This is a genomic window from Geodermatophilus sp. SYSU D00700 (genome assembly GCF_054050255.1).
Genome location: NZ_JBJGZA010000022.1, coordinates 1 through 56305 on the forward strand (window position 1 = coordinate 1; position 56305 = coordinate 56305).

Sequence of the window (56305 nt, forward strand, 5' to 3'; positions counted from 1 at the left end):
CTCCGCGTCGCGCGGCACGCAGCACGGCCACCTCCCCACGGTCGGCTGGCCACATGGTGCTCCCCCGCGGCGTGGCGGGGAAGGGACTCGCGCGTCCCGGATCCGGCTCGCGCCGGTGGGTGCGCAGACGCCGAGGGGGGCGCCCCCCCCCCCCCCCCCCCCCCCCCCCCCCCCCCCCCCCCCCCCCCCCCCCCCCCCCCCCCCCCCCCCCCCCCCCCCCCCCCCCCCCCCCCCCCCCCCCCCCCCCCCCCCCCCCGGGTCAGGCGACGCCGAGACCGACCTCCTCGGCCTCGACGGCGGCGTTCCACTCGCGCTTCTCGGCCTGCCAGCGGTCCTCGGTGCTGCCCAGCCGCCAGTAACCCGACACCGACATCCGCTCCCGCGGCACGCCGAGCCCGGACCGGACGAAACGGCGCAGCTCGCGGACGGCACCGGCCTCGCCGTGCACGAACACGTGGACGTCGCCCCCGGGCAGGTCGGCCCCGACGACGGCGGCCACCAGCGCGACCCCGGGCGCGGGGCCCCGGCGCACCCAGGTCACCCGCACCCCCGGCCCACCGGGCAGCGGCTGCTCCTCCTCCGGCCCGGCGACCTCGACGAAGACCTCCGCGCGGGCGTCGGCGGGCAGTGCGCCGAGCGCGGCGGCGATCGCCGGGAGCGCCGTCTCGTCGCCGGCCAGCAGGTGCCACCCGGCGTCGGCGGCAGGGGTGTAGGCGCCGCCGGGACCGAACATCTGCAGGGTGTCGCCCGGCCGCGCGGCCAATGCCCACGGCCCGGCCACGCCCTCGTCGCCGTGGACGACGAAGTCGATGGTCAGCTCGCCGGCCGCGGCGTCCCAGGAGCGCACCGTGTACGTGCGGGTGGAGGGCCAGTGCGCGCGGGGCAGCCGCTCCTGCACCTCGTCGAGGTCGAAGGGCGCGGCGTAGGGCGCCCCGGCGGGCGGGAAGAGCAGCTTGACGTAGGAGTCGGTGTGCTGCGGGGCGAACCCGGCCAGCCCGTCCCCGCCCAGGACGACGCGGACGACGTGCGGCGTCGGCCGGGTGGTGCGCACCACGGTGCCGGTGCGGGGGGTGCGCCGGCGGGGCGGGTTCTGGTCGGCCACGGGCCCTCCTCGGATCAGGGAAGGCTCACCTTACCTGCGTCCGATGGGCGGCCCGGCCCGGTTTCCGTACCCCGCCGTCCGGGTAGCCGGTGGCCCGCGGGAACGACGCCGTCCCCGGCGCCGTCACCGGACGCGCCGCTGGTCCCGACGGCGCCCGACCGCACTTCCCCACGGCTCACCGGCCGGCACCCGCACGGGTGCCGACCGGGCTCCACCCGCACACGACCGGGCGACGGTCGTCGCCCGGCGATGTGTGCGTGATCCATTCCCGGGTAGCGAACCGCCGACCGAGATCCACTCAGGAGGAACGATGACCCACTCCATCGACGCTCCCCTCCCGCCGCCGCCCAGCTCGGGCGCGACCGGCTACGGGGACACGAGTACGACCTCGACGACCACCACGACGACCACCGGGTCGCCGTCCACCTCCGACGTCGCGAAGGACGAGGCCCGCAACGTCGGCGAGACCGCCAAGCAGGCCGGCAGCCAGGTCGCCTCGACCGCCGCCGACCAGGCGAAGAACGTGGTCTCGGAGACGAAGTACCAGGCCCAGGGCCTGGTCGACCAGGGCCGCACCCAGGTGCGCCAGCAGGTGGTCTCCCAGCAGCAGAAGGCCGGGCAGAGCCTGTCCAGCCTCGCCGAGCAGCTGCGCGGCATGGTCCAGGGCAACGCGCCGGCACCCGGCCCCGCCCGCGACCTGATCGAGCAGGGCGCCGGCCGGGTCGAGGAGTTCGCCCGGATGCTGCAGAACCGCGAGCCGGGCGACCTGCTCGAGGACGTCCGCAGCTTCGCGCGGCGCCGTCCCGGCAGCTTCCTCCTCGGCGCGGCCCTCGCCGGTGTCCTCGCCGGCCGGCTGACCAGCGGGGTCAAGGCCGCGCACAGCGACGGCTCCTCCTCGGGTGGCCGGCAGCAGGGCACGACGACCTACGGCACCAGCAACTACGTCGACCCGGCGCCGGCCTACTCCGGCTACGAGACGACGACCACCTACGAGACGACCACCTCGGGCGGCTACGGGACCACCGGCGGGTACGGCGAGACGCCGTCGACCACCGGCACCCCGCTGCCGCCTCCCCCGTACGGGACGACGCCGCCGGCCGGCGGGGTCGTGCCCCCGACGACGCCCGCCGGCTGGGACGACCCGACCCGCCGTCCGGGCACGGGGGTCTGAGCCATGTCCTCCCCGTACTCCGGCGCGACGCCGGTGAGCGGCCAGTCGGGCTACCCGCCGGAGCCCCCGCAGGCCAACTACGCCGTCCCGCCCACCTACGACCAGGGCCAGGGCAGCAGCGCCTACACCGACCAGTCCTACGGCGCCTCGACGGGCGCGCACGCCGGGGACCTCGGCACCCCGACGACCGAGGCCGGCCGGCCCGACGTCGACGGCGTCTCGGTCGGTCAGCTGATCGGCGAGGTCACCAAGGACTTCTCGGTGCTCATGCGCCAGGAGCTCGAGCTGGCCAAGGCCGAGATGCGGGTCGAGGCCAAGAAGGCCGGCCAGGGCGCGGGCATGTTCGGCGCCGCGGGCCTCGCCGGGCTGATGACGGTGATCTTCCTCAGCATCGCGCTGTGGTGGGCGCTGTCGCACCTGGTGGGCCACAGCTGGTCGGCGCTGATCGTGGCCGTCCTCTGGGGGATCATCGGCGCGGTCGCCTTCGCCATGGGCCGCAAGAAGTTCCGGCAGGTCAACCCGAAGCCCGAACGGACCGTGGACACCCTCCAGCAGGTCCCCGGCGCCCTCAAGCCCAACTGACCCGCGGGCCTGCGGGCCCCCCACCTCTCTGGAGCAGACATGACCAGCAGTGACCCGGAAGTCATCCGGCGGCAGATCGAGGAGACGCGGCGCGAGCTGAGCTACGACGTCGACGCCCTCAACGAGAAGGTCAACCCGGCCCGCGTCGTCGACCGGCGCATGAGCGCGGCCAAGGGCCGCTTCTCGCGCGCCAAGGACGCCGTGATGGGCTCGGCCCACCACGGCCGCTCCTCGGCCGGCGGCGCGGCGCACAACGCGATGGGCTCGGTGCAGGGCACCGCGTCCAACGTGGCCGGCAGCGTGCAGGGCACGGCGCAGAACGTGGCCGGCTCGGTGCAGGGCGCCGCGTCCAGCGCGGCGGGCACCGTGCAGGACGCCGCCTCGCAGGCGGCCTCGGCGGTGCAGCAGGCGCCCGACGCGGTGATCCGCCAGACGCAGGGCAACCCCCTCGCGGCCGGTCTCATCGCCTTCGGCGTCGGCTGGCTGGTGAGCAGCCTGCTGCCGGCCACGCAGAAGGAGCAGGAGCTGGCCCAGCAGGCCGAGGCCGCGGTCCGCGAGCACAAGGACCAGCTCCTCGCCCCGGCCAAGCAGGCCGCGCAGGAGGTCGGCGAGCAGCTCAAGCCGGCCGCCCAGCAGGCCGTCCAGGAGGTCAAGGGCACCGCCCAGGACGCCGCCCAGACGGTCAAGCAGGAGGGCCAGTCGGCCGCGCAGGACGTGCAGGGCCAGGCCCAGCAGTCCCGCGAGTCCGTGCAGAGCCAGGCGACCAGCTCCTAGCCGCACCCCGCACCACCTGCAGCGCCCCGCCGGGTCCGCCCGGCGGGGCGCTGCCGCGTCCGGCCCTCCCCTGGCCGGGTGACCCGGCCGCGCGCCGGCTGCAGCCGCGGGCCGGACGGGCCGACCCCTCCCCCGTGACCGGGACCGGGGCCGAGCTCGCCGCGCTGCGCGCGCGGGTGGCCGAGCTCGAGGCCGAGCGGGCCGCGCTCGCCGCGCTGGTCGCCGACCGCGGCGAGGAGCTCGCCGTCGCCACCCGGATGCTGCGCGCCCGGGCCGCCACGATGACCGGCGTCGTCGACGCGATCACCCGGCACTCGGTCGTGGGCACCGACCGCGACGGCGTCGTCCGCGTGTGGAACCCCGGTGCCGAGCGGCTGCTCGGCCTCCCGCGTGCCGACGTCGTCCGGCAGCGGCGGATCACCGACTTCCACGACCCCGCCGAGCTCGCCGGCGGCGGGCTGTCCGCGCTGGTGGGCGCCGCCGCCGAGCGGGGCAGCGACGTCCGCGACTGGACCTACGTCGCCGCCGACGGCACCCGCCGCACGGTGTCGGTGGCGGTCACCCCGCGGGCCGACGACGACGGCTCCGGCGGCTGGACCTTCATCGGCACCGACGTGTCCGACGCCCGCGAGGCCGAGCGGCTCAAGGACCAGTTCGTGGCGCTGGTCAGCCACGAACTGCGCACCCCGCTGACCTCGGTGCTGGGCTACCTCGAGCTCGTCCTCGACGACCCCGGGCTCGGCGCCGGCCCGCGCCGGCACCTGGACGTCGTCGCGCGCAACGCCGCCCGGCTCGAGCGGCTGGTCGGCGACCTGCTGTTCACCGCCCAGGTCGACGCCGGCCGGTTCCCGCTCGAGCCCGGCGAGGCCGACCTCGGCGCCCTGGTGCGCGCCGCCGAGGAGTCCGCGCGGGTCACCGCGGCCGCCGCGGGCGTGACCCTGACCGCACGCGCCCCGGCAGCCGGCCCGGTCGTGCCCGGCGACGCCGTTCGGCTGGGCCAGGCGCTGGACAACCTGGTGTCCAACGCGGTCAAGTTCACCCCCCGCGGCGGGCGGGTCCACATCGGCGTCGAGCAAGCGGGTCCTGAGGTGCGGGTGGCCGTCACCGACACCGGTGTCGGCATCCCCGCCGCCGAGCAGGCCGGCCTGGGCACCCGCTTCACCCGCGCGTCGAACGTGCGCCGGTCGGTGCCCGGCGCAGGGCTGGGCCTGGCGATCACCCGGGCCATCGCCACCGCGCACGGCGGCCGGCTGGAGCTGGTCAGCACCGAGGGCCGCGGCACCACGGCCACGCTGGTCCTGCCCCGCTGAGCACACCGGTCTTGCGCCGATCGTGCGGGGGTCCCGCGCCGGCGCTGCGGAGGCGGTGGCAGGCTCCCCGGCGTGAGCACGGAGCACGGCGCGACCGCAGGACGGACCACGATCGTCACCGACGGCGACCTGCCCGCCCGCCTGCTGGCCTTCCTCGAGGACCGCGCCACGGCCGCGCCGGCCGGACCCGACCTCGCCGCCGTCGAGCCCCCCGCCGTCGACCCCGCCCTGGTGCAGCGGCTGCGCGCCGCGCACGCCGACGCCCTGCCGGGCCGGCTGGCCGCCATCGACCGCGCCGCCCGCGCCGGGGACGCCCGCACCCTCGCCGCCGACGCCGGCGCGCTGGCCGGCAGCAGCGCGCAGCTCGGCGACCCCGCCGTCGCCCGGCTGTCCGGGGCCATCGCCCGCCAGGCCCGCCGCGGCGTCGTCGCCCGCACCCTCGTGACCGAGCTCGCCGAGGCCGCCGGCACCGTGCCGGCGCCCCGCGACGGTCAGGCCACCAGCCGGTAGCCCACCCCGCGGACGGTCCGGATCTCGGCCGCCGACAGCCCGGCGGCCTGCAGCTTGCGGCGCAGGTTGGACATGTGCGCCTCCACCAGGCGCAGGCTGCCGGCCCAGTCGGTCCGCCACACCTCGCGCAGCAGCGTCTCGCGCTGCAGCACCCGACCCGGCCGCGCCGCCAGCGCCGCGAGCAGGTCGAACTCCGTGCGGGTCAGGTCGACGACGGCGCCGTCGACGCGCACCTCGCGGCTGTCCTCGTCGACCTCGAGGTCGGCGAGCCGGACGACGGCGTCGGCCGCCGGCGGAGCCGCCGGGACCGCCCGCGGACGGCGCAGCATCGCCTGTACCCGGGCGACGAGCTCGCGCGGGGAGAACGGCTTGGCCATGTAGCCGTCCGCGCCGACGGCCAGGCCGACGAGCAGGTCGACCTCCTCCGCGCGCGCGGTCAGCATGAGGACGTAGCAGCCGCTCTCGGCGCGCAGCTGCCGGCAGACCTCGGTGCCGTCCCCGTCGGGTAACCCCAGGTCGAGGACCACGAGGTCGGGGGCGCGCCGGCGCACCTCGGCCAGGCACTCGGCGGCGGAGCCGACGGCGCGGACCTCGAGCCCGGCCCCGGTGAGCACCGTCGCGACCAGCTCGCGGATCTCCGCGGTGTCCTCCACGACGAGCACCGACTGCGCGGCCACCGCACCCCTCCCTCGCGCGGGCGGTGGTCCCGCCCGTCCGGGAGGTCATCGGCCGGGCCGGCCCGCCCGTGCAGCCGGAGAGCACGGGCTCGCCCGGCCGAGTGAGCAGTCGTCGCCGGTCGACACGGCGTGTCGGCGCGGGTCGCCGACCGCAACCGCTCACTCGGGCCGCCGCCGATCAGACGAAGGCGCTCACCCCGGTCAGCGCCCGGCCGACGATGAGGCTGTTGATCTCGCGGGTGCCCTCGTAGGAGTAGAGCGCCTCGGCGTCGGCGAAGTACCGCACGACGTCGTTCTCCAGCAGGATCCCGTTGCCGCCGAACAGCTCGCGGGCCAGCGCCACGGTCTCGCGGGCCCGGGCGGTGACGAACGACTTGGCCAGCGCCGCCTGCTCGTCGCGGAAGACGCCCTCCTCCTGCAGCTGCGACACCCGCACCGCCATGCCCAGGCTCGCGGTCACGTTGCCGGCCATGCGGGCGAGGAGGTCCTGCACCAGCTGGAACCCGGCGATCGGGCGGCCGAACTGCGCGCGCTCCTTGGCGTAGGCGATGGCCGCCTCGAACGCGCCCATCTGGCAGCCCACCGCCGACCACGCGACGCCGCCGCGGGTGAGCTTGAGCACCCGGTTGACGTCCTTGAACGAGTTGCCGTGCTCGAGCTTGTTCGCCGCCGGGACGCGGCACCCGTCGAACACGATGTCGGCGTTCTGCACCGTGCGCAGCGCGTACTTGCCCTCCATCTTCGACGGCGTGAAGCCGGGGGTGCCCTTCTCGACGACGAACGTCTTGACCTGGTCGTCGGCGACGTCGCGGGCGAACACGACCACGACGTCGGCGAAGGTGCCGTTGCCGATCCAGCGCTTGGCGCCGTCGATCACCCACTCGTCGCCGTCGCGGCGGGCGGTCGTCTCTAGCCCGCGGGCGACGTCGGAACCGCCGTGCGGCTCGGTGAGGGCGAAGGCGCCGATCCGGTGCAGCGCCACCATGTCGGGCACCCAGCGGGCGCGCTGCTCGTCGGAGCCCAGCAGCACGATCGAGCCCATCGACAGGCCGTTGTGCACGCCGAGGAAGGTGGCCATCGACGGGTCGACCCGCGCGGTCTCCAGGGCGATGAACCCGGTGAACAGCCGCGAGGCGCGCGGCCGGTGCTCGAGGTCGTAGCTGCGCCCGACCATGCCCGCCTCGGCGAAGCGGGGCACCAGGTCCATCGGGAACTCCGCCGCCGCCCACGCGTCGTTGACCCGCGGGCGGACCTCCTCGTTGAGGAAGCGCCGGATGCCGGTCAGCTCCTTGCGCTCGTCGTCGGTCAGCAGCGTCTCGTAGCCGTAGAGGTCGCCGGGCAGGTCGTCGGTCATCACGGGTCCTCCGTCGTCGGGTCGCCCTCACCTACCCGCGCGCGGGAGCCCGCAACTCGACCGCGGCGGTCGCGTACGGCGCCGTCGCCGCCTCCACCGTCGCGGCGACCGCGAGCCCCCGCTCCCCCGCGAGGCCGGCGACCGCGGTGGTCACCCGCTCGCGGTCCTCCGGGCGCATCACCGAGAAGCCGACGACGACCCGCCCGCCGGGGGCCAGCGTGCGCGCCACGACGTCCCACTCGGGGGCGGGCGGCGTCCAGAACGCCCGCACGTCGACGGCGACGACGGCGTCGAACCGCCCGGACCCGAGGTCGGCGCCGAGCAGCGGCGCGGCCAGCACGCGGACCCGGCCGGCGTCGACGGCGGCCCGGTTCCGCCGGATCGCCGCCTCGGCCATCCGCGCCGACCGGTCGACGGCGACCACCTCGCCCGCCCCGACGGCCGCGGCCAGCGCGGTGACCAGGACGCCGTGCCCGCACCCGACCTCGAGCACCCGCTCCCCCGGCGCCGCGGCCACCACGCCCGCGACGAACGCCAGCCGGTCCGACGCCGTCCGCGCGGTCACACGTGCGCCTGTCCGGTGGACGCGCTGGTCCCGCCGTCGACCGCCAGCACCGCGCCCGTCACGTACCGGGCGCCCTCCGAGGCGAGGAACAGCACCGCCGGCGCGATGTCCTCGGGCTCACCCGGCCGGCCGAGCGCGATGCGGTTGCGGAAGGGCGCGAGCGACTCCTCGTCGCGGGGCGCGTCCGCGTTGAGCTCGGTGAAGGTGAAGGCGGGCGCGACGGCGTTGAGCCGCACCCCGCGCGGGCCCCAGTCCAGCGCCAGCGACCGGACGAAGTTGGTGACCGCGGCCTTGGTGGCGTTGTAGCCGGCCTGCCCCCAGTCGCCCCGCAGGCCGGACACCGACGAGACGGCGACCAGGGTGCCGCCGGACTCCGCGAGGCGGGGCAGCGCGGCCTTGGCGAGGTGGAAGAACGCGTCGACGTTGGTGGCGCGCATCTGCTCCCACGCGTCGTCGGCGAGGTCGGTGACCTCCCCGCTCGCGTAGCCGGCCGCGTTGCTCACCACGACGTCGAGCCGGCCGAACCGGCCGACGACGTCGGCGACGAGCTGCCGCACCTGGGCGGGGTCGGAGACGTCGGCGGGCAGCGCCGCCCCGCGCTCGGCGGGGACGCCGTCGAGGGCGGACTCCAGCGGCTCCCGCCGCCGGCCGGTGACCACGACCGTGGCGCCGGCGTCGAGGAAGGCCCGGGTGATCGCCAGGCCGATGCCCGTCCCGCCGCCGGTGACGAGGACGACCGAGCCGGTGAAGTCGAAGGTCGCTGAGCCGCTCATGCCCCGCGCCCTACCCGGCACCGTGGACCGGGAACGACGATCAGCCCCGCTGGCGCCGGCGGCGGCCGCCGAAGGCCTGCTTGACCCGGCGCCAGCGGTTGGGCGTGTGCTCCGCGTCGAGCAGCTCGGTCTCGGCCAGCAGCCGCTCCACCGGGGCGAGGTCCGGGGGCTCGAAGGGCACCAGCGACCGGCCGGTGGGCCGCATCAGCGAGTCGACGGCGCGCACCAGCGAGCCGCCGGAGCGCTCGACGGCGGCGGCCACCTCCTCGGGGTCCACGCCCAGGTGCTCGCCGAGCAGCCGGTGGCGCATGCCCAGGACCGCCGCCCGCAACTCCGCCTCGCGCGGGTCGCCGGTGCGCGCCTCGATCGACACGTCGCACTCGGTGTCCAGGCCCATCGACCGGTTGTTGAGGTTGGACGAGCCGATCCGCAGCAGCCGGTCGTCGAGCACGGTGACCTTGGCGTGCACGTACACCGGCTCCCGCTCCTCGGTGACCGGGACCAGCAGCCGGAACCGGTCGTGCCGGTCGGCCTCCCGGACCAGCGCGAGCAGCTTGGCCCGGGCGGTGTCCATCGCCTTGGTCTCCAGCCAGCTCTCGGCCGACCGCGGGTTGAGCACGACGAACTCCGGGCCGTCGTCCTCGCCCAGCCGGTCGGCGATCGCCTCGGCGATCCGGCGGTTGGCGAAGTACTGCGTCTCGATGTAGACGGCGCGCCGGGCGGCGGCGATCACCGCCAGCCACAGCAGCTCGATCTCGTGGACCAGCTCGGCGCCGCCGTGCTCGGGCCGGGTGCGGGAGACGGCGAGGTCGACGTCGGTGAGGAGGGTCTCGACGTCGGGCCAGCACGGCTCGACGTCGGCCACCGGCTCGAGGTGCTCGCCGGTGCCGCTCTCCCAGCGCTCCCGGGCCAGGTCGCCGATGGCGCGGGCCGCCGGGCCGGACACCAGGCTGGTCACGTCGTGCCAGGCGCCGCGCAGCCGGGTCGTGTGCGGCCGGTGGCGCAGCGGGTTCCGGTCCCGGTGCTCGGAGGTGTCCCAGCGGTCGGCGGTGACGTCGATGCCGCCGGCGAAGGCCAGGCAGTCGTCGATGACGACGATCTTCTGGTGGTGGGCACCGCCGATCGGGTGGTGGGTGTCGATGCTGAACCGCAGCCGGTCGGGGGTGCGGCGGTTGAGCAGCACGATCGGTGCCATCCGCCGGTTGAGCGCCACCAGCATGCCGAGGTCCCACTGCAGCACGCCGATCTCCAGCTCGGGGTTGGCGCGCACCGCCCGCTCGAGCACCCGGCCCAGCCGGTCCTCGCGGGCGGGGCCGGGGCTGCGGGGGTCCAGGCGGATGCGGGGGTCGAAGTCCCAGCCGATGAACAGCACCCGCCGCTCGGCGCGCAGCACCGCCCGCTTGAGGGTGGCGAAGTAGTCGGCGGCGTCGACGAAGACGGCGAACCGGTCGGCCCGCTCGATCCGCCAGCACGTCTCGCCGGGGACCAGCAGCGTGTCGTCGGAGGGGGCGGGGACGGGCGCCGGGACGGCGGGGGCCGGGGACGTCGGCCCGGCGGCGTCGGCGCTCTCGATCACCAGGGCAGTCTGCCGACCTGCGCAAGCACCGTGCGCGGTCAGCGCGCCGCCGTCATCCGATCGGTGCCGGCCGGGCCACCCGGCCGGCCGGGTCAGGTCACGGGACGACGTCGGGGACGATGTTCTGGTCGTCCTTCGGCGGCCGCACGTAGTCGTCGGTGTTCGGCGGCCGTGGGGGCAGCGTCGGCGGGTCGGGGGTGAGGTCCTCGTAGGGCACCTGACCGAGCAGGTGCGTGATCACGTTGATGCGGGCGCGCTTCTTCACGTCGGCCTCGACGACCCACCACGGCGCCTCGGGGATGTCCGTGGCGGCGAACATGGCGTCCTTCGCGCGGGAGAAGTCGACCCAGCGGTTGCGGGCCTCGAGGTCCATCGGGCTGAGCTTCCAGCGCTTGGTCGGGTCCTTCAGCCGCGCCTGGAACCGCTTCTCCTGCTCGGTGTCGCTGACCGAGAACCAGTACTTGACCAGGATGGTCCCGCTGCGGACCAGCATCCGCTCGAACTCCGGGCAGGAGCGCAGGAACTCCTCGTACTCCTCGTCGGTGCAGAAGCCCATGACCCGCTCCACGCCGGCGCGGTTGTACCAGGACCGGTCGAACAGGACCATCTCGCCACGGGTCGGCAGGTGCGGGACGTAGCGCTGGAAGTACCACTGCCCCCGCTCGCGCTCGGTGGGCGCGGCGAGCGCGACGACGCGGGCGGCCCGCGGGTTGAGCGTCTCGGTGATGCGTTGGATGGCCCCGCCCTTGCCGGCGGCGTCGCGGCCCTCGAAGACGACGACGACCCGCAGTCCCCGGGCGCGGATGAACTCCTGCTGCTTGACCAGCTCCACCTGCAGGCGGGCGATCTCGCGCTCGTACCAGGCGGTGTCGACCTTGCCCGTCGACTGCGGCGCCTCCTCGACCGAGGGGCCCGATCGCTTCTTCGAGGTCATGCAGGGCAGCATCGACCTGCGGTGTGACCTGGGCAACACGTCGGTGCCGTATCCCGGTCCCCGGGCCGGGACGGTGCCCGTCCCCGGGTCCGAGCGGCTAGGTTGCCCAGCATGCCGCTCGTCTTCCACTGGGGCGGACCGCGCCACGGCGAGGTCGACGACGTACGGCCCGAGCTCCTCGCGTCGTCGGTCCTGGTCTACGACGGCCCCCGGTGGTTCGGCGTCTACGAGCGCTACCAGCCCGTGCAGGTGCGGGACACCCCCGAGGGACCCGCCGAGGTGTGGGTCGTCCGCGAGTAGCGGTCGGTTCCGTGCTCACCCTCCTGCGCCGGCCCCTCACCGAGGAGGAGGCCACCGAGGTCGTGAGCTGGGCCTACCCACCGCCGTTCGACCTCTACGACTCCGACCCGCGGAACCCGCACCTGTTCACCGCCCGGACCGCGGACGGCGCGGGCTACTACCCGGCGGTCGACGCGGACGGCCGGGTGCTGGCCTTCGCGGTGGTCGGCCCCGAGGCACGGGTGCGCGGGCAGCGGCCGGTCCCGGGCACCGTCGACGTCGGCATGGGCGTGCACCCGGACGTCACGGGCCGGGGCCTGGGGACGCACCTCGTCGCGCAGGTCGTCGCCCTGGCCCGCGACCTCGGGGCGACGTCGGCCGTCCGCGCCGCCGTCGCCACCTTCAACGAGCGGTCGCTCGGCCTGTGCCGGTCGGCCGGCTTCCGCCCCGTCCGGGACTTCACCGGGCCCGGGGACCGGCCGTTCCGCGAGCTCGTGCTCACCCTGGACGGCGGGCACCGGTCGGGTTGAGCCGCCAGAGCCGGTAGGTCCAGGGCAGGTCGTAGAGGAGGACGTGCGCGGTGTAGGGGGCCAGGGCGCGACGGGACGGCACGTCCCCGGCCACCGATCGCTGCAGGGCCAGGACGGGCACGGTGAAGGCGCACAGGCCGACGAAGCCGGCGCGGGTGCTCCGCCGGCCGAAGAAGACCCCGTTCCAGGCCTCGTTCCCGGCGAGGACCGCCAGGCTCCACGCGGTGCTCCGGGTGTCGCGACGGTCGATGCTCCGCGCCAGCACGTAGCCGATGACCCCGTAGTAGAGCACGCCGACGACCAGGAAGGCCGGCAGCGGCAGCTGCCCCCGCGGAGCGGTGAGACCCCGGAACCAGGCCATCGCCGCCCTGCCGACGAAGGCGTTCCCGGCCACCGCGGCCACGGCGGTGCAGGCACTCGCCTGCAGGACGGAGCGCCTCCGCATCCGGGGCGTGCGGGCTCCCGTGCCGCTGCGGTCGGCGGCGCTGCGGGCGGACCGGAGGACGTCCACGGTGGTCTCCTCGAGGGCGGGAACGGCGGGTGTGGAGTGGCTCGGCGGCGGTGTGCTCAGTCCCGGCGGCGCATCGCGGCGATCCCGGCCTGCCAGGCCTGCTCGGTCATCCCGTCGTCGGGGAACCGGCCGCTCAGCTCGAGCAGGACCATGCCGTGGATGAACCCCCACGCCGCGCGGGCCCGGGCGGGGCTGCCGGTGGCCCGGTGGAGGGGCGCGGCGGTGCGCTCCTCCAGCGCAGGGGGGAGGTCGGCCCGCGGCAGCGGGCGGTCGGTCATCAGCCGGTACAGGTGCGGGTGCGCCCGGGCGAAGGCGCGGTAGGCCACGACGAAGGCGGCGAGGGGCTCGGCCGCGCCGTCGGTGGCCGCCTCGAACGCGGCGGCGGCCTCCTCGAAGCCCGCGGTGGTGATGGCGACCTCCAGGGCCTCCTTCCCCGGCACGTGCTTGTAGAGGGACGGGGCCCGGATCCCGAGGACCTCGGCGATCCGGCGCATGGTCAGCGCGTCCGGCCCCTCCCGCTCCAGGACCTCGCGGGCGACGGCCACGATCTCGCGGGCTCGCGGGGAGAGCGGGTCAGCCACGAGGCTGCGACGCGGCTCGCTCGGCCCGGGTCCTGAGCGCCTCGTTCATGGCCACGAACGCGGGCAGCGTGCCCCGGTGCAGCGACGCGGCCAGGAACGGGACGAGGACGCCGCTGAAGTCCTCCTGCTGCACGAGCCGGGTGCCGCTCCCCCGCGGCTCCAGCGTGAAGGTGTGCTCGGCGTCCATGAGGCCGGGCACGCCCAGCCTGCCGCGCCACCGCAGGCGCCGTGCGACGTCGACCTCGACCAGCCGGGGCCGCAGGGTCACCGCCCGGCCGCCGGCCGGCTGCATCCTCAGGGTCAGCCTCTCCCCCGGGGCCACGGCTCCCTCGGCCCGCACGATGAACGGGTTCCACGCCGGGTATCCGGCGAGGTCGGTGAGCACGTCCCACACCTGCTGCGGTGTCGCATCGATGTCGACGTCGGCGGACAGTCTCTCGGCCATGACGCCCTCCTCATCCAGCTAACGACGTTAGCCAGTGTGGCTAACGTCGTTAGCCGCGTCAAGACCGACGTTCCCGCACCGCCGTCCGCGGGTACTCCTCGTTCGCCCCGGGGAGGAGACCCCGGCACGAGGCGCCGGTCGGGCACTCCTCCATCTGTCGCCGACCGGCGTCGTGACCGGGGATCCCCGAGTGTCGAGTGAACGAGTGACGTGGGAGACCTGCCCGCGCTGCGGCCGATCGGCTGCCGTGGGCTGGGTGGACGGGGTGGCCGTCGGGTTCGACTGCCCCCGCGGGTGCCGGCCACCGGCGCAGGGGATCGGCGACCTCGCTCGGCCGTTCCCCGGACCCCTCGCGCCGCCGGGTCGCCGCGGTCGGTGAGCCGGGTCGGCGCGGGAACCCGACGGGCGCCGCGGCGGCCGGCTGCCGAGGGGACTCCGGCCCCTGCGGCCGCGGCAGAGCCGCACACGCGGACCGGCCCCCGGCCACGGGTGTGGTCGAGGGCCGGTCGTGCGGTGCACCTGGTTCAGGCGCGTGGTCCTGGTGCGCGTCGGGTGACCACCACGTCGAAGGTCATCGGGTTGGACGTGTTCCCGGCCGCGTCGGTCGCCGTGCAGGTGACCTCGGTGGTGCCGATCGGGAACCGGGACCCCGAGGGCGGCGCGCACGTCGCCGTCACCGCGCCGTCCCGGGTGTCACCGGCGGTGACCGTGTACGAGACCTTCGCACCGGCGGCGCCCGACGAGGTCGCGGAGACCGGGTCGTGACCGGCGACGCGCGGGGCCAGCTGGTCGGACGGGCGCTCCGCCAGCTGCGACGGGTCGACGATCCCCCAGTACGCCGGGGTCACCTGCAGGTCGTCGTCGAAGGGCAGCGGCGCCTCCCACGGCCGAGCGGCCGGCCACGTCCGCAGCCAGCTGCGGGCGTTGCTGATGCCCCAGAAGGTCACCGACTCGATGGAGTCCGAGTGGCTGCGGAGCATGTCGAACAGGTCGCGGTAGTAGTACCCGTTCTCGGTCTCGGCCTCGTCCTGGTCGGCCATCCCGGGGCGGTGCTGCGGAGTGGCGCCGCTGCTGACGTCGGCGCCGTGGTTCTCGGCCGAGGTGCTGATGTCCAGCTCGGTGATGACCTGCAGCAGGGAGGGGTCGAGCTGCTCCACGGCGGTCAGCGAGTCGTCGAGCCACTGCACCGGGCGGGCGAAGTCCATGTGCGCCTGGTGGCCCACCCCGTCGATCGGCACGCCCCGCTCCTGCAGGGCGGCGATCAGCGACAGGTAGTCCGCCCGCTTCGTCGGCATCTCGGTGTTGTAGTCGTTGATGAACAGCTCGGCCTGCGGGAAGTACCTGTCGGCGAAGCGGAAGGCGTCGTCGACGAACGTCTCGCCCAGCACCTGGAACCAGCGACTGTCGCGCATGTCGTGCGGGTTGGCGTTGTCGCTGTCGTTGATGACCTCGTTGACGACGTCCCAGGCCCAGATCGGGCTGTTCCCGTCGGGGTAGCGGGCGTTGACGTGGTCGGCGATCGCCTTGATGTGCGCCTCCATGCGGGCGCGCAGCAGGGCCTGGTCCGCGGGGCTGTTCGTCAGGTCGCGGTTCCCGTCCTTGAAGAACCAGTCCGGGGTCTGCGAGTGCCACGCGAGCACGTGCCCGTACACCTGGACGCCGGTGGCGTCGGCGTGGTCGAGCAGGGCGTCGAGGTCACCGAAGGTGAAGGTCCCCTCGGTCGGCTGGATCTCGGCGGGCTTGCCGTCGTTCTCCGGGGTGAAGGCGTTGAAGTGCCGCTGCACCAGCTGCGACGCCCGGCCCACCGTCTCCCGCTGGTCGATGGCGACGCCGACGTGCTCGAAGCCCTGGCTCCCGAGGACGTCCTGGAGGGCCGGCACGTCCTGGATCGGCGTCTCGGTGAACTCGGCGACCGAGACGTCGTCGATGAGGAAGCTGACGTTCGCGTCGCCCTCGACGTAGAGCTGCGCCGTGTCGATCGGCGCGCCGAGGGTGTACCGGCCGGTGATCTCCGTCCACGCGTCGGAGGTGACGACGGCGCTGGCGCCCGGCACGTTGTCGTAGCCGGTGGCGGCGCCGGCGCGGTCGCGCTGGATGGAGGCCTTCAGGGACGCCGACGTCGCCGACTGCCCAGGAGCCAGCTTCGCCCAGAAGGAGATCTGCACGGTCCTGCCGACGGCCAGGCTCTCGGTGACGTCGAGGGTCGGCCCCTGCCACCCCTGCAACCGGTTGGTGGTCAGCAGGCTGGTGGTGCCGCCGTGCGCGTCGGACGTCGTGGTGACGACCTGCGCGTCGCCGCGCGGGCCCCAGCCCTGCAGGCCGCTCTCGAAGTCGCTGCTGACCGGCTGGACGGTGCCCGGCTCACTCGGCGCCGCGGCCTCGCCGACGACCGTGACGTCGTCGACGTAGAAGCTCTGCGTGGGGTCCGGGCTCTCGAGGTACAGCTCGAGCTCGGTGTTGTCCGTCGCGTGCGTGTACTCGCCCGTGACCAGGGTCCAGTCGGCGTCGCTCACCGCGACCTGCCAGGCGACCGTCTCGTAGGCGGTCGCGCCGCCGCTGACCCGCTTCACGCTCAGGGTCACCTGGTCGCTGCCGGAACCCGCCGGCAGCCGCACCCAGGCCGCGACCTCGTAGGTGCCGGCCGGCATGAAGGGCAGCGCGTTGACGCCGGGACCCTGCCAGGCCTGGGTGCGACCGCTGGAGAGGAGGCTGTGCGCACCGGTGCGGGCCACGTCGGTGGTCACGGCCGCGGAGGAGCCGCGGCCGTACCAGCCGCTGGTCCCGTCCTCGAAGCCGGTCTCGTGCACCGTCGCCAGGGCGGCGGCGGCCGAGGGCGCGAGGCCCACCCCCAGCGGTGCGAGCAGGCCCAGGACGGTCGTCCCGGCCGCGAGGCGTCGTCGGCTCATTGCGTCGTGGTTCTCCTCGGGGAGGGGCGCCGGGCAGGCGCGACAAGGTCCGGAAGTGGTGCAGGAACTTCCGGAAACTATCGGTTCCGAGTGAAGCACCTCACATGAGGCGTGGTCAACAGTCGCGAGACGCCGGTCCCGGAACGGAGCGGTAGGCGGAGACGCCGGCGGGTGCGCGCGCCTCGCCGGCGGTCCCCGCCTGCCCTGGATCCAAGGCTCGAGGACCTCTGCAGTGCCGGTGCGTGCCGCTCGAGTCGCGAGGCCGGTGACCGCATGGGCGCCCTGCCGCTGATGACACCGGCGCCAACCGGAACCGGAGACGACTCAGGCCGCTCCCCCGAGGGAGAGCGGCCTGGTCGACCGCGTCGGCCGTCACCCCGGCGCTATCCCTGCTGCCCCAGGTTGGTCACCAGGTTCACCGCCACGGCGATCACCACGGTGCCGAACAGGTAGGACAGCAGGGCGTGCCCGAGGGCGACCTTGCGGATCGACGTGTCCTCGACCTGGGTGTCCGGCATCGCGAAGCTCATCCCGACGGTGAACGCAACGTAGGCGAAGTCGCTGTAGGCAGGCGGCTCCCGCTGGCCGAAGTCGATGCCGCCGTCGCCACCGGCGTAGTAGTGGCGCGCGAACTTGAGGGCGAAGACCGTGTTGACCAGCGCCCACGACAGGATCACCACGAGGACGCCGAGCACCACGGTGGCGACCCCGACGGCGTCCCCGGAGCTGGACCGGACGAGGGCCTCCACGACGGCGGCGAGGCTGGCCACCGCCGCACCCAGCACGGCCGTGTCCGTGACCCGGGTCTGCCCCTCCTCCTCGGCCAGGCGTTTCGTCCCCTCCGCGTCGCGCGGCCAGCTGATCCGCCACACCCAGAACAGCAGGCCGCCGGCGGCGACGGCCCAGCCGACGAGGGCCGCGAGCTCGGGGACGCCGGCGACCGTGGTCAGCGCGGCGGCGAGGACCCCGCCGCCGAGGCAGGTCAGCAGGCGGCGCCACGACAGGATCGTCGGCCGTGGGCCCGCCCCCACCGCCGTCGGGCGGGGTGCGGCGCTCACCGGGTCGCCCCGCACCGGATCGGCGGGGGCCCGGCGCCGGCCCACCGTACGGCTCGTCGCCGGGCCGTACGGTGGGCCGCCGGTCGGCGCCTCAGCCACCCGGACGGAAGACGGCACGGACGCATCCGTCCTCCTTGTTCTTGAACATCTCGTACCCGCGTGGCCCCTGGTCCAGGGACATCACGTGGGTGGCCAGGTGCTCGGTCCGCACCTCGTCCCGGCTCATGCGCTCGAGGATCTCCGGGATGTAGCGGTGCCCGTGCTGCTGGGCGCCGCGCAGGGTCAGCGCCTTGTTCATCACCGCCCCCATCGGGAACTTGTCCACGAGGCCCCCGAACACCCCCAGCGCGAACACCGTCCCGCCCTTGCGGCAGGCGTAGATGGCCTCCCGGAGGGCGGTCGGCCGGTCCGACTGCAGCCGCAACTGCTGCTTGACCTGGTCGTAGAGGTACTGCGGGCCGTTGCTGTGCGCCTCCATGCCCACCGCCTCGATGCAGACGTCCGGACCGCGCCCGCCGGACATCTCCCGCAGTTCCGCGGGGACGTCGACCGCCTCGTAGTCGAGGGTCTCCGCCCCGACGTGCGTGCGGACCTGGTCGAGCCGGTTGTCGTACCGGTCGATGACGACGACCCGCTCGGCGCCCATGAGCATGGCCGCGCGGGCGGCCATCTGGCCCACGCCTCCGGCCCCCCACACCGCCACGACGTCGCCCGGCCGGACCTCGGCCTGGTGCGCCCCGGTCCAGCCGGTGGGTGCGGCGTCGGAGGCGAACAGCGCCCGCTCGTCGGAGACGCCGTCGGGGATGGTGAATGCGCCCTGGTCGGCGTAGGGCACCCGGATGTAGGGGGCGTGGCTGCCCGCCCAGCCGCCCATCGCGTGCGAGTAGCCGAAGCAGCCGCCGATGGACTGGCCCCACAGCGCCTCGGTGATCCCCGGGTTCGGATTGCCGTTGTCGCACAGCGACCACAGCTCCTGCTTGCAGTACCAGCACTGCCCGCAGCCGATGAACGAGGCCACCACCACCCGGTCACCGACCCGGTGTTTGGTCACCCCGGGCCCGACCTCGGCGACCGTGCCCATGAACTCGTGCCCGAGCACGTCCCCCGCACGCATGGCGGGGATGTAGCCGCCCAGCAGGTGCAGGTCGGAGCCGCAGGTCACCGACAGGCCGACCTCGAGGATGACGTCGTGGTCGTTGAGGATCGTGGGCTCGGGGACGTCCTCGACGCCGATCTCGTTGACCCCGCGCCAGGTCACCGCCTTCATCGGACACCTGCCCTGGGCGCCATCCGGGTCCACGCCTCCAGGAGCACGCCGCCGGGGGTCGCCGTCCGCCTGCCGTGCGGCGCCGGGTCCACCGCGAGCACCTCACCCACCTCGATGAGCTGCTTGGCGCGGCGCAGCGCGGACCGCAGGTCGGCCTGCGGGTCGCTGCCGCTCAACCGGCCGAGGGCGGTGCCCGGCGGCGGCCGGTCGCGCAGCCGGGCCGCCAGCTCGGTGCCCTTGCCGTCCGCGGCGGGGCGGACGCGGACCTCGATCCGGTCGCCGAGCTCGGCCAGGGGGGCGGGCAGCCGCGCGGTGTCGACGTCGGGCGGCTCGCGGAACACGGTCACCACGAGCCACCCGGACGCCGGCCGGCCCGCGCCGGCCGGCCGGGCGGTGGACGGGTCGATGGCCGACCGCACCTGGCGGACGACGCTCCCGCCGGCGCGGGCGGCGAGGGACGCCACGTTCCCGATGGACGTGGTCATGCCCGACCTCCCGTGGCGGCGGCCTGCGGGGCCCGCGCGAACTCCTGCACGATGCGTTCGCAGAAGGCCGGCAGGTCGTCGGGCGACCGGCTCGTCGTGATGTTGCCGTCGGTGACGACCTGCTCGTCGACCACCTCGGCCCCGGCGTTGCGCAGGTCGGTGCGCACGCTCGGCCACGAGGTCAGCCGGCGGCCGCGCGCGACGTCGGCCTCGACGAAGTTCCACGGGCCGTGGCAGATCGAGGCGACCGGCTTCCCCGACTGGACGAAGTCCCGGACGAACTGCACCGCGGCGGGTTCCATCCGCAGCTTGTCCGGGTTCACCGTCCCGCCCGGCAGGAGCAGCGCCTCGTAGTCGTCGACCGACGCCGCGCCGACCAGCTGGTCCACCGCGAAGGTGCCGGCGTCCTCGAGGTCGTGGTCGCGCGCCTGGATCTCGCCGCTGGTGATGGAGACGACGACGGTGCGGGCGCCGGCGTCCTCCAGGGCCCGACGGGGTTGCTCCAGCTCGACGCGCTCCACCCCGTCGGCCGCCAGGATCGCGACCCGCCGTCCGTTCAGCTCTCCGGCCACGTCAGCTCCCCGCCATCGCCGGGTGCAGGACGACCTTCGTCCATCCGTCGTCCCGCTTGTCGAAGTGCTCGTAGGCCTCCGGCGCCTGGTCCAGCGGCAGCTCGTGGCTGACGATGAACGACGGCTCGGCCTTGCCCGCGGCGATGAGGTCGCGCAGCTGCCGGTTGTACTTCTTGACCGGTGCCTGGCCGCTGCCGATGTGCTGGCCCTTGAACCAGAACATGCCGAAGTCGAAGGCGAGCTTGCCCTGCTTCGCCAGCTCGTCGCTGGCGCCGGGGTCCTGCGGCACGTAGACGCCGACGGTGCCGATCGTGCCGGTGAACCGCACCGAGGCGACCAGCCGGTTCATCGTCAGGTTGGCCTGCTCCTGGCCGTCGGGCTCGTGCGCCTGGTAGCCGACGCACTCGCAGCCGTTGTCCGCGCCCAGCCCCATCGTCTGCTCGAGGACGGCCTGCACCGGGTCGACCTTCGAGTCGTCGATGGCGATCGCGCCGATCGACTCGGCCAGCTTGAGCCGGTCGGGGTGCCGGTCGACGACCATCACCTTGCCGGCCCCCCGGATGGTGGCCGAGAGAGCGGCCATCAGCCCGACCGGGCCGGCGCCGTAGACGACCGTCTGGTCGCCGGGCTTCACGCCGGCCATCTCGGTGGCGTGGTAGCCGGTCGGGAAGATGTCGGCGAGCATCACGTAGTCGGTCTGGCGCTCCTCGGCGTCCTCACCCAGCCGCAGGCAGTTGAAGTCACCCCAGGGCACGCGCAGCAGCTCCGCCTGCCCACCGGCCCAGGGGCCCATGTCGGCGAAGCCGTAGGCGGCGCCGGCCATCTTCGGCTCCGGCTGGGCGGTCAGGCAGTAGTTCGTGAGCTGCCGCTCGCAGTTCTTGCAGTGCCCGCAGGCGATGTTGAACGGCAGGACGACCCAGTCCCCCACCCGCACCTTGTCGACCCCGTCGCCGACCTCGACCACCTGGCCCAGGTTCTCGTGCCCGAACCAGCGGCCGGTCTCGAAGTCGGTCCGGCCCTCGTACATGTGCAGGTCCGAGCCGCAGATGTTCGCCGAGGTGATCCGCACCAGGACGTCGGTCGGTCGCTCGATCCGCGCGTCCGGTACGTCCTTGACGCTGACCTGCCGGGGCCCGTCGTACACGACTGCCTTCACGCTGCCTCCTCGTCAGGGTGGTCCCGTGCCCGGCTCGGGTCGGGACCTCGATTGCACCCGGCGCGGCGGGGTGTCCGGTATCGGCAGACATGCCGATCCCGGGCCGGTCGACGTCCACCCGGGGGTTCGACCGCGCCGGGGAGTGCGCGCACACGGGGGTGGCCTGCGCGCCGTCGCCACGTCGGCCGGCGCACCCCTCTGGGAGCTCGGCATCGTCAGCCGGGACGAGGGCCGGACCCCGTCCCGCCCACCCCCGGAGGCGCGGATCGGTCGCTCTGCCGATGCCGGACGCCGGAACGCACCCGCACCCTGGCGTCCGTCGCAGGAGAGGTCCACGGGGTGCAGGCGACGACGCACCGGCCCATCCGCACACCGGTCGCACAGCAGGAGGGCGAGGACACGATGACCGTCGACCCGTCAGGGGAGGCGCCGGCCGCGCCCGTGCACCGCTTCGCCGTCCTCGCCGAACTCGACCAACTGCACGCGCGGGTCCGATCGGCGGAGGACAGGGCGGCCAACCTGGAGCAGGCGGTGGCCACCAACCGGCAGATCGGCATCGCGATCGGCATCCTGATGTGCCAGCGCCAGCTCACGGCCGATCAGGCCTTCGCGATGCTCGTGACGCACAGCCAGAACAGCAACGTCAAGGTGCGGGTGCTGGCCGAGACGGTGATCTACACGGGGAGTCTGTGAGCCGTGCCCCGCGCAGGGAGGTGAGCCGTGACGAGCGGGAGCGAACCGCAGCTCCACCGGGTGTGGTCGGAGGTCGCAGGCGTCGCATCGTCCGCCACCGTGCGGGAACGGGCTGCCGAGCACCTGCAGGAGCTCGGGCGGATCCTGCCCTTCGACACCGGCTGGCTCGCCCTGCGCGACCCCGAGCGGCAGACCCACGTCCCGCTGGCCACCACCGGTCCGGCCGAGGCACTCGTCGCCTACTTCCGGCGTCCGGAGGCCGACGAGGAGGTGGACCTGCTGGGCCTCAACCGGCACCGTCCGCCGATGCTGGCCAGCGAGATCCCGAGCCCCCTGTGCGAGGTCCGCGCATGGGCCGACCACCTGCTCCCGGCAGGTTTCCGTCAGGGTCTGGCGGCCCCGCTGGTCACGGCGGACGGCCGGCACGTCGGCTTCCTCAGCCTGCTCTCCGACGATCCGTCGCGACCGGGCCGGGCTGACCGGAGGGTCGTCGCGGCCGCCACCACGGTGATCGCCGACGACCTGGACCGGACCCGGGACATCGCCGAGACCGCTCGGATCGTCGGGACCGCCGGCGCCGGCGCCGTCCTCACCCGCGGGGGCGACGTCCTGCCGCTGCCAGGTCTGCCGGACGACCGCCTGTTGACGCCGGGTTCACCGATCCTCGGGGTCGCCGCTGACGAGCTGGCCGTCGGCGGCGCATACACCTCGTTCCTCGCCCCGGCACCGGGGACCGGCGGCGAGCAGCTGATCCGGGTCACCGCGCTCGACGTCGCCCGCCCGGACCTCGACCACCTCTCCGCCGCGGTGCTCCTGTGCCCACCGGGCGACCTGCGCGGCCTCACCGTTCTGGACCTCCGCGTCCTGGGCCTCGTGGTCGAGGGCGTCACCGACATCCCGGCCCTCGCGCGGTCACTCCACGTGGCCGCGGACGCGGTGGCCGACTCCCTGGGGCGGAGCCTGGTCGCCCTGGGGACCAGCGACCTCACGGCCGCCGCGGTGCGCGCCCTGCGCGGTGGGTTGCGCATCCCGCCCGAGGTGACCGGAGCGACCTGAGCCGATCCGTCGCCAGGCGATCACGTCCTGCCCCAGTGGGGCATCGTCTCGGTCGTCGGCGTGTACGGCAGGTCGGTCGACGAGTTCCGGCCGGCTCCTCGATGAACCGCTCCCTGACGCCGGAGACCGGGCAGTGCCACGTCCAGCGGTACGTGCGCCCACTGCTCGAGCGCATCGAGCGCAGGGAGATCGACTCCACCCGGGTGATCACCCACCGCCTGCCGCTCACCGAGGCGCCGCACGGCTACGACGTCTCCAAGCGGAAGCAGGATCGCTGCGAGGAGGTGGTCCTCAGGACCTGACCGCGACGTGCCGCCGGCCGTCGCCGGGAGGGCGGACCGGTTCGACGAGCGTCTGCGGGCCCCCGGATGACTCGACGAGGAAGTCGACGAGCTTGCGGACGGCGGGGGTGGCCGGTTCCCGCCAGACCGCCTCCAGGTCCCACCGCAACACCGGATCGAGGGACCGGACCGCGATCCCCTCGACCCCCAGGTGATCGACGAGCCGGAGGATGCTCAGGGCGACGCCGGTGCCGGCTGAGACCGCGCGCAGCACCGCCTGCGGCGCGTTCAGCAGGTCGGGTTCGATGACGACCTGGTCGTGCGCGGCCCCTGCGGGGAACAGGTGGTCCACGGTGCGGTCCCAGATCCCGTCGAACGGCTCCCGCGGGAACATGACCAGCACCTCGCCGGCCAGCGCGGCCACCGGCACCGCTGCCGCGCCGCTCAAGGCGTGCGCGAGAGGGAGGACGACGCCGAAGACCACCGACCCCAGCACCACGCCGGCCAGATCCCGTTGCGCATGGGACCGGCTCCAGACGATGGCCGCGTCCGCCCTGCCCTGGCGGACGGCCTCGACGGCGTCGTCCCCGCGGGCGGAGCTCACCGACACCTCGATCCCGTCGATGGCCAGCGCGGCGTGCCGCAGCGGGCCGTCGAGGACGAGGTCGGCCATGGTGGCCACCCGCAGGGTCAGTCGCTCGCGGGAGTCCGTTGTGGCGACGCGCACGTCCGCCAGCGCCCGGTCCACCTCGGCCAGGATGATCCGGGCCCGCACGACCAGGACGACGCCGGCACGGGTCAGCCGCGCCGCTTGCGGGGTGCGCTCGAACAACGGGACCCGGAGCTCCCGCTCCAGCGCGCGGATCTGCTGCGAGAGCGACGGAGCAGCCATGTGGAGCCGTTGCGCCGCCCGACTGAAGCGGCCCTCCTCGGCCACCGCCAGGAAGTAGCGCAGTTGGCGCAACTCCATGGTTGATCTTACCGCGGGAACCGCGCCGTCCACGAGCCTGGTAGCGGTGGCGATGACTCCGACCACCGAGGTTTCCGGTCACGGGGTCACGGGTTGCTCCCCGAGTCGGGTCGGTGTGTACAGCTGCAGCCCGGTCAGCCTCGTCCAGGGCCGCGGCCGTCCTCGACGGCTCCGTCCGACCGCGCAGGCCCTGGACCGGTGGAGCGACATGACCGAGGCCCCGGCTCTCCGCCTCGCGGAGATCGCCGCCACTACGGGCCTGCTCACGGAACGCGCCCAGGCGTTGCTGCACGAGCTGAGCCGCCAGATCTCCTTCGACGCCTCATGGGTGACGCTGGCCGACCCCCTGGGCAACGGCTACTCCTCCTTGGCCAGCACCTCGCTGGACCGGAGCACCGTCCGGTACCTCAGCGGTCCGGCGACGGCGCACGACATCGAGGTGACCGGAGCCTGTCGCGCCCGCCCACCGCTGAGCCCGTCGGACCTCCCCCGTTCCGCCAAGGACCTGCCGACCTGGGCCGAGCGCCTCACCCCCGCCGGCTATCACGAGGCCCTCAGCGTGGGACTGTTCGTACCGGGGCAGCGCCACGTCGGGTTCCTGGCGCTGCTCTCCGCCGACACCCGGCCTCCGCCGGAGGCCGTCCGGCGCCGCCTGGCGCAGTTCGCCCCCATCCTCGCCCGCGGCATCGACCCGATGGACTCGCTGCTCACCGCCGCACGCATGGTCCAGGGTGCCGCGGCCGGCGTGGTGCTCTGCAGGAACGGTGGCACCGCCCCGTTCCCGGGTCTCGGCGACGACGCGCTGCTCGCGGGAGGTTCTACCGTCCTGGACGCCGCCCGCGCGGCCGTCCGGAGCGGGCCAGGTGTACACGTCCTTCCTGTGGCCGCGCGGTGGCCGGCACGCCCCGGACGGCCATGTCCGCGTGACGGTCCTGACGGACACGGACGACGAGCCCCACGTGCTGTCGGGGATGGTGCTGCTCTCCCCGGGCGGCGACCTGCGCGGGCTCACGCCCCGGGAGCTGGAGGTCCTCGGGCTGCTGGTCGAGGGGTACACCAACCAGGAGATCGCCCGGTCCCTCGTGGTGGCGCCCCGGACGGTCGCCGCGCACCTGGAGCACGTCCTCGCCAAGCTGGGGGCGCCCTCGAGGACGCTCGCCGCCGTGCGCGCCGAGAGGGCGGGCCTCTACGTCCCGGCGGGAACGGGCGCGGGTGGCCGGCGCTGAACCTCGGCGGAGGACCCCCGGCCAGAGCACGGGACGGTCCAGGCCACGTGGGCGCCGGAGGAGACGGCCGACGGGGTCCGGTCCCGACCCGCCAGGCGACCGACGGGCGTCGGCCGGTCTGCCGATCCCGGCCGGCGGCTCCGGTTCCGACGGCGGCTCGGGGTACCCCCACGGCATGGACGGCGGAACCATCCCCCCGCAGGACGACGCACCCGCGGCTGCGGCTGCCGACGAGGTCGACACCCGGCTCCCGGACGACCCGCGGGTACCCCAGCCCGACGACGCGGATCCGACGGTGAGCAAGGAACTCGGCGGCGCGGCTCCGGCCGTCGGCCCTGGGCGCTCGCGCGAGGAACCCGGCCGGGACCCGGACGGCTCTCGGCCGGGTGCAGACGACTAGCGGCCGACCGGACGACCCGGTCCCCGCAGCGGCCCCCGCCACGGAGACGCGAGGCAGTCGTCCACGTCCGGCGCGTCCGTCGTGAACAGCCTGCCGACGTGCGGTCGAGCCGCCCGCCCCTCCCCCGGGCGGGTCCCTGGGCCGAGGAGCGGAGCCGTCGCCGCGTGTCGCCTCCCCGCGCGGGCGACCCCGTGTCGGCCACGGGAGCCGGAGGCCGGATCGGTCGATCGACCGATGTCCCCGCGCCGCGACCGGTCCTAACGTCTGAGCCGCGGTCGGACGACGGGATCCCCACGACCGGCGCGCGGCGGCGTCTCCGGACGACGGTGCGGGAGGCGGTCGCACCCGGGGAGTTCGACGGCCTCCTCTCGCAGCTGCCGCAGGAGCCGGGAGCTGGTCGGGCCGCTGCCTGGACCCGCCGCCCGGGCAGCGGCCGGCGACCGGAGGAGCAGGACGGCAGCAGGTCAGGAGGAGCCCGGTGGTCCAGTACGCGACGTTGATCCAGGCCGCGGGAGCGCAGGCCGGCGCAGCCGACACCGAGGAGGCCCGGCGGGCCGTGGAAGCGGTCGTCGCCGCCGTGGCGGCCTCGCTGGACGAGCCGGACCGCGACCGGCTGGCCGCGGTCCTGCCCGGCTCCCTCCGGGGTGCCGTCGAGGTCCGGGGCCCGGGTCGGCACCCCGACAGCGGCGCCGCCCTCGTCTCCGCGGTGAGCGCGGGGTCCGGATGCCCGGCCGAGCGGGCCCGCTTCTACACCCAGGCGGTCCTGTCGACGCTGGCCGCTTTCGAGCCGGAGGTCGCCGGCGTCCTCGCCCGGCGACTGCCGGACGGTGAGGAGCTGTTCTCACCGATCGACCAGGGCGTTCCGCCCCGCGGTTCCGGGGTGCCGATCGGACTGACCCCGCGACTGCTCGAGCAGGACGAGATCGACCGCGCACTGGCCGCCCTGGAGGGCTGGGAGGGCGACGGACACCGCCTGCGGCGCACCGTCGTGCTCCCGCCCGAGCGCCAGCGACCCCTGCGCGACGCCGTCGCCCGCGCCGAGCAGGACATGACCCACCACGCGCGCGTCGAGCAACTGCAGGACACGCTCACCTTCGAGGTCTGGACACACTCCCTCGACCGCGTGACCGACATGGACCTCGAGCTCGCCCGGCGGATCGACGCGGCCATCGCCGCGGTCGGGTCCTCCGGCTGACCCCCGGCCCGCTCTCGGAACGTCACTGTCCGGCCAGCCGTCCCACGAGCCCGAGGAACTCGTGGAGCCCACTGCGTGATCACCGACGTCGAACGACCTGGACGAACGACCTGGATGGAGGAGTCGTGAGCGAATCAGAGCTGGAGGAGACCGGGACCGGGGAGGCCGCCAAGCGCATCGGTCAGGCGCCGACGACCACGGACGTGACCGATCCGGAGCGATCCTCCCGGAACACCGCCGCCGGCTCGGGTTCCGAGCCGGGCGAGGGCCCCGTCCAACCGGACGCCGACGAGGGGGTGGACCCCTCGGCCAGCATCGAGCCCCACAACGAGGGGCTCGTCTGACCATGGCGGCCCCGCAGTCGGCGACTGCGGGGCCGCCGTCCTGCTCAGCACCGGCCGAGCACCGCCATCGCCTGCGCCGCCATCCGGGCCCCCGGAACCCCGGGAAACGGGCCTGCGCCGGCGGGCGGGGCACCCACCTGCTGCGGCTCGTGAGGCAGGCCCTCGTGATCGGCTCGTCGGCCGGTCCTACAGGACGTCGAGCGGGACCTTGCCGGACGGCGGCGGGAAGATCCGGTCGAGCTGGTCCAGCTCCGCCTGGCTGGAGCCGATCTCCAGCGCCGCGCGGTCGTCGATGACGTGCGCGCGGGTCGAGGCCTTGGCGACGGCGAACACGTCGGGCAGCCGCAGCACCCACGCGATGGCCAGCTGGGCCGGGGTGACCCCCTTCTCCGCAGCCAGGTCCCGCACGGCCCGGTGCTCGAGGAGCCTGCCGTGGTCGACGGGCGAGTACGCCATCAGGGGCATGCTCCTGCCGCGGCACCAGGGGATCAGGTCGTACTCGGGGCCGCGCCGGGCGAGGTCGTAGAGCACCTGGTCGGTCTGGACCCGGTTGTCGCCGGGAAGCCCGACCAGCTGGTCGAGGTCGGGGACGTCGACGTTGCTCACGCCCCAGGAGCGGATCAGCCCGCGGGAGACCAGCGACTCGAACGCGGCGACGGTCTCCTCGACCGGGACCCGGCCGCGCCAGTGCAGCAGGTACAGGTCCAGGCGGTCGGTGCCCAGTCGGCGCAGGCTCCGCTGGCAGGCGTCCACCGTGCCCTGGCGCGTGGCGTGGTGCGGCAGCACCTTGCTGACCAGGAAGACGTCGTCCCGCCGGCCGGCGATCGCCCGGCCGGCGAGTTCCTCGGCGGCGCCGTCCCCGTACATCTCGGCGGTGTCGACCAGCGTCAGGCCGATGTCGATGCCCGTGCGGAGGGCGTCCAGCCGGATGTCGTTCCTGCTGGGGTCCTCACCGAGGTACCAGTGCCCATGCCGAGGGCCGGGGCGGCGGTGCCGTCGGGCAGGGTCACGGTGCGCATCGTGGATGCGGTCATGGGAGCTCCTCCACGGCCGGTCCTGCCGATCCCGCCCGGCAGGCGGCGACGCAGCGGAAACCGCTCCCGGCCGCCACGAGCCAGCCGCAGCTCGTGGTCAGGGCAGCGGCCGTGACCGGTTCACCGACCGGCCGCACCGCCACGTCGCGCACGCCGCCGCGTCGGCCCGGCCCCACCGGACCTGCCCGGCGGCGTCCACCCGGAGCAGTTCGCGGGCGCCGTCGTCGCACACCGGTCCCACCCCGCATCGCGCGGGGCGGGACCGGGCGGGCGCGGCCGTCCCCGGCTCAGTGCACCGGCCGATGCCCGTCGGACCCGACGCGCGCCAGCGACCTCGACACGCTCCGGGCGCCGGCGTAGACCGCTCCCGCAGCGGCGATCCACGGGCCACCGACGATCACCGGGTCGAGCACCTGGTGCTTGAGGTCCGTGCGGTGCTGCCCGACCCGCGACCGCAGGCCGTGGTGGGTGAACTCGGCCTTCACCCCCGTCTCGGTGATCGGGTTGTCCGGGTGCAGCGTGAGGAACGACTTCAGGTGGTGCTCCCAGGCGTCCACGCGGTCGCCGAGGACCAGCAGCAGCCAGTGCGCGACCCGTCCCTCGCTGTAGCGGTAGGCGTAGCGACGGATGGCGCCCGAGACGCCGGACAGTGGCTGGGCGGTGCCGAAGACCGGGGTGAGCATCCCGTGCTCGACGGAGCGTTCCCGCGGGTACTTCTCCGGCTGCCGCTCGGGGAACTCCCAGTGGGCGCCGGTGAAGTCCTCCTGGAACTGCAGCTTCGGCACCGACGGCCGGTCCTTGGGGTCGAGGTCGACTCCCCAGCCGGGGATGCGCTTGCGCAGCTCGTCGGGCGATTCGGCGAGCGGCGGCTTGTGCGGTGTGTAGGTCATCGAGGTTCTCCTGTCGCTCAGGCCGCGGTCGGGACGACGAGGGGCTTGATGATCCCGTCGAGCTTGGCCGAGAAGATGTGGTAGCCCTCGGCGATGTGCTCGAGCGGGATCCGGTGGGTGACCAGCTCGCTGGGCTTGAGGTAGCCGTTGCGCACGTGCTCGAACAGCCGCGGCCACTGCCGCTTGACCGGGGCCTGGTTGGTGTGGATCGTCAGCCCCTTGTTCATCGCGTCGCCGAACTTGACGGCGCTGAACAGCGGGCCGTAGGCGCCCATCACCGAGATCGTCCCGCCCTTGCGGACGGAGTCGATCGCCCAGTTCAGTGCCACCGGGGAGCCGCCCTGCAGCTTGAGCTTGGACGAGGTGACGTGCTGGATTGCGTTGCCGTCGGCCTCCGCACCCACGGCGTCGATGGCGACGTCGGCCCCGAGCCAGTCGGTCGTCTTCTTCATCTCCAGGACGATGTCGCCGTACTCGGTGAAGTTGTAGGTCTCGGCATGGGCGAAGGTGCGGGCCTTCTCCAGCCGGTGGTCCAGGTGGTCGATGACGATGACCCGGCCGGCGCCCATCAGCCAGGCTGATTTCGCCGCCACCAGTCCCACGGGTCCGGCGCCGAAGACGATGACGACGTCGCCCTCGACGATGTCACCGAGCTGCGCGCCGAAGTAGCCGGTCGCCGTCGCGTCGGTGAGCAGGACCGCGTCCTCGTCGGCCATCCAGTCCGGGATCTTCGAGGGGCCGACGTCGGCGAACGGCACGCGGACGAACTCGGCCTGGCCGCCGTCGTAGCCGCCGGTGGTGTGCGAGTAGCCGTAGATGCCGCCGACGGCGGTGGCGTTCGGGTTGACGTTGTGGCAGTTGGAGTACAGACCGCGGGCGCAGTACCAGCAGGTGCCGCAGAAGATGTTGAACGGCACCATCACCCGGTCGCCGACGGCGAGGTTCTGCACGGACGACCCGACCTCGTCGACGACGCCGATGAACTCGTGGCCGAAGGTGTGACCGATCCGGGTGTCCGGCATCATGCCGTGGTAGAGGTGCAGGTCCGAGCCGCAGATGGCGGCGAGCTGCACCCGGACGATGGCGTCGTTGGGGTGCTCGATCGCCGGCCGTTTCTTCTCCTCGGCCCTGACCTTGTAGGGACCTCGGTACACCATCGCTCGCATGGGATCCCCTCCTGGGGCGCGGGCCCCGGCTCGGGAGAGCGCCACGGGGCGCCCAGCGGCCGGCTCTGCTCACCGGCCCCCCCCGACTCTGCGTCGGCCGTCCCACCGGGGCCACTCCAACCCGGGCTCCACGCGGGGCTCCGCCGGAAGATCGGCAGATCTACCGATGCCCGCCGTCCCCCGTCCCCGCTGCGTCCTCCGGGTGCTCGCGGTTGCCCGCCGGATCACCGCACGGCACCCCGCTCGAGGGCCACGCCGCCGTCGTCCCCGCGGGCCCCCAGGTCGGCGCCCTGCCGGACCAGCTCCGCCTGCACGGCGGCGATCGCCACCTCCCGGGGTGCCCGGCCCCCGGCCGCCGCGAGCGCCGCGCAGACCCCGGCGGCCTGTCCGGTGGCCATGGCTGTGGGCGTGACCCGGTAGGAGGAGTGGGCCTCGTGGGTGCCGGAGATGCAGCGTCCTGCTGTCAGGAGGTCGTCGACGTCCCGTGGCAGCAGGCAGCGGAGGGGGACGTCGTACGCGTCCCCGGGAGGCACCGACCGGAGCACGGTGCCCCGGCCACTGGGGTTGTGGATGTCGACCGGGTAGGTGCCGCGCGCGATCACGTCGTCGAACTTCCGTGCGCTCAGGATGTCCTCGCCCGTGAGCACGTAGTCGCCGAGGATCCGCCGCGTCTCCCGGACGCCGACCTGCACCCCGCTCTGGGCGACGTAGGAGTCGGCGAAGCCGGGCACGTAGTCCCGGAGGAAGGCCGCGATCTGGGACATCTGCCGGTGGCTGACCGCCTCGGCGCGGGTGAGGTCGAAGACGTCGGTGCCGAAGACCTGCGTGACCCGTGTCGAGTTCACGGCGACCTCACCCGGGTGCGCCGAGTTGAAGAAGAGGACGTCCTCGCGGGGCAGGTCCAGGTCGCCCGCAGCGGTCGCTTGCTCCACCAGGTCCCAGAGCCCGTGGACGCTGCGCCACTGGTCGGGGTGGTCGGCGACGTAGCGCTCGAAGGGTCCCGGGTCGAAGCCCACGACACGGAACATCAGCGTCATCGGCTGCACCAGCCCGTCGCTCTCGCGTCCGATCTCGAACGGCGCTCCCGCGGCCGCGGCGACGTCGCCGTCCCCCGTGCAGTCGACCGTCACGCGGGCGGTCACGACGACCGGCCCGGACTTGGTCTCGAACACCACCTCACCGGCCCGGCCCGGTGTCCGGACCCCGCTGGCGAACGCGTGCAGCACGTACCGGACACCCGCGCCGTCGAGCAGGTCCAGGGCCACCTGCTTGAAGACCTCGGGGTCGAAGGGGACGGTGTACCCGGTGTCCGGCGACGGCAGCACCGCGCCGTCGGCCTGCACCAGCCGGTCGATGACCTCGATGTGCTTGCCCGCGACGACGGGCTCCCCCTCGCCGTGGTCGGTGGGGAACAGGCTCACGTCACCCAGCCGCGGAGGTTGCGGACGGCGGGTGTGGAAGGACATCCACGGCATCACGAGCGCCGCCGTCGCATTGCCGCCGAGGAACCCGTACCGCTCGACGAGGACGACGTCGGCGCCGGCGTCGGCAGCCGCCAGCGCAGCTCCGATGCCGGCCGGCCCGCCCCCGACGACGAGGACGTCGGCCTCAGCCGCCTGCAACGCTGAGCGCGGGGGCAACGTCAACCGCTCCCCTGCGACCGGCCGGGTCAACGGCGGCACGCTGGACTCCCTCCTGCTCGACGGACCGCCCTGCGATCGCGGGCGTCGACGGCCCCGCCAGGACGTCGAGGACGTGCCGCAGCGGGGCGGCCGACCGGGGCTTGAGCCTCTCGATCCGGGCCTGCACCTGCTCGGCGGTCGCCTGGCGCTCGTCCCAGAGCCGGTCGACGGCCGCCAGCAGCGGACCCACGGCATCCCGGTCGAGGCTGCCCGGCGTCTCGATGCCCAGTGTCCGCGCGAAGTCGGCCACCTTGCCGGCGTACGGCAGCGGCAGGAAGGGCACCCCGGAGAGAGCGGCGAAGACCAGGAAGTGCAGCCGCATGCCGACCGCGAAGTCCATGTGCTGCATCAGGCCGAGGATCTCGCAGGGCCCGTACGTGCCGTGGAGGACCCGCGCGCGGTCGGGAGCCGTCATGCGGGCCAGCACGGCGTGACTCTCGCGGACGTCACCGCGCTCCATGGGGACGAACACCACCTGGCCGCCGTAGCGGTGCACCGCGAAGTCGGCGACCGCGGCCAGGGTGGCGTGATAGGCGTCCACCGCGAGATCCGGTGCCGCTCGCCCTGGTTCCCGTACGGACATGGCGATCAACCGTCCCGAGGTGTCGACCCCGTCGCGGACCAGTTCGTCGGCCGGGAAGGGAGCGGGGCTCAGCAGCAGTGCCGGGTCGGACACCACCTCGATGGGCCGCTCGATGCCGACCTCCTCCAGGACCCGCTTGCTCTCCTCGTCGCGCACGGTCACCCGGGTCATCGCCGAGACCACCTCGCGTACGGCGCTGCGGTCCTCGGCCGTCGTGAGTGGCCCGGCGCCGAGGGCGTACCCGACCGTCGGCACGCCGTTCCGGTGGGCCGTCCGCACGTGCCGGAGGTACTCCCTGGCCTCCGTGTCGTACAGCAGCCCACCGCCACCGAGGACGAGGACGTCGAGCCCGGCGATCTCCTCGTTCACGGCGTCGCACCGACCCTGGCGGCCGTCGATCACCCGATCGGCCAGGTGTGCGTCGCGGGTGTGCGCCGCGTCGCGGGAGAACACCACGACCTCGGCGAAGGGCGCGGCCTCTCGCAAGCTGGCGAGAATCGAGGTCAGGATCGCCTCGTCGCCGATGTTGAGCCCGCCGTAGGAACCGAGCAGTCCGATGGTCGCCATCCAGGTTCTCCTGTCGATGTGTCGCCGGTGAGTGCGGGAAGGAGGGACGCCGACGGCGGCACGCGCATCCGGAGCGCAGTCGGTGGTGAGGACCGACTGGCTGCGGTGGTCCTCGGAGGAGTGTCGCGCTGCAGGACAGGGGCTCGAGGGCGGAGAGTTCGACGGCGGGGTCGTGGTCCGTGGTCGCCGAACCCGTCGGTTGCCGGCGGGGAGGGGATCGCCGGCCGATGACCCCTACCGCACCGCCTCAGTCCGACGTGACCACGTCGAGGAGGGGGACCTCGTGACAGGCCTCGTTGGGACCGTCCCCGTCTGGTTTACGGAACGGCGTGTACTCCCAGGATCCCCTCGGCGACCCGGGGCACACTCGGCAGAACGACCGATCCTGGTGCCCGGTACTCCTCCACTCCTCGGCTACGGGGCGGGACCCAGTGCGACCAGCGCCTCCGGCAGGTCGTCCACGACCACGGCGTCGGTACCGGCGGACACCAGCAACCGGGCCGACGCGATCTGCGGGCACCACACGAGGAGTTGCCGGCCGCAGCGGTGGAGCCGGGACAGCAGGTCCGCCAGGGCCCCCGGGTCGATCTGCCCACCGGCCGTCCCATCCCACAACGAGCCGACGTGGAGGGCCAGCACCTCGACGTCCATGTGGGCGCAGGCCGCGACTGCCATCTCCACGGGGAACCCGTGCCAGGTCAGCAGTCCGAGGGGCACCTTCGGCGCCGTCGCACGCAGGAGCCCCAGAGCTGCCGGGTCGAACGAGGAGACCATGAGCGGCCGCCGCGTCGCCTCCGCCGCCACGACCGGCGCGAGGATGCCTGCGCTGGTGTGCCCGGGTGACCGCAGACAGTCGTCCATCGAGGACTTGAGGTCCAGGTTGAGCCCCACCTGGCGAGGGAGATCGTCCAGCAGGGTGCTGAGACGCAGCGTGCCGCGCCGGTCGGCCTCCGCCCCTGTGACGTCGTCGAGCCGGGTGCCGTCCGGGTACACGGCGTCGTGCGCCACCACCAGGACGTCGTCTGCCAGGCGCCGGACATCGGCTTCCACCCATCGCGCCCCGCTGCGCACGGCGGCGGCGAAGGAGCCGAGGGTGTTCTGCTGATGCCCGTCGACGACACCGCAGCCGAGCCCGCGGTGCCCGATGACGGCAGGCCCCTCCCCGAAGACGTCCGGGGGCACGGGTCGTGCCCGGCCGGCCGTGGTCACGGGTCCACTGCGAGGTGGGCGCAGGTGCACCGTCTCGTCCGGAGGGGTCACCGGCCACAGCCCGCGAGACTCCGGCGGAAGGCGCAGCCGCCCCGTGACGCGAGATGGAGCACGCGGTCATCTCCTTCCTTGGCGTGGACACGACCGCCGGCGTACCTGGGACGGCCTGCAGGTGCGGAGGTGCTCCGGGAACGCCCGTTCCCGTCGGGCAGCCGCTCCCCAGGATGGCCGGGCCGGTGCCCGGGCGCCGTCGGCACAACTGCCCATCTTCGGCCCCGAGCGGCCGCCCGCAGCCGCTCCAGCCCGGGGCCGCCCGGAGCAGGACGACGGGCTGATCGCGCGCCAGTCCGCCCGGGGACGTGTCCGGCTGGCGGGCGCGGGTACCCCGCTCACCGCCGAGCAGCCGGCCAGGTGAGAACGATCCTGTGGCGCCATCGAGCTCCCGCTGTCAGGCGGAGTTCCGCCATCTCCGCGCCATCGAGCGACAGGGGGACGACATGCCCACCAGACGCCGGCTCGAGGGCCGCACGATCGCTGCCCTGGCGGCCGACGGCTTCGAGAAGGTCGAGCTGGTGGTTCCGCTGCGGGCCCTGAAGGCGGCCGGCGCCGAGGTGCACGTCGTGTCCCTGCGGCGCGGACGGATCCGCGGGGTGAACCTGCACATGCCGGCCAGCCGGGTCCGCGTGGACAGGACGATCGACGAAGCCGATCCCGGCGACTACGACGGCCTGTTGTTGCCCGGTGGGTTCATCAACCCCGACCTCCTCCGGCAGTCCGCCCCGGCACGGGAGTTCGTCCGCGCGCTCGCCGCGAGCGACAAGCCCATCGCCACCCTCTGCCACGGACCGTGGGTGCTCGCCTCGGCGGGCCTCGTGGACGGACGGACCCTCACCTCCTGGCCCGGGATCCGCGACGACCTGGTGAACGCGGGTGCCACCTGGCTCGATCAGGAACTCATCCGGGACGGGAACCTCACCACCAGCAGAGGGCCCCAGGACATGGCCGCCTTCATCCCCGGGATGCTCGAGGCCTTCGCGACGACGTCGCCGGAGCCGGCGACGACGGCACGGCGTCGTGAGTCCGACCGGCAGCGCGAGGCGCCCGTCGGCTGGGCCATCGCCGCGCTGCGATGGTCGCCGAAACCGTCGGCCGCCGCCGTGATGGGCATCGGCCTGGCTGCCGCCGCACAGCGCGCCCTGTCCGGCCCGACCGCGCAGACCGGGAGGACCCGCACGGCACGTCGTGCTCGGTGACGTCCGCGATCGCAGCGGCTGAGGGAGCGGCTGAGCCTGTGCGGTCACACGACCCACGGCGGTGCTCCGCAGTGCAGCCGCGTCGCTGGCTCCGTTAGCCGGTGCCTCAGACCACTGCGGCTCTTTCGTCATCGTGAACGGGACTACTCGGTCCCGCTCCGCGGTAACCGGGCACCCGGGGACAGACGTCGGCACCGTTGAACAGACAGCGCGCCTTGCCGAGGCTGCGGTCCCGGGAGCGCAGATGACCGAGCCCGCAGGCCTCGAACTGGCCGAGATCGCCGACTCGACCAGTCCCCCCTCCGAGCGCACGCAGGAGATGCTGGAGAAGCTGCGCCGCATCGTGCCGTTCGACGCCGCGTGGCTGGCCACTGCCGATCCGATGAGCAGCTACACGTGCGTGGCGAGCACCGGCCTCGACGAGAGCACGTTGCGCTACCTGAGCGGTTCCACTGCGGCGCATGACATCGAGGTGACCCACACCGACCCCGCGCACCTGCCGCTGAGCTCGTCCGACCTGCCCTACCCGGCCGCCGACCTGCCGACCTGGGCCGAGTGCCTCCTCCCCGCGGGCTTCCACGAGTCCCTGGGCGTCGCCCTGTTCGACGGGAGTCGGCGCCACGTCGGTCACCTGGCGCTGCTCTTCCGCAGCACGCAGCCGCCACCCCTGGCCCTGCGGCGCCGGCTGCACCAGTTGACGCCCGTCCTGGCGCGCGGGTCGGACCCGTTGCGCTCGCTGACCGCGGCGGCGCGGCTGGTGCGGGGGGCGGCCGCCGGTGCGGTGCTGTGCCACGACGGCGCCACCCGGCCGCTGCCCGGCCTCGACGGCGACGCACTGCTCGCCCAGGGATCGCCCGTCCTCACCGTCGCGCGCTCGTGCATCGACGACGGCCGGGTGTTCGCGTCCTTCCTGTGGCCCCGCGGAGGACGCCATGCCCCGGACGGGCACGTCCGCGTGACCGTCCTGGCCGCTCCCGGCGAGGCATCGGCACGCCTGCTCGGAACGGTCGTCCTCTCCCCCGTGACCCACCTGCGGGGGCTGACGCCGCGCGAGCTCGAGGTCCTCGGGTTGCTGGTCGACGGGTGTACCAACCAGCAGATCGCCCGCGCGCTGGTCGTGACCCCGCGGACGGTCGCTGCCCACCTCGAGCACGTCCTCGTCAAGCTCGATGCGCCCACGAGGACGCTCGCCGCGGTGCGGGCCGAGCGCGAGGGCCTCTACGTGCCCCTGGTCCCGTCGCCCTGCCGGACCTGAATCGGGCGTTCTGCCGATGGTGCTCCCCCGGCTGCCTCGGTTCCATGAGAGGACCTGGCGGTCCACGAGGTCGCCGGGTCGAGCACGTCCGCATCCGTCCACCCGGAGGGAGACCATGACCGCGTACGAGTCGTGCGTCCAGGCCGCCGACCCGCAGGCCTCCAGCGCATGAGTCGGCTGCGGCTCCAGCGCTTCGTCCGCACCAGCCTGTGGCTGCTGCCGGTCGGCTGCCTGGCCGCGGGCGCCCTCCTCGCCGTCGGAACGCTCGCCGTGGACCGGGCGACGGGCTATGGGCTCGTCCCGCAGAGCCTGACCGGGACGCCGTCCGACGCCCAGACGATCCTGTCCTCCTTCGCCACCGCCATGGTGTCGCTGACCAGCCTCGTCCTGACGGTCACCCTGGTCGCGGTCCAGCTGGCGATGGGCCAGTTCTCGCCCCGCATCGTGGGGGCGCTGCTCACCGACCGGTGGAGCCAGCTGGCGATCGGGTTGTTCGGCGCGAGCTTCCTGGTCGCCATCCTGACCCTCCGCGAGATCCGCGGCTCCGACACCGGCACCGTGCCCGGGCTGTCGATGCTGCTGTGCTACCTCCTGATGCTCGCCAGCATCGTCGTGCTCGTCCTCTACGTGCACCACGCCGGACAGGGCCTGCGGGTCGCCGGGCTCATCGACCTCGTCGGCGACCGCAGCCGCGAGTTCATCGTCCGGGAGCACGGGGACTCGCCCGTCGACGCGAGCGACCCGGACGAGATCGTCGCCGCGCAGCCCGGCAACGTGGTCCGCGTCGACCGGCCGGCGGTGGTCGCCGCGGCCCGGCGGGCGGACTGCGTGCTGGAGCTCGTCCCCGTCGTCGGGGACTTCGTCGTCGGCGGTGCGCCGCTGGTCCGGGTGCACCCGGGCACCCGGTCGGCGGCGAGCGCCGACGGCCGCCCCGCCGGTCGGCTCCGCGCCACCGACGTCACCCGCCACGTCCTGCTCGGCCCGGAGCGCGTGCACACCGAGGACCTCGCCTACGGCTTCCGCAAGCTCGTCGACATCGCCGTGCGGTCGATCGCACAGCCGTTCAACGACCCCACGACGACGGTCCAGGCGCTGCACCGGCTGCACGACCTGCTGCGCCAGATCGCCGCTCGCCCCCTGCCCTGCGGTGAACACCGCGACGAGGACGGCGTGGTGCGCCTGCTCGAGCGGACCGTCAGCTGGGACGGCTACGTCCGGCTGGCCTTCGACGAGATCCGCCTGGCCGGGGCGTCGGAGCCGCAGGTGACCCGCAAGATGTGCGCGGCGCTGGCCGACCTCAAGAGCGTGGCACCGCCCGACCGGCAGGAACCGCTGGACCGCCAGCTCCGGCTCCTGCACGCCGCCGTCCGGCGCGCCCACGAGGACGAGGAGGACGTCGTCGCAGCGCTCACCCCGGACACCGAGGGCATCGGGTCGGGGGCCGACGTCACCGCCGCGCCACGATCTCGGGCGGCTCGCGCACCGTACTGAGCCGGCCACGTGCCGGCCCGACCATCGTCGGGGTCAGGAGCCGGACCTCCGCTTCGACGCGGTGCTGTCCAGGTCGGCCCGCGAGAGCAGCGGGAGCCGCCATCGTGGCCGGCCCCGCGAGGCGGCCGACCGCATGGGCGCCGTGCTGCTCGTGACGCCGGCGTCAAACTGCGACCAGAGACGACTCAGGCCGCCCTCCCGGGGGAGGACGGCCTGGTCGTCGGGGTGGAGCTGAGGGGACTCGAACCCCTGACCCCCACACTGCCAGTGTGGTGCGCTACCAGCTGCGCCACAGCCCCGCTCGCGGCCCCGGCCGGTGTCGTCCGGACCGAGGAGAACTGTACATCGCCGCCCGGACCCGGCTGCGACGGGGGTGGCCGCGCGTCGCGCCCGCGGGGGGCTCAGATCTCGACGCCGCGCTCGGCCAGCCAGTCGACGGGATCGACCCGGCGGCCGTCCATGCCGCCCTCGTGCACCTCGAAGTGCAGGTGCGGTCCGGTCGACTGCCCGCGGTTGCCCAGCAGCGCGATCGTCTCGCCGGCCTCCACGTACTGCCCCGGCTCGACGAGGATCTCCTCCATGTGGCCGTACACGGTGACGTCGCCGTTCTCGTGGAGGACGTAGACGGCCAGGCCGAACCCGCTGGCCGCGCCGGCCCGCACGACGACGCCGTCGGCCGCCGCGTACTCCGGCGTCCCGATGGGGGCGGCCAGGTCGATGCCGTAGTGGAAGGTGCCCCAGCGCGAGCCGAAGCCGCTGGTGAAGCGGGCGCCCTCGACCGGCAGCACCGTCTTGGGCCGGGCCGCCTCGGCGGCGGCCTCCGCGGCCGCGGCCTCCGCGGCAGCGCGCTCGGCGCGCGAGGCGGCCACCTCCTGCAGCCGCAGCTGCGCCTCGGCCTCGGTGATGGAGGCCATCGGCATGACCTCGACCGCCTCGTCACCGGTGGCCAGCTCCATCTGGGCGCCGAGCACGGAGGTCTGCCCGGCGGCCGCCTCCGGCGAGCCGGGCACCCCCACGACCGCGGCGCCGACGGCGCCCGCCACCAGTGCCGCGACGAGCAGGTACGGACGGCGGTCGCGCAGACCGGAGCGCCGGCGTGCGGGGGCGGGCGGGACGGCGTCGGGGTCTGGCTCGGCGACGGCGTCCGTTGCCGGCTCGGCGGGCTCTCCCGATCCCGCCGGAAGCACCGTGGTCACGAGCGCAGCCGGGCCGGGGCGGACGACGACGTCGTGGCCCGCCGTGCGCGGCGCGGGCAGGACGGCCGCTCCCGGTGCGGACGTCCGGTCGGCGGGGCGGACCGGGGGGAAGCCGCGCAGCGGGGACACGGGACCGCCCGCGGCGGGCCGGTGGGCACCGGTGCGGGGGCCGGGGAGATCCGGGCGGGAGTCGCTGGCGGGGCGGGTCAGCAGACCCGCGTCACTCCGGTGACTGGCCAAGTACCTACCCCGCTCGTGGGAAGCGGCCCCCGTGGGCCCGATCAGGTTGTGACGATCCAAACACACCGTGACTGCTTCGTGACCCTCCGCCCGGCGTGTCGTCGGATGACGCGCCGTGTGCGCTGAGTCACGACCCGCTCGGGCGTTTGGTGGCCCACTGCAGAGGGAAGTTCCTGCCTCCGGCGTGGAGAAGCTCGCGCCGGTCCGACGGCCACCGCCGGGCCGACGCCTCCGCCGACGCCTGCGTGCCCGCCACGCCGGTGCCCGGAGTGACACGCCGATGGACGTCGCCGCAGCCGACGGCCGCCGCCCCCCAGGGCGGTGGTCGTACCGGGCGGCGTGATCCCATGTTCCGTTCCCCGGCGCGGTCCGCAGGCACCCCTGACGGCGGTGCGACCGGTCGCGCCCCGGCACGACCACCGACAGGAAGGACCGATGCCTCGATGGCGCAGCCCGAGCGTCCTCCGTGGGGATCCCCGCGGAGCCCGGCGGCACCCGCGGAGCCGGCGGTGGCACCCGTCGTCCGCATCCGGCCGCTGACCGCCGCCACGCTCGAGCAGCACGGGTCCCGGCTCACCGTCCCCACCTACGACCGCGCGGCGCTCGTCCCCGCCGTCGTGCACCTGAGCGTCGGCGGCTTCTCGCGCGCCCACCAGCTCACCTACTTCGACGAGGTCGCCGAGCGCCGCATCTCCAGCGGCTGGGGCGTCGTCGGGGTCGGACTGCGGCACCGGCTCATGCAGGAGGCGCTGGCCCCGCAGGACAACCTCTACACCGTCGTGGAGCGCAGCCCCGACGGCGAGCGAGCCCGGGTCGTCGGCGTCCTCACCGACTACCTGTTCGCCCCGGACGCACCGGCCGCCGTGCTCGACCGGCTGGCCGACCCGCGCACCCGGGTGGTCACCATGACCATCACCGACGCCGGCTACCTGCTCGACCCGTGCACCGGGGCCTTCACCCCCGACGACGACGTCCGGCACGACCTCGCCTCCCCGGGCACACCGCGGACGGTCTTCGGCTTCCTCGTCGAGGCGCTCGACCGCCGCCGGCGCGCCGGCACCGCGCCGTTCACCGTCCTCTCCTGCGACAACCTGCACCGCAACGGCGACGCGACGCGCACCGCGGTGGTCGGCTTCGCCGCGCGTCGCGACGAGGTCCTCGCCCGCTGGATCACCGACCGCGTCGCCTTCCCCAGCAGCATGGTCGACCGCATCACCCCACAGACCGCCCCCGAGGAGCGCGCGGCGGTGGCCCGCCGGTACGGCGTCGACGACCGCTGGCCGGTCGTCACCGAGCCGTTCTCGCAGTGGGTCGTCGAGGACGCCTTCTGCAACGGCCGCCCGCCGCTGGACCAGGTGGGCGTGCGTTTCGTCCGCGACGTCACCGACCACGAGCTCATGAAGACCCGGCTGCTCAACGCCACCCACTCGGCGCTGGGCTACCTCGGCACGCTGGCCGGCCACGACCGGATCGACGTCCTCATGGGCGACCCCGTCTTCGCCGCCTACGCCCGCCACCTCATGGACGACGAGGTCACGCCGCTCATCCCCTGCCCCGAGGGGATCGACCTCGACGAGTACAAGGCCACGCTGCGGCAGCGCTTCGCCAACCCCGCCATCGCCGACCGGCTGTCCCGGCTGTGCCGCCGGGGCTCGACCAAGCTGCCGCAGCACCTGCTGCCCTCGCTGCGCCAGGCCCTGGCCGAGGGGCGCCCGCACGGCCTGCTGACCCTCGCGCTGGCCGGCTGGATCGGCTACCTGCAGCGGACCGACGCCGCCGGGAGGCCGCTGCCGGTCGAGGACGACCACGGTCCGCGCCTGCAGGCCCTCGCGCTCGCCGGCGGCACCGACCCGGGCCCGCTGCTGGCCGAGCGGTCCGTCCTCGGCGACCTGGGGTCGGTCCCCGGGTTCCCCGAGGAGCTCTCGGCCGTCCTGCGGCGGCTCGCGCACGACGGCGCCCGCGCCACCGTCGCCGCCGCCACGGCCGCCTCCGCCCGCACCGCCGCGAGCGATCGGTGACCCCGCCCCGCGCGGGCGGGGCGGCCACGGCAGTCCTCCCCCGGGACGTCGTGGCCGGCCTCACCGCCCTGCTCTGCGACGCCGACGGCAACCTCTTCCCCTCCGAGGAGCCGGCCTTCGTGGCCTCGGCCGAGGTGACCAACCGCTTCCTCGCCGACCTCGGTGACGCGCGCCGGTTCACCCCGGAGGAGCTGCGGCTGGCCACCACCGGCATGAACTTCCGGACGACGTCCCGGCGGCTGGCCGCCGAGGCCGGCCGGCCCGAGGTCGACGTCGAGCCGTGGGTGACCGAGGAGAAGCGCGCGGTCACCGCGTACCTCGGCGAGCACCTGCGCCCGCACGAGCCGACCACCGCCGCCCTCACCGCACTGGCCCCGCACCTGCGGCTCGCCGCGGTGAGCTCGAGCGCCCTGGCCCGGCTGGCCGCCTGCTTCACCGCCACCGCCCTCGACGAGCTGATCCCGCCGGCGGTGCGGTTCAGCGCCGAGGACTCGCTGCCGACGCCGACCAGCAAGCCCGACCCGGCCGTCTACCTGCACGCCTGCGCGCAGCTGGGCATCGCGCCGGTGCAGGGTCTCGCCGTCGAGGACTCCGTCCCGGGCGCCCTGTCGGCGGTGCGCGCCGGCTGCCCGACCGTCGGCAACCTGCTGTTCGTCCAGCCCGCCGAGCGCGCCGACCGCGAGGCCGCGCTGCGCGAGGCCGGGGTGCTGGCCGTCGTCTCGTCCTGGCAGGAGCTCGCCGACACGCTGCTGCCCGTCCTGACCGGAGGTGGTCGATGAGGATCGTCTACACCAGCTTCCGCGGCCTGTTCTCCGACAGCCCGCGCGCGATCTACGAGGCCCTGGCGGCACGCGGCGACGACGTCACGCACACCTGGCTGACCGCGCCCGTCGCCGAGGGCGCGTTCCCCGCCGGCGTCGGGACCGTCCCGTTCGGCAGCCCGGAGAGCATCGCCGCGCTCGAGGCCGCCGACGTCGTCGTCTCCAACGACCACGTGCCACTGGACTGGGAGAAGCGGCCGGACGCCTTCTACCTGCAGACCTGGCACGGCACCCCGCTCAAGCGGATCCACAACGACGTGTTCTGGGCGCCGGAGGGCCGGCTGGCCTACCTCGAGCACGACATCGCCCGCTGGGACGCGATGCTCTCGCCCAACGCGTACAGCACGGCCCGCTTCCGCCAGGCGTTCGGCTTCCGCGGGCCGGTCCACGAGACCGGCTACCCGCGCAACGACCTGCTCTCCAGCCCGCGGCGCGACGTGGTGCGGGCGGCGGTGCGGGCCGCACTCGGCATCGGAGCCGACACCCGGGTCGTCCTCTACACCCCGACCTGGCGCGACGACCTGGTGTTCGAGGGGAAGGGCGAGCGCGACTTCGACTTCCCCGTCGACCTCGGGGACTTCACGAAGCGGCTGGGCGAGGACCACGTGCTCCTGCTGCGGCTGCACAACATGGTCTCCAGCCGCCTCGAGGCCATCGAGGGACTGCCGGTGCGCGACGTCTCGTCCTACCCCGACATCCGCGACCTGTACCTGGCGGCCGACGTGCTGGTCACCGACTACTCGTCGACGATGTTCGACTTCGCGATCACCGGCCGGCCGGTCCTGCTCTTCCCCTACGACCTGGCCGAGTACCGCGACCGGCTGCGCGGCTTCTACGTCGACCTGGAGGAGATCGCGCCCGGGCCGCTGCTGTCGAGCAGCGCCGAGCTCGTCGAGGCGATCGCCGACCTCGACGCCGTCGCCGCGGCGCACGCCGACCGGTACCGGTCGTTCCGGGAGACCTACACCTCCCTCGAGGACGGACACGCCACCGAGCGCGTCCTCGACCTGTTCTTCCCGTCCGGCGGCACCTCCGCCGGCGCGGCACCCACGACCCGAGGAGGGGACGACAGTGCGCACCGCTGACCTCACGCAGACCACTCCGGCACGCGACTTCACCACGCGCGCCGCGCGCCCGGCGCTCCGGCCCGCTCCCCGCCCCGTCCAGGTCGTCGTCCTGGCCGCCGGGATGGGCACCCGCCTGGGTCGCCCTCTGCCCAAGCCGCTGACGCCGCTGCACGACGGGCGCAGCATCCTGCAGCGCCAGCTCGACACCCTCGGGCAGGTGCTCGGCCCGGCCGTCGACGTGACCGCCGTCGTCGGCTTCCAGTGCGAGCGGGTCATGCAGGCCGTGCCCGACCTGCGCTTCGCCTACAACCCGGACTACGCCCGCACCAACACCAGCAAGAGCCTGCTGCGCGGGCTGCGGGCGACCGGTCCCGGCGGGGTGCTGTGGCTCAACGGCGACGTCGTCTTCGACGCCGCGGTCATCGAGGCGGTGGTGCCGGCGCTGGAGGCCGACCAGAGCTTCGTGTGCGTCGACACCTCGGTGGTGGGCGACGAGGAGGTCAAGTACACCCTCGACGCCGAGGGCTGGATCGACGGGCTGTCGAAGACGGTGCAGGGCGGTCTGGGCGAGGCCGTGGGCATCAACCACGTCTCCGCGGCGGACAAGGCCGTCCTGGTCGAGCACCTGGAGGCCTGCGGCGACCAGGACTACTTCGAGCGGGGCATGGAGACCGCCGTCGCCGAGGCCGGCCTGCGGTTCCGGCCGCTGGACATCTCGCGCTGGACCGCCGTCGAGGTGGACTTCGAGGCCGACCTCGACCGGGCGAACGCGATGCTCGCCGCCCGCAGCCACCTGCACCCGGTGCCCGACGGCACCGTGTAGGCCCTCCCCCAGGGATCCTTCGTTCAGCCGGCCGGCTGGGGCTCCGGCGCGGGGCGGGCGGGCTCCGGGTCGCGGAAGCGCCGGACGGCGCCCAGCCCGGCGACGACCAGCCCCGCTCCCCCGGCCACCAGGACGGCGACGGCGGCGCGCGCGAGGAGCGCGGGACCGGCGCCGGCCACGTTCGCGCTCCACAGCACGTCGACGTCGGGCAGGCCCTGCACCAGCAGCAGCCAGCCGAGGACCAGCGCGCACAGGCCCGCCATCACGCCCCGGCCGCGGCGGGCGGAGAGCACGCCGAACGCCGCGACCAGCGCCGCGGTGACCGCCGGCAGCAGCGCCGAGACCAGGGCCGCGGCGTGCGAGGACACCGTCACCGCCGGCTCCGGCGTGGCCGCGGCGTGCCACAGCGCCGCGGCGGCACCGGCGGCCAGCGCCCAGCCCAGCGGTCCCGGCGTCCGTCCCGCCAGCCCGGCCGCGGCGACGACGGCGAACAGCCCGGCGTACAGCGACCAGACCAGCAGCGGCGAGGGCGGCGGCTCCCAGGTGAGCTCGCCGCGCACGGTCACCGCGGTGTCGCCGTGCCGCATCGGCACCGTCCAGTCGAAGACGGTGTGCGCGTGCGTCGGGTCGGCCGCGACCGCGGGCGGGAGCTGCTCCTCGCTCATCCAGTGCGTGCGGTGGTCGTGCCAGGTGTACTGCGGCTCGGTGGACACCTGCACCCACTCGGGCTCGGCCTGCGGGTCGGCGTCGGCGGGCAGGGTCACCCGGCCGAAGCGGTCCAGGTTGATGTAGGTGGCCGGGCTGTGCGCGTTGCGCCAGACGCCGTCGGGACCGATCCGCAGGTAGGGCTCGTCGGAGTAGCCCGGCACCGTCACAATGGCGGCGGTGGTGTTGACCAGCTCGAGGGCGTCGCCGAAGTCCAGCACCCGCACCGACACCCCGGGCACGGCCGGCTCCACGGCGGTCACCCGGCCGTCGAAGTCGCTGCCGGCCGCCTCCCCGCCGACGTGCGCGGCCGCCGGGCCGGCGAGGGCGAGTGCGGCGAGCACGCCGAGGACGACGACGAGCAGCCGAGCGGCCGCCCGCCGGGGGCGGGCGGCCCTCACGCCCCGGTGACCTTCTCGAGGTCGCCGGCGATGTCGCGGGCGGTGTTGCCGGCGTCGAAGGCCACGTGCGCCTGGTCGTCGGCGCCGTAGAGCAGCAGCAGCGAGCTGTGCAGCCGGCCCTGGTCCTCGGCCAGCGGCACGCCGGCCGACAGCTGCGCCTGGTCGATGACCTCCTGCGCGCCGGTCAGCCCGACGAACTGCGTGGGCAGGTCGGCGTCGAACCGGTCGAGGTACTCGCCGAGGACCTGCGGGGTGTCGGCGGCGGGGTCGGTGGTGACGAAGACCACCTGCACCTCCCCGGCCAGCGCCGGGTCGACGTCGCGCAGCGCGAGGGCGACGTCGGCCATCGTCGTCGGGCAGATGTCGGGGCAGGTGGTGTAGCCGAAGAACAGCAGCGTCGGCCTGCCCGCCGTCGCCTGGGCGAAGTCGTACTCCGCGCCGCTGCTGTCGGTGAGGGTGAACGACGGCCGCTGGAAGGGATCGCGCAGGTCGATGCCGGCGTACTCGTCGCCGGGCCCCTCGAGCGTGGCCGCCGGCCCGTCCGAGTGGTCGTGCCCCTCCGCGGCCGCCGCCTGCTCCCCGTCGTCGGAGCCGCAGGCGGTCAGGCCCAGGGCGGCGGCGAGCAGCAGCGCGGCGGTCCGGCCGCGGACGGGAGCGGTCACGACGACACGGTACGTCGACCTGCGCGGTAGCCGAGGACGACGCCCGCGACCCCGACGGCCAGGGCGAGGATGGCGAGGAACAGGGCCAGGCCGGCCGGCTGGTTGCTGACCTCGCCGTCGTGCGCGTGGTCCTCCGCCGACGTCGTGGCGCCGGCGGCGGCGGCGGTGTCACCGGCCAGCGTGAGTACCGGCGCCGGGTACTCCGGCTCCTGCCCGTCGACGGTCGGCTCGATCCACGCCGACTCGGTGCCGTCGCTGTAGGTCTGCACGGCCGGGAACGACAGCGTCGCGGCGTCGGGGAACGGCCCGCCGGACAGGGCGAACTCCTGGAACTCCCCGGGGGCGATGCCGCCGCCGGGGTCGGCCCGGAACTCGACGACCGACACGTAGTCGCTGATCGGCTGGCCGTGGACCTCCACCGGCTCGGCGAGCTGCGACGACGTCGTGGTGACCGTCCAACCCGGGAGCGGCTGCACCCGCAGCGAGGCCATCGCCTGCTCCTCCGGGATCGAGATGCGCAGCGCCACGGTGCTCGCGGTGTCGCTCTCGTTCGGGACCCGGAAGGTCAGCTTCCCGTAGCCGCCGGCGGCGGCGTCGTCCGAGGAGACCGTCACGTGCGCCGACGCGCCGGTGGCGACCACGACGGACGCGACCAGGGCGGCCAGCAGGGCGGTCAGGACGACGACGGCACGGGCCGGCGGTCGCAGGGGGGTCGGGGACACGGTTCTCCTCACTGTCGGCCCGCGGGGAGCGGGTCAGCGCACCGGGAAGGTGGTGCTGGCGGTGGCGGCGGTGAACTCGTCGAGCCGGACGCTGACGGCCACGGTCCAGGTGCCGGCGCCGGGGATCGACATGCCGTCGGCCACCCAGTGGCCGGGGCCGGCCGGCTCGAGGTCGACGCCGAGCGGGCCGATCTGCTGTTCCGGCTCGGTCAGCGTGACCCGCAGGTCGGCGGGCTGGTCGAGCTGCCCGGCGTCGTCGAAGAGGTAGACGTGCAGGGTGTTGGCGCCCGGGCGGGCCGGGTCGACCGAGAGCTGGACGCTGCCGGACTCCCCCGCCGCCGACTCCAGCGGCACGGTGACGTCGACCGGCTGGGCGACCGCGGCGCGGGCCGGCGGGGTGCCGACCAGCACCGCCGACAGGACCAGCACCGCGGCGGCGACGGCGGCCTCGACCAGCACCGAGCGGCGCAGCGGGCCGACGTCCTCCACGGCGCCGCGGGCCTGCTCGGCCGCGCGGGCCCGGGCCGCGGCGACGGTGGGCTCGTCGGTGTCGTCGGCGCCGTCGGGGGCCCGGCCACCGGTCGCGGCGAGGGCGCGGGCCGGGACGCGCCCGCGCGGGCCCGGCCGCCGGCGGCTGACCCCGAGGTGCTGCTGCACCCACACGCGCGACACCCCGGCGGCGGCGAGGAGCAGCAGCACCAGCGCGAGCTTGCCCAGCAACACCCAGCCGTAGGTGGTCGACACCAGGGCGGCCGGCGAGCCGACCTCGCGCACCGACTGGACGACGCCGGAGACCACGAGCGCGACCACCGAGGCCGACACGACCCGCGACCAGCGCGGCAGGGCGCCGGCCAGCTCGCCCGCCTCGGCGCCCGGCCGGGCCAGACCGACCAGCAGGGCGGCCAGCCCGCCCAGCCACACCGCCATCGCCGCGACGTGCACGGCGGTGACCGCCGTGGCGAACACCGGCAGGGGCCCGGCGACCGGGTGACCGACCGCCGCGGTGGTGAGGACGACACCGCCCGCGACGACGGCCAGCCCGGCCGTCTCCTGCACCGTCGGCGCGCCCGCCCGGCGCCACAGCGGCACCAGCAGCGCGGCGAGCAGCAGCGCGAGAGCCGCCCGGCCGAGGACGGTCAGCCCGAAGGACGACCCGCCCGTGGTCCCCAGCAGGGCCGGGTCGAACAGCGAGCCGGGACCGGTGCCGGCCGCGTAGGGGCCCTGCAGCAGGAAGGTGAGCACCGCGGCCCCGGCCACGGTGCCCAGCCCGGCGGTGGTCAGCCGGCGCATCGTGCGCGACGCCCAGCCCGCGGGCCAGCACAGCACGAGGAAGGCGGGGACGCCGAGGCCCACGGCCAGCCCGGCGAAGCCGATCGCGCGGGAGGCGGGCAGCGCGGCGGCCACGACCGGGTCGACGTCGGCGCGCTCGGCCACCGTGCCGGCGTCGGCGAGCTCGCCGTCGCCGACGACGAAGGCGTAGGCCCCGCTGATCGGGTGGGAGTCGGCCGAGACGATCCGGTAGGTGACGACGTAGCTGGCCTCGGGCAGGTCGTCGCGCAGCGGGACGGTGACGGTGTCGCCGTCGACCGACGCCGCACCGGTGTCGACCCGCTCGCCGCCCTCGCCGAGCACCCGGGCGTAGCCGGCGCCCAGCGACACCCCCTCGCTGAAGCGCAGCGTCACCTCGCCGGGGACCTCGTCGAGGCGGGCGCCCTCCCCCGGGTCGGTGGACACCAGCTCGGCGTGCGCGGCCGCCGGCCCGGCGGTGGCCACCCCGAGCCCCAGCCAGCCGGCCAGCAGGACGAGCAGCAGCAGGACCGGGCGCGCCGGCACTGCGGTGCGGGCGCTCACGCGGTCACCCGCTCCCGGGCGACGACGGTGGCGGCGCGCCGGGCGCGCCGGCGCCACGCGACGACGGTGACGAGCACGACGCCGGCGAGCAGCAGCAGGTGGGCGGCGGCCCGGTCGGCGTGCACGTGCCCGGCCCGCAGGTCGCGCACGGTGACCGCCGCCAGGAGCACGCCGAAGGTGCCCAGGAAGGGCAGCGCCCCGGCGGCCAGCCGCGGCGCGGCGGCGACGGCGAGGAAGGCCGCGGCGACGGCGAGGTTCCAGGCGCCGGTCTCGTGCGCGACGTGCACCGGCGCGCTCATCGCGGCGCGACCGCCGGTCAGCGCCGGCCAGGCGAGACCCGCCTGCGCGACGCCCACCGCCAGCAGCGCCAGCCGCAGCGCCGACTGCACCAGCCGGGAGCGGGCGGCGGCCGCGGCGCCGGGCAGCTCCCGCGGCAGCGCACCGAGCACGGCCGCCGTGAGATCGGGCACGTCGGGCGCCGCGGCCAGCCGCGCCCGCCGGGTGACCGCGCCCGCGGCGTCGGCCCAGCCGGCGCAGCCGGGGCATCCGGCCAGGTGGCGGTCGAGGTCGGCGGCGGGCATGCCGAGCGGCTCGCCGTCGAGCCGCGCCGAGACCGCCTCGCGGAACGGTGCACACTGCATGGAGAGGTAGTCGTCGCGGAGGGCCCGTCCGGTTCCCGGCTCGACGGGATCACAACGGGAGGAACGACGTGGACGAGCTGGAGCGGGTCGCCGCGGCCGCGGCGGACGGCGACCCCCTCGCCGCCGCGACCCTGGTCCGCGCCACCCAGTCCGACGTGTGGCGGCTGTGCGCGGCCCTCGGTGACCGCGACTCCGCCGACGACCTCACGCAGGAGACCTACGCCCGGGCCTTCGCCGGGCTGCACAGCTTCGAGGGCCGGTCCTCGCTGCGCACCTGGCTGCTGTCGATCGCCCGGCGGGTCTGCGCCGACGCCGTCCGCTCCCGCCGCCGCCGGCGGCTGACCCTGGTGCGCGACGACGCCGACCTCGAGGCCCTCTCCCCCGCCGACGCCGCCGACCGCGTGGGCGAGGGCGCCGCGGTCACCGACCTGCTGGGCCGGCTCGACCCCGACCGCCGGGAGGCCTTCGCGCTCACCCAGCTGCTCGGGCTCTCCTACGCCGACGCCGCCGAGGTGGCCGGCTGCCCGGTCGGCACGATCCGGTCCCGGGTCGCCCGCGCGCGGGCCGACCTGGTCGAGGCGCTCGACGGGTCCGCGCCGGCGGAACCCGACGCGGCGCGTCGCTGACCCCCGCCCGGGGACGGGCGCGCGCGTGACCAGGCCACTCCGCCCCGCATTCGGCCTATCCCCATCGATCTGGTAGACATACGCCCCATGGCGGCGACCGTGGTGCTCCTCGTGGGGCGCATCCACGTCGACCTGCTGCGCATCTGCACCGCCGCCTGTCCGGGCCGCTGACCCCCCGCGCCGTCCCCGGCGCCTCCCCCGTTCGCCCCGCCGCCGTGCTGCGCCGCGTCCTGTGCTGCCGCGCGTCCGGCGCACCTCCTGGAGTCAGCCCCCGTGAAGACCCTGATCCTGCTCGCCCTCGCCGGCCTCGGCGCCCAGCTCGTCGACGGCAGCCTCGGCATGGCCTACGGCGTCACCTCGACGACGCTGCTGCTGGCCTTCGGCACCAACCCCGCCGCCGCGTCGGCGACCGTCCACTTCGCCGAGATCGGCACGACCCTGATGTCCGGCGCCGCGCACTGGCGGTTCGGCAACGTCGACTGGAAGGTCGTCGCGAAGGTCGGCATCCCCGGTGCGGTCGGCGCCTTCGCCGGCGCCACCGTGCTGTCGAACCTCTCCACCGAGGTCGCCGCCCCGGTGATGTCGCTCATCCTGCTGTCCCTGGGCGTCTACCTGCTGGTCCGGTTCACCCTCCGCGGCATCGACCGGCGCAACCTCGGCAAGCCGGTGCGCAAGCGCTTCCTCGGCCCGCTGGGCCTCGTCGCCGGCTTCGTCGACGCCACCGGTGGCGGCGGCTGGGGCCCGGTCGGTACCCCGGCACTGCTGGCCAGCGGGCGCCTGGAGCCGCGCAAGGTCATCGGCTCGATCGACACCTCGGAGTTCCTCGTCGCGCTGGCGGCCAGCCTGGGCTTCCTGCTCGCCCTGGGCTCCCAGGGCGTCAACTGGCTGTGGGCACTGGGTCTGCTGGCCGGCGGCCTGGTCGCCGCGCCGATCGCCGCATGGCTGGTCCGGCACGTGCCGCCGCGGCTCCTCGGCTCGCTGGTCGGCGGCATCATCGTGCTGACCAACACCCGGACGCTGCTGCGCAGCGACTGGATCGACGCGTCCGACCCGGTCCGCTACGCGGTCTACGCGGTGATCTATGCGATCTGGGCCGCCGCGGTCGTCCACTCCTACCGCCAGTACCGCAAGGACCGGGCGCAGGAGTCCGCCGACGCCCTGGCCGCCGAGGCCGCGCGCCTGGCCGAGGAGGACCGGCACCTGCACGCCCCCGACGCGGCCGACGTCGCCGACCTGGAGCGCAGCCTCCGGGCGGGCCGGCCGGCCGACCCCCGCGACTGAGCCCGGCTGCCGCTGGGATCAGGTGACCTGATCATCGGGCGTCCTCCCTCACGTCCCACCGTGAGGGAGGACGCCGCACGATCAGGGACCCTGATCATCGCGCGGACAGCAGCGCCGCCTCGAGGTCCGCGGGCAGGCCCGGCTCGGGCAGGCCGTGCGGCGGGGGCAGCCGGATGGGGTCGCCCCGCAGCCAGGCCCAGGTGTCGGTGACCGTCTCGCGCAGCGGCCGGGAGGGCAGGCCGAGCTCGCGGGCGCGGGCGGTGCCGACGTCCCACGCCGTCGTCGCCGTCTCCCGGGGCAGCCACAGCGGCAGGTGCAGCCACGGCTCGACGCCCGCGGCGAGCAGCTCCTCCTCGGGCACCGGCACCAGCTCCGCGTCGCTGCCGGTGACCTCCCGGCAGGTCCGCAGCAGGTCCCCGAGGGTGGTCATCCCGGCCGGCCCGGTGGCGTTGACCGGACCGTCGGTGCCGCGCTCGGCCATCTCCACCAGCCAGCCGGCCAGGTCACGGACGTCGACCAGCGCGATCGGCTGGTCCAGCGCATCGGGGACGACGACCCGGCCGCCGCGGGCGATGCGCTCGAGCCACCACGGCAGCCGGCGCACGTTGTCGTCGGGGCCGACGACGAGCCCCGCCCGCGCGGTCAGGAACCGGCCCGGGAACGCCGCGCCCAGGACGCGCTCGGCGTGCGCCTTGACCGGGCCGTACTCGTCCTCGTCACCGTCCCAGGTCGGGTCCCGCTCGTCGGGGACGGGACCCGGCGGCCAGGTCGAGTAGGCGTTGAGGCTGCTGACGAAGGCGTAGCCGCGGACGCCGGCGTCGCGCAGCCCGGCCGCCGCGTTCTCCGCCGCCGCGCGGGTCTGGCAGGACGTGTCGACCACGAGCTCCGGCGCCCAGTCGCCCAGCGCCCGCGGCAGGGCGGCGGGGTCGTCCCGGTCGCCGTGCAGCGCGCGGACCCCCTCCGGGGGCCGGCCGGTGACGCCGCGGGTGAAGGTGGCCACCTCGTGACCGCGGCCGAGCGCCGCCGTCGTCACGTGCCGGCCGAGGAAGGCGGTGCCGCCGAGGACCAGGAGTCGCATGCCCGCAGCCCAGTGCACCCGCCGCCCGCCGTCCACCCGGTTCGCGGACGGCGGAAGGTACTAGACCGCGCGGATGGCGGGCAGGCCCGGGACCTGCGGCAGGGGCTGGGACCGGGCGGCGGCCAGCACCATCTGCGGGGAGCGGGGCAGCCCGCGGCGGGTGCACAGCCGCAGCGCGCGCACGCCGGTGATGACGTCGGTCTCCGGAGGGACCACCAGCAGGTCGGCGACCCGGTTGCCGCCGGCCCAGCTCAGGCACACCACGCCCGGGTCCATGCTGCGGAAGCCGCCGGTGCGCACGATGCGGCCGTCGACCACGAGCTTGCGCGGCGCGGGCAGCCACGGCTCGAGCGCGTGGGTGAACCGCTCGACGCGGACGCCGCGCCGGTCGAGGGCCGCCACCAGCTCGGGCACCTCGACGGCGAGGTCGCGGCTGCGCGGGAACCAGGCGCCGTCGAAGGCGTTCTCCCCCGACCCGGCGTCCGCGCGCAGGCTCACCCGGACGTCGATGCCGCCGCGGAACCCCTCCGGTCCCCGCACCGCCTGGGTCATCTGCGCTCCCGCCTCCCGCTCGCCGTGCCGCGGGCCCGCGTCCGGGCCCGCGGCAGAACCGTAGGTCGGCGTGCCCGCGCGTCCCCGCGAGCCGGCGCCGGGCCTGTCGGCCGCGCCCGGCCGGTCATCACCAGCGGTCACGGGCCCGTCACGACACCTCGGCCGAGCGGGGGCTCAGGTGCCCAGGTCGAACTCCGTCGTGCTGACGTACACCTCGCCCGAGCGGAGCTCCGTCGAGGGGAAGTCCGGCCGGTTGGGCGAGTCGGGGAAGTGCTGGGTCTCCAGGGCCACGCCGTCGCCCTGGCGGTAGACCCTGCCGCCGGTGCCCACGAGCGTGCCGTCGAGGAGGTTGCCCGAGTAGAACTGGATGCCCGGCTCGGTCGTCCGCACGGTCAGCGTCCGGCCGCTGCGCGGGTCGTGCAGCACGGCCGCGCGCCGGAGCGCGCCGTCGTCCTCGCGGTCGAGCACCCAGTTGTGGTCGTAGCCCTGCCCGCGGAGCAGCTGCTCGTCGGCCTCGCGGATGCGCGCGCCGATCGGAGTGGGCTCCCGGAAGTCGAACGGCGTGCCCTCCACCGGGGCGAGCTCGCCGGTCGGGATCTGCGTGCGGTCGACCGGGGTGAAGCGACCGGCGTCGAGCTGCAGCAGGTGGTCGTAGACGTCGCCGGCGCCCTCGCCGGCGAGGTTCCAGTAGGTGTGCTGCGTGAGGTTGACGACGGTCGGGGCGTCGGTCGTCGCCTCGTAGTGCACGGTCAGCCGCGCTGCGGGGTCCAGGGTGTAGGTGACCGTCGCGGTCAGGGTGCCGGGGAAGCCCTGGTCGCCGTCCGCGCTGACCAGGTGCAGCCGCAGGGCGGCCACCTCGCCGTCGCCCACGTCGGTGGCGGTCCACACCCGGTCGGAGAAGCCCACGGGCCCGCCGTGCAGGGTGTTGGGGCCGTCGTTGGCCGGCACCTGGTGGGTCGCACCGTCGAGGGTGAACCGCCCCCCGGCGATGCGGTTGCCGTAGCGGCCGACCAGCGCGCCCAGGTAGGGGTCGTCCGCGTCGAGGTAGCCCGCGAGGTCGGGGTGGCCGAGGACGACGTTGGCCACCCCGCCGTCGGGGTCGGGCACCTCCAGGGTCTGGACCACCCCGCCGTAGGTGAGCACGCGCGCGGTCACCGCACCGGCGGTCAGCGTCCAGCGCTCGACGGCGGTGCCGTCGGGTGTGGTGCCGAAGGGCTCGACGGTCGCGCTCATGCGGCCACCCTCCCGCCTCGCCGCCGGTCGTGCCCGCCGGGAGACGGCAGGGGCCCGGTCCGCGGTGCGGACCGGGCCCCTCCAGCGACCTCAGGCCCTGGGCTTGCGGTTCTTGGCCTTGCCGCGCTCGTTCTGGTCGAGGATCACCTTGCGCACGCGGACGGCGGCCGGCGTGACCTCGACGCACTCGTCCTCGGCGCAGAACTCCAGCGCCTGCTCCAGGTTCAGGATCCGCGGCGGGATCAGCCGCTCGAGCTCCTCCGCGGTCGAGGACCGCATGTTGGTGAGCTTCTTCTCCTTGGTGATGTTGACGTCCATGTCGTCGGGCCGGGAGTTCTCCCCGACGATCATGCCCTCGTACACCTCGGTGCCCGGGGCGACCATCATCGAGCCGCGCTCCTGCAGCGAGAACATCGCGTACGACGTCGCCACGCCCTGCCGGTCGGCCACCAGGGACCCGGTGGGCCGGGCGCGCATGTCGCCCATCCACGGCTCGTAGCCCTCGAGGTTGTGGTTGAGGACGCCGGTGCCGCGGGTCTCGGTGAGGAACTCGGTGCGGAACCCGATCAGGCCGCGCGAGGGGACGACGTACTCCATCCGCGCCCACCCGGTGTCGTGGTGCACCAGGTTCTCCATGCGCCCACGGCGGGCGGCCAGCGCCTGGGTCAGCGTTCCGACGTACTCGCCCGGGGTGTCGATGGTGACCCGCTCGACCGGCTCGTGGAGCCGGCCGTCGATCTCCTTGGTGACCACCTGCGGGCGGCCGACGGTGAGCTCGAACTCCTCGCGGCGCAGCTGCTCGACCAGGATGGCCAGCGCCAGCTCGCCGCGGCCCTGCATCTCCCAGGTGTCGGGGCGCTCGGTGGGCAGCATGCGCACCGAGACGTTGCCCACGAGCTCCTGGTCGAGCCGGTTCTTGATCAGCCGGGCGGTGAGCTTCTTGCCCGAGCGGCCCGAGATCGGCGAGGTGTTGATGCCGATGGTGATCGAGATCGACGGCTCGTCGACGGTCAGCGGCGGCAGCGGGCGCGGGTCGTTGGGGTCGGCGAGGGTGTCGCCGATCATGATGTCCTCGATGCCGGCGATGGCCACGAGGTCGCCGGGGCCGGCACTGTCGGCCGGGGTGCGGGTGAGGCCCTCGGTCATCAGCAGCTCGGTGATCTTGACCCGCTGCACGGTGCCGTCGGTGCGGCACCAGGCGACCTGCTGGCCGTTCTTCATCGTGCCGGAGTGGATGCGCAGCAGCGCCAGCCGGCCGAGGTAGGGCGAGGCGTCGAGGTTGGTGACCTGCGCGCGCAGCGGCTCCTCGGCGTCGTAGGTCGGCGCCGGGATGGTCTCCAGCAGCGTCTTCACCAGCGGCGCGAGGTCGGGGCTGTCGGGGCTCTCGCCGTCGGCGGGCCGGGTGAGCGAGGCCTGCCCGGTCTTGCCGTTGGAGTAGACGATCGGGAACTCGAGGGCGTCGGTGTCCAGGCCGTTGTCCTCGAGCAGCTCCATGAACAGCTCGTAGGTCTCGTCGACGACCTCGGCGATGCGCGCGTCGGAGCGGTCGGTCTTGTTGACCACGAGGATGACCGGCATCCCCTTGCCGAGCGCCTTGCGCAGCACGAAGCGGGTCTGCGGCAGCGGGCCCTCGGAGGCGTCGACGAGCAGGACGACGCCGTCGACCATGGACAGGCCGCGCTCGACCTCGCCGCCGAAGTCGGCGTGGCCGGGGGTGTCGACGATGTTGACCGTGACCGGGTTGCCCTCGTCGTCGGCCAGCCGGATCGCGGTGTTCTTGGCCAGGATGGTGATGCCGCGCTCGCGCTCGAGGTCCATCGAGTCCATGACGCGCGTCTGCGTCTCGTCGGCGTCGGTGCCCTCGCCCTTGGCGCGGCCGAGAGCCCCGGCCTGGCGGAGGAGGGCGTCGACCAGGGTGGTCTTCCCGTGGTCGACGTGGGCGATGATCGCCACGTTGCGCAGGTCGTCGCGGGTG

55 protein-coding genes and 1 tRNA gene (1 of these 56 cut by a window edge) are annotated in these 56305 nt (G+C 74.8%); 22 read left to right on the plus strand and 34 right to left on the minus strand.

The features are described 5' to 3' along the window. Positions 1–259: 259 nt before the first annotated feature. Positions 260–1102, minus strand: coding sequence for a siderophore-interacting protein (locus ACI79V_RS15855; RefSeq protein WP_456890614.1), 843 nt, complete (start codon positions 1100–1102; stop codon positions 260–262). A gap of 310 nt (positions 1103–1412) precedes the next feature. Here ACI79V_RS15855 and ACI79V_RS15860 point away from each other — a divergent pair, with 310 nt between their 5' ends. The 5 genes from ACI79V_RS15860 (at position 1413) to ACI79V_RS15880 (ending at position 5449) form a co-directional block, all read left to right on the plus strand. Then, positions 1413–2273: a hypothetical protein gene (locus tag ACI79V_RS15860; protein WP_456890615.1), complete on the plus strand. Its 861-nt coding sequence runs from the start codon at positions 1413–1415 to the stop codon at positions 2271–2273. 3 nt (positions 2274–2276) lie between these two features. Next, a complete protein-coding gene (locus ACI79V_RS15865; protein ID WP_456890616.1) occupies positions 2277–2855 on the plus strand; it encodes a phage holin family protein in 579 nt (192 codons plus the stop codon). A 39-nt stretch (positions 2856–2894) separates the two neighbouring features. After that, the gene (locus tag ACI79V_RS15870) at positions 2895–3629 is read left to right on the plus strand and encodes a DUF3618 domain-containing protein (RefSeq protein WP_456873547.1); all 735 of its coding nucleotides are present in this window, start codon (positions 2895–2897) and stop codon (positions 3627–3629) included. Between the two features lie 134 nt (positions 3630–3763). After that, positions 3764–4939 (plus strand): sensor histidine kinase, encoded by a 1176-nt coding sequence (locus tag ACI79V_RS15875; protein WP_456890617.1) that lies wholly within the window; start codon positions 3764–3766, stop codon positions 4937–4939. Positions 4940–5011: 72 nt separating this feature from the next. Beyond that, positions 5012–5449: a hypothetical protein gene (locus ACI79V_RS15880; RefSeq protein WP_456890618.1), complete on the plus strand. Its 438-nt coding sequence runs from the start codon at positions 5012–5014 to the stop codon at positions 5447–5449. Here the strand turns inward: ACI79V_RS15880 and ACI79V_RS15885 are convergent. The 6 genes from ACI79V_RS15885 to ppk2 all read right to left on the minus strand — a co-directional run bounded on the left by ACI79V_RS15885 (position 5431) and on the right by ppk2 (position 11328). Then, a complete protein-coding gene (locus ACI79V_RS15885; RefSeq protein ID WP_456890619.1) occupies positions 5431–6126 on the minus strand; it encodes a response regulator in 696 nt (231 codons plus the stop codon). The two genes, ACI79V_RS15880 and ACI79V_RS15885, sit on opposite strands and share 19 nt — an antisense overlap. Before the next feature lie 178 nt (positions 6127–6304). Continuing rightward, on the minus strand, positions 6305–7480 hold the full coding sequence (locus tag ACI79V_RS15890) for an acyl-CoA dehydrogenase family protein (RefSeq protein ID WP_456890620.1): 1176 nt from the start codon (positions 7478–7480) through the stop codon (positions 6305–6307). A 31-nt stretch (positions 7481–7511) separates the two neighbouring features. Then, positions 7512–8045 carry a methyltransferase domain-containing protein gene (locus ACI79V_RS15895; RefSeq protein ID WP_456890621.1) on the minus strand — a complete coding sequence of 178 codons (534 nt, stop codon included), beginning with the start codon at positions 8043–8045 and terminating at the stop codon, positions 7512–7514. Further along, entirely contained in the window at positions 8042–8818 is a 777-nt protein-coding gene (locus ACI79V_RS15900) for an SDR family NAD(P)-dependent oxidoreductase (protein WP_456890622.1), read from the minus strand. The genes ACI79V_RS15895 and ACI79V_RS15900 overlap by 4 nt, the downstream gene beginning before the upstream one ends. A gap of 40 nt (positions 8819–8858) precedes the next feature. Continuing rightward, on the minus strand, positions 8859–10394 hold the full coding sequence (locus ACI79V_RS15905; protein WP_456890623.1) for a phospholipase D-like domain-containing protein: 1536 nt from the start codon (positions 10392–10394) through the stop codon (positions 8859–8861). A 97-nt stretch (positions 10395–10491) separates the two neighbouring features. Continuing rightward, positions 10492–11328 carry a polyphosphate kinase 2 gene (gene ppk2, locus ACI79V_RS15910; protein WP_456873555.1) on the minus strand — a complete coding sequence of 279 codons (837 nt, stop codon included), beginning with the start codon at positions 11326–11328 and terminating at the stop codon, positions 10492–10494. 111 nt (positions 11329–11439) lie between these two features. On the opposite strand from ppk2, the gene ACI79V_RS15915 reads away from it, so the two are divergent. Further along, positions 11440–11628, plus strand: coding sequence for a hypothetical protein (locus ACI79V_RS15915; RefSeq protein ID WP_456873556.1), 189 nt, complete (start codon positions 11440–11442; stop codon positions 11626–11628). Positions 11629–11639: 11 nt separating this feature from the next. Continuing rightward, positions 11640–12137: an N-acetyltransferase family protein gene (locus ACI79V_RS15920; RefSeq protein ID WP_456890624.1), complete on the plus strand. Its 498-nt coding sequence runs from the start codon at positions 11640–11642 to the stop codon at positions 12135–12137. On the opposite strand, the gene ACI79V_RS15925 is transcribed toward ACI79V_RS15920, so the two are convergent. The 9 genes from ACI79V_RS15925 to ACI79V_RS15965 all read right to left on the minus strand — a co-directional run bounded on the left by ACI79V_RS15925 (position 12106) and on the right by ACI79V_RS15965 (position 21118). Next, positions 12106–12648, minus strand: a complete 543-nt coding sequence (locus ACI79V_RS15925) for a TspO/MBR family protein (protein ID WP_456890625.1) — start codon at positions 12646–12648, stop codon at positions 12106–12108. The two genes, ACI79V_RS15920 and ACI79V_RS15925, sit on opposite strands and share 32 nt — an antisense overlap. A 56-nt stretch (positions 12649–12704) precedes the next feature. Then, positions 12705–13229, minus strand: coding sequence for a TetR/AcrR family transcriptional regulator (locus tag ACI79V_RS15930; protein WP_456890626.1), 525 nt, complete (start codon positions 13227–13229; stop codon positions 12705–12707). Further along, positions 13222–13674 carry an SRPBCC family protein gene (locus ACI79V_RS15935; protein WP_456890627.1) on the minus strand — a complete coding sequence of 151 codons (453 nt, stop codon included), beginning with the start codon at positions 13672–13674 and terminating at the stop codon, positions 13222–13224. The genes ACI79V_RS15930 and ACI79V_RS15935 overlap by 8 nt, the downstream gene beginning before the upstream one ends. A 524-nt stretch (positions 13675–14198) precedes the next feature. Further along, on the minus strand, positions 14199–16580 hold the full coding sequence (locus ACI79V_RS15940) for an endo-1,4-beta-xylanase (protein ID WP_456890628.1): 2382 nt from the start codon (positions 16578–16580) through the stop codon (positions 14199–14201). Between the two features lie 383 nt (positions 16581–16963). Then, positions 16964–17638 carry a DUF1345 domain-containing protein gene (locus ACI79V_RS15945; protein WP_456890629.1) on the minus strand — a complete coding sequence of 225 codons (675 nt, stop codon included), beginning with the start codon at positions 17636–17638 and terminating at the stop codon, positions 16964–16966. A gap of 91 nt (positions 17639–17729) precedes the next feature. Continuing rightward, positions 17730–18905, minus strand: a complete 1176-nt coding sequence (locus ACI79V_RS15950) for a zinc-dependent alcohol dehydrogenase (RefSeq protein WP_456890630.1) — start codon at positions 18903–18905, stop codon at positions 17730–17732. After that, positions 18902–19390 carry a hypothetical protein gene (locus ACI79V_RS15955; protein ID WP_456890631.1) on the minus strand — a complete coding sequence of 163 codons (489 nt, stop codon included), beginning with the start codon at positions 19388–19390 and terminating at the stop codon, positions 18902–18904. The genes ACI79V_RS15950 and ACI79V_RS15955 overlap by 4 nt, the downstream gene beginning before the upstream one ends. Continuing rightward, complete coding sequence (locus ACI79V_RS15960) at positions 19387–19962, minus strand: type 1 glutamine amidotransferase domain-containing protein (protein ID WP_456890632.1); 576 nt, start codon at positions 19960–19962, stop codon at positions 19387–19389. Before ACI79V_RS15960 ends, ACI79V_RS15955 begins: the two co-directional genes overlap by 4 nt. 1 nt (position 19963) lies before the next feature. Continuing rightward, a complete protein-coding gene (locus tag ACI79V_RS15965; RefSeq protein WP_456890633.1) occupies positions 19964–21118 on the minus strand; it encodes a glutathione-independent formaldehyde dehydrogenase in 1155 nt (384 codons plus the stop codon). Positions 21119–21457: 339 nt separating this feature from the next. On the opposite strand from ACI79V_RS15965, the gene ACI79V_RS15970 reads away from it, so the two are divergent. The 3 genes from ACI79V_RS15970 to ACI79V_RS15980 all read left to right on the plus strand — a co-directional run bounded on the left by ACI79V_RS15970 (position 21458) and on the right by ACI79V_RS15980 (position 23169). Beyond that, a complete protein-coding gene (locus ACI79V_RS15970) occupies positions 21458–21811 on the plus strand; it encodes an ANTAR domain-containing protein (protein ID WP_456890634.1) in 354 nt (117 codons plus the stop codon). A gap of 99 nt (positions 21812–21910) precedes the next feature. Continuing rightward, positions 21911–22867 (plus strand): helix-turn-helix transcriptional regulator, encoded by a 957-nt coding sequence (locus ACI79V_RS15975; protein ID WP_456890635.1) that lies wholly within the window; start codon positions 21911–21913, stop codon positions 22865–22867. A 101-nt stretch (positions 22868–22968) separates the two neighbouring features. Beyond that, the gene (locus ACI79V_RS15980) at positions 22969–23169 is read left to right on the plus strand and encodes a hypothetical protein (RefSeq protein ID WP_456890636.1); all 201 of its coding nucleotides are present in this window, start codon (positions 22969–22971) and stop codon (positions 23167–23169) included. Here ACI79V_RS15980 and ACI79V_RS15985 read toward each other — a convergent pair. Next, on the minus strand, positions 23159–24118 hold the full coding sequence (locus ACI79V_RS15985; RefSeq protein ID WP_456890637.1) for a LysR family transcriptional regulator: 960 nt from the start codon (positions 24116–24118) through the stop codon (positions 23159–23161). The genes ACI79V_RS15980 and ACI79V_RS15985 overlap by 11 nt on opposite strands. A 923-nt stretch (positions 24119–25041) precedes the next feature. Here ACI79V_RS15985 and ACI79V_RS15990 point away from each other — a divergent pair. From ACI79V_RS15990 to ACI79V_RS16000, 3 genes are all read left to right on the plus strand, one after another. After that, positions 25042–25344: a response regulator transcription factor gene (locus tag ACI79V_RS15990; protein WP_456890639.1), complete on the plus strand. Its 303-nt coding sequence runs from the start codon at positions 25042–25044 to the stop codon at positions 25342–25344. Positions 25345–26222: 878 nt separating this feature from the next. Further along, entirely contained in the window at positions 26223–26939 is a 717-nt protein-coding gene (locus tag ACI79V_RS15995; RefSeq protein WP_456890641.1) for a 4a-hydroxytetrahydrobiopterin dehydratase, read from the plus strand. Positions 26940–27064: 125 nt separating this feature from the next. Then, on the plus strand, positions 27065–27283 hold the full coding sequence (locus ACI79V_RS16000; RefSeq protein WP_456873573.1) for a hypothetical protein: 219 nt from the start codon (positions 27065–27067) through the stop codon (positions 27281–27283). Positions 27284–27469: 186 nt separating this feature from the next. Here the strand turns inward: ACI79V_RS16000 and ACI79V_RS16005 are convergent, their stop codons facing one another. The 6 genes from ACI79V_RS16005 to ACI79V_RS16030 form a co-directional block, all read right to left on the minus strand. Next, on the minus strand, positions 27470–28309 hold the full coding sequence (locus tag ACI79V_RS16005) for an aldo/keto reductase (RefSeq protein ID WP_456890739.1): 840 nt from the start codon (positions 28307–28309) through the stop codon (positions 27470–27472). Between the two features lie 295 nt (positions 28310–28604). After that, positions 28605–29207 carry a hypothetical protein gene (locus tag ACI79V_RS16010; RefSeq protein ID WP_456890643.1) on the minus strand — a complete coding sequence of 201 codons (603 nt, stop codon included), beginning with the start codon at positions 29205–29207 and terminating at the stop codon, positions 28605–28607. 17 nt (positions 29208–29224) lie between these two features. After that, positions 29225–30373: a zinc-dependent alcohol dehydrogenase gene (locus ACI79V_RS16015; RefSeq protein ID WP_456890645.1), complete on the minus strand. Its 1149-nt coding sequence runs from the start codon at positions 30371–30373 to the stop codon at positions 29225–29227. A 224-nt stretch (positions 30374–30597) separates the two neighbouring features. Next, positions 30598–32013 (minus strand): FAD-dependent oxidoreductase, encoded by a 1416-nt coding sequence (locus ACI79V_RS16020; protein WP_456890646.1) that lies wholly within the window; start codon positions 32011–32013, stop codon positions 30598–30600. Beyond that, positions 31982–33205, minus strand: a complete 1224-nt coding sequence (locus tag ACI79V_RS16025) for a polysaccharide pyruvyl transferase family protein (RefSeq protein WP_456890647.1) — start codon at positions 33203–33205, stop codon at positions 31982–31984. Before ACI79V_RS16025 ends, ACI79V_RS16020 begins: the two co-directional genes overlap by 32 nt. A gap of 414 nt (positions 33206–33619) precedes the next feature. Further along, positions 33620–34414, minus strand: coding sequence for a glycerophosphodiester phosphodiesterase (locus ACI79V_RS16030; protein ID WP_456890649.1), 795 nt, complete (start codon positions 34412–34414; stop codon positions 33620–33622). A 359-nt stretch (positions 34415–34773) separates the two neighbouring features. Here ACI79V_RS16030 and ACI79V_RS16035 point away from each other — a divergent pair, with 359 nt between their 5' ends. The 3 genes from ACI79V_RS16035 (at position 34774) to ACI79V_RS16045 (ending at position 38413) form a co-directional block, all read left to right on the plus strand. Then, a complete protein-coding gene (locus tag ACI79V_RS16035) occupies positions 34774–35667 on the plus strand; it encodes a type 1 glutamine amidotransferase domain-containing protein (RefSeq protein ID WP_456890652.1) in 894 nt (297 codons plus the stop codon). 244 nt (positions 35668–35911) lie between these two features. After that, positions 35912–36922: a response regulator transcription factor gene (locus ACI79V_RS16040; RefSeq protein WP_456890654.1), complete on the plus strand. Its 1011-nt coding sequence runs from the start codon at positions 35912–35914 to the stop codon at positions 36920–36922. A gap of 168 nt (positions 36923–37090) precedes the next feature. Beyond that, a complete protein-coding gene (locus ACI79V_RS16045; RefSeq protein ID WP_456890656.1) occupies positions 37091–38413 on the plus strand; it encodes a DUF2254 domain-containing protein in 1323 nt (440 codons plus the stop codon). Positions 38414–38639: 226 nt separating this feature from the next. On the opposite strand, the gene ACI79V_RS16050 is transcribed toward ACI79V_RS16045, so the two are convergent. Both ACI79V_RS16050 and ACI79V_RS16055 read right to left on the minus strand, forming a co-directional pair. Continuing rightward, positions 38640–38712, minus strand: a tRNA-Ala gene (locus ACI79V_RS16050). A 102-nt stretch (positions 38713–38814) separates the two neighbouring features. Continuing rightward, positions 38815–39738 carry a M23 family metallopeptidase gene (locus tag ACI79V_RS16055; protein WP_456890659.1) on the minus strand — a complete coding sequence of 308 codons (924 nt, stop codon included), beginning with the start codon at positions 39736–39738 and terminating at the stop codon, positions 38815–38817. A gap of 620 nt (positions 39739–40358) precedes the next feature. Between ACI79V_RS16055 and ACI79V_RS16060 the strand changes: the two genes are divergently transcribed. Genes ACI79V_RS16060 through ACI79V_RS16075 form a run of 4 tightly spaced genes read left to right on the plus strand, consistent with a single transcriptional unit; the run spans position 40359 to position 44578 of the window. Next, on the plus strand, positions 40359–41867 hold the full coding sequence (locus tag ACI79V_RS16060) for a mannitol dehydrogenase family protein (protein ID WP_456890662.1): 1509 nt from the start codon (positions 40359–40361) through the stop codon (positions 41865–41867). After that, positions 41864–42646, plus strand: a complete 783-nt coding sequence (locus ACI79V_RS16065; protein ID WP_456890664.1) for an HAD family hydrolase — start codon at positions 41864–41866, stop codon at positions 42644–42646. The genes ACI79V_RS16060 and ACI79V_RS16065 overlap by 4 nt, the downstream gene beginning before the upstream one ends. Beyond that, positions 42643–43773, plus strand: a complete 1131-nt coding sequence (locus ACI79V_RS16070; protein ID WP_456890667.1) for a CDP-glycerol glycerophosphotransferase family protein — start codon at positions 42643–42645, stop codon at positions 43771–43773. The genes ACI79V_RS16065 and ACI79V_RS16070 overlap by 4 nt, the downstream gene beginning before the upstream one ends. Continuing rightward, positions 43760–44578 (plus strand): phosphocholine cytidylyltransferase family protein, encoded by an 819-nt coding sequence (locus ACI79V_RS16075; RefSeq protein ID WP_456890670.1) that lies wholly within the window; start codon positions 43760–43762, stop codon positions 44576–44578. Before ACI79V_RS16070 ends, ACI79V_RS16075 begins: the two co-directional genes overlap by 14 nt. Positions 44579–44601: 23 nt before the next feature. On the opposite strand, the gene ACI79V_RS16080 is transcribed toward ACI79V_RS16075, so the two are convergent. Genes ACI79V_RS16080 through ACI79V_RS16100 form a run of 5 tightly spaced genes read right to left on the minus strand, consistent with a single transcriptional unit; the run spans position 44602 to position 49560 of the window. Further along, positions 44602–45684 carry a hypothetical protein gene (locus ACI79V_RS16080; protein ID WP_456890672.1) on the minus strand — a complete coding sequence of 361 codons (1083 nt, stop codon included), beginning with the start codon at positions 45682–45684 and terminating at the stop codon, positions 44602–44604. Beyond that, a complete protein-coding gene (locus tag ACI79V_RS16085; RefSeq protein ID WP_456890674.1) occupies positions 45681–46346 on the minus strand; it encodes an SCO family protein in 666 nt (221 codons plus the stop codon). The genes ACI79V_RS16080 and ACI79V_RS16085 overlap by 4 nt, the downstream gene beginning before the upstream one ends. Continuing rightward, on the minus strand, positions 46343–47068 hold the full coding sequence (locus tag ACI79V_RS16090; protein ID WP_456890675.1) for a YcnI family copper-binding membrane protein: 726 nt from the start codon (positions 47066–47068) through the stop codon (positions 46343–46345). The genes ACI79V_RS16085 and ACI79V_RS16090 overlap by 4 nt, the downstream gene beginning before the upstream one ends. 33 nt (positions 47069–47101) lie before the next feature. Beyond that, positions 47102–48919, minus strand: coding sequence for a copper resistance CopC/CopD family protein (locus ACI79V_RS16095; RefSeq protein ID WP_456890676.1), 1818 nt, complete (start codon positions 48917–48919; stop codon positions 47102–47104). Further along, on the minus strand, positions 48916–49560 hold the full coding sequence (locus tag ACI79V_RS16100) for a zf-HC2 domain-containing protein (protein ID WP_456890678.1): 645 nt from the start codon (positions 49558–49560) through the stop codon (positions 48916–48918). Before ACI79V_RS16100 ends, ACI79V_RS16095 begins: the two co-directional genes overlap by 4 nt. Positions 49561–49628: 68 nt before the next feature. Here ACI79V_RS16100 and ACI79V_RS16105 point away from each other — a divergent pair, with 68 nt between their 5' ends. Together ACI79V_RS16105 and ACI79V_RS16110 are read left to right on the plus strand one after the other, a co-directional pair. Then, entirely contained in the window at positions 49629–50186 is a 558-nt protein-coding gene (locus ACI79V_RS16105; protein ID WP_456890680.1) for a sigma-70 family RNA polymerase sigma factor, read from the plus strand. Positions 50187–50459: 273 nt separating this feature from the next. Continuing rightward, a complete protein-coding gene (locus ACI79V_RS16110; RefSeq protein ID WP_456890682.1) occupies positions 50460–51467 on the plus strand; it encodes a sulfite exporter TauE/SafE family protein in 1008 nt (335 codons plus the stop codon). Positions 51468–51561: 94 nt separating this feature from the next. Here the strand turns inward: ACI79V_RS16110 and ACI79V_RS16115 are convergent, their stop codons facing one another. The 4 genes from ACI79V_RS16115 to typA form a co-directional block, all read right to left on the minus strand. Then, positions 51562–52545, minus strand: coding sequence for an NAD-dependent epimerase/dehydratase family protein (locus ACI79V_RS16115; RefSeq protein WP_456890684.1), 984 nt, complete (start codon positions 52543–52545; stop codon positions 51562–51564). Between the two features lie 60 nt (positions 52546–52605). Beyond that, positions 52606–53097 carry a DUF5994 family protein gene (locus ACI79V_RS16120; RefSeq protein WP_456890686.1) on the minus strand — a complete coding sequence of 164 codons (492 nt, stop codon included), beginning with the start codon at positions 53095–53097 and terminating at the stop codon, positions 52606–52608. A gap of 174 nt (positions 53098–53271) precedes the next feature. Then, the gene (locus ACI79V_RS16125; protein WP_456890689.1) at positions 53272–54330 is read right to left on the minus strand and encodes an aldose epimerase family protein; all 1059 of its coding nucleotides are present in this window, start codon (positions 54328–54330) and stop codon (positions 53272–53274) included. A 90-nt stretch (positions 54331–54420) separates the two neighbouring features. Then, positions 54421–56305 carry the 3' portion of a translational GTPase TypA gene (typA, locus tag ACI79V_RS16130; protein ID WP_456877815.1) on the minus strand. 5 nt of this gene lie beyond the right edge of the window, so 1885 of the gene's 1890 nt are visible here — the last part of the coding sequence; the start codon falls outside the window, past its right edge — the gene reads right to left on this strand; it ends in the stop codon at positions 54421–54423.

What these genes read in the sequence shown, in the direction of transcription:
- ACI79V_RS15860 (WP_456890615.1), top strand. Translation starts at nt 1,413, where the DNA reads ATGACCCACTCCATCGACGCTCCCCTCCCGCCGCCGCCCAGCTCGGGC.
- ACI79V_RS15865 (WP_456890616.1), top strand. Translation starts at nt 2,277, where the DNA reads ATGTCCTCCCCGTACTCCGGCGCGACGCCGGTGAGCGGCCAGTCGGGC.
- ACI79V_RS15870 (WP_456873547.1), top strand. Translation starts at nt 2,895, where the DNA reads ATGACCAGCAGTGACCCGGAAGTCATCCGGCGGCAGATCGAGGAGACG.
- ACI79V_RS15890 (WP_456890620.1), bottom strand. Translation starts at nt 7,480, where the DNA reads ATGACCGACGACCTGCCCGGCGACCTCTACGGCTACGAGACGCTGCTG.
- ACI79V_RS15900 (WP_456890622.1), bottom strand. Translation starts at nt 8,818, where the DNA reads ATGAGCGGCTCAGCGACCTTCGACTTCACCGGCTCGGTCGTCCTCGTC.
- ppk2 (WP_456873555.1), bottom strand. Translation starts at nt 11,328, where the DNA reads ATGACCTCGAAGAAGCGATCGGGCCCCTCGGTCGAGGAGGCGCCGCAG.
- ACI79V_RS15915 (WP_456873556.1), top strand. Translation starts at nt 11,440, where the DNA reads ATGCCGCTCGTCTTCCACTGGGGCGGACCGCGCCACGGCGAGGTCGAC.
- ACI79V_RS15935 (WP_456890627.1), bottom strand. Translation starts at nt 13,674, where the DNA reads ATGGCCGAGAGACTGTCCGCCGACGTCGACATCGATGCGACACCGCAG.
- ACI79V_RS15940 (WP_456890628.1), bottom strand. Translation starts at nt 16,580, where the DNA reads ATGAGCCGACGACGCCTCGCGGCCGGGACGACCGTCCTGGGCCTGCTC.
- ACI79V_RS15950 (WP_456890630.1), bottom strand. Translation starts at nt 18,905, where the DNA reads ATGAAGGCGGTGACCTGGCGCGGGGTCAACGAGATCGGCGTCGAGGAC.
- ACI79V_RS15955 (WP_456890631.1), bottom strand. Translation starts at nt 19,390, where the DNA reads ATGACCACGTCCATCGGGAACGTGGCGTCCCTCGCCGCCCGCGCCGGC.
- ACI79V_RS15980 (WP_456890636.1), top strand. Translation starts at nt 22,969, where the DNA reads ATGAACCGCTCCCTGACGCCGGAGACCGGGCAGTGCCACGTCCAGCGG.
- ACI79V_RS15985 (WP_456890637.1), bottom strand. Translation starts at nt 24,118, where the DNA reads ATGGAGTTGCGCCAACTGCGCTACTTCCTGGCGGTGGCCGAGGAGGGC.
- ACI79V_RS16010 (WP_456890643.1), bottom strand. Translation starts at nt 29,207, where the DNA reads ATGACCTACACACCGCACAAGCCGCCGCTCGCCGAATCGCCCGACGAG.
- ACI79V_RS16015 (WP_456890645.1), bottom strand. Translation starts at nt 30,373, where the DNA reads ATGCGAGCGATGGTGTACCGAGGTCCCTACAAGGTCAGGGCCGAGGAG.
- ACI79V_RS16025 (WP_456890647.1), bottom strand. Translation starts at nt 33,205, where the DNA reads ATGGCGACCATCGGACTGCTCGGTTCCTACGGCGGGCTCAACATCGGC.
- ACI79V_RS16040 (WP_456890654.1), top strand. Translation starts at nt 35,912, where the DNA reads ATGACCGAGCCCGCAGGCCTCGAACTGGCCGAGATCGCCGACTCGACC.
- ACI79V_RS16045 (WP_456890656.1), top strand. Translation starts at nt 37,091, where the DNA reads ATGAGTCGGCTGCGGCTCCAGCGCTTCGTCCGCACCAGCCTGTGGCTG.
- ACI79V_RS16070 (WP_456890667.1), top strand. Translation starts at nt 42,643, where the DNA reads ATGAGGATCGTCTACACCAGCTTCCGCGGCCTGTTCTCCGACAGCCCG.
- ACI79V_RS16100 (WP_456890678.1), bottom strand. Translation starts at nt 49,560, where the DNA reads ATGCAGTGTGCACCGTTCCGCGAGGCGGTCTCGGCGCGGCTCGACGGC.
- ACI79V_RS16115 (WP_456890684.1), bottom strand. Translation starts at nt 52,545, where the DNA reads ATGCGACTCCTGGTCCTCGGCGGCACCGCCTTCCTCGGCCGGCACGTG.
- ACI79V_RS16120 (WP_456890686.1), bottom strand. Translation starts at nt 53,097, where the DNA reads ATGACCCAGGCGGTGCGGGGACCGGAGGGGTTCCGCGGCGGCATCGAC.
- ACI79V_RS16125 (WP_456890689.1), bottom strand. Translation starts at nt 54,330, where the DNA reads ATGAGCGCGACCGTCGAGCCCTTCGGCACCACACCCGACGGCACCGCC.